Origin of the sequence: Dendrosporobacter sp. 1207_IL3150, assembly GCF_036763085.1 — a bacterium.
In the GTDB taxonomy this organism is placed as follows: Bacteria; Bacillota; Negativicutes; order DSM-1736; family Dendrosporobacteraceae; genus JBAIYU01.
In genome coordinates this window covers 1-44,890 of sequence record NZ_JBAIYU010000001.1, presented here as the reverse complement: position 1 = coordinate 44,890, position 44,890 = coordinate 1, and the positions used below count along the sequence as shown (strand labels likewise).

At 40.4% G+C, this 44,890-nt stretch carries 42 protein-coding genes and 2 other annotated features; all 42 genes read left to right on the top strand.

Annotated features, from left to right (window positions below):
- Positions 1-576: 576 nt before the first annotated feature.
- The 42 genes from V6C17_RS00210 to V6C17_RS00005 all read left to right on the top strand — a co-directional run bounded on the left by V6C17_RS00210 (position 577) and on the right by V6C17_RS00005 (position 44,721).
- Positions 577-2,220: an L-lactate permease gene (locus V6C17_RS00210; protein WP_333520549.1), complete on the top strand. Its 1,644-nt coding sequence runs from the start codon at positions 577-579 to the stop codon at positions 2,218-2,220.
- Positions 2,221-2,484: 264 nt separating this feature from the next.
- Entirely contained in the window at positions 2,485-2,673 is a 189-nt protein-coding gene (locus V6C17_RS00205) for a twin-arginine translocase TatA/TatE family subunit (protein WP_333520548.1), read from the top strand.
- 19 nt (positions 2,674-2,692) lie between these two features.
- Complete coding sequence (gene tatC, locus V6C17_RS00200; RefSeq protein WP_442891416.1) at positions 2,693-3,430, top strand: twin-arginine translocase subunit TatC; 738 nt, start codon at positions 2,693-2,695, stop codon at positions 3,428-3,430.
- A gap of 17 nt (positions 3,431-3,447) precedes the next feature.
- Positions 3,448-4,908 carry a menaquinone biosynthesis decarboxylase gene (locus V6C17_RS00195; RefSeq protein ID WP_333520546.1) on the top strand — a complete coding sequence of 487 codons (1,461 nt, stop codon included), beginning with the start codon at positions 3,448-3,450 and terminating at the stop codon, positions 4,906-4,908.
- Positions 4,901-5,749 (top strand): UbiA-like polyprenyltransferase, encoded by an 849-nt coding sequence (locus tag V6C17_RS00190; RefSeq protein ID WP_333520545.1) that lies wholly within the window; start codon positions 4,901-4,903, stop codon positions 5,747-5,749. Before V6C17_RS00195 ends, V6C17_RS00190 begins: the two co-directional genes overlap by 8 nt.
- A 96-nt stretch (positions 5,750-5,845) precedes the next feature.
- Positions 5,846-6,721, top strand: coding sequence for a bifunctional methylenetetrahydrofolate dehydrogenase/methenyltetrahydrofolate cyclohydrolase FolD (folD, locus tag V6C17_RS00185; RefSeq protein WP_333520544.1), 876 nt, complete (start codon positions 5,846-5,848; stop codon positions 6,719-6,721).
- A gap of 35 nt (positions 6,722-6,756) precedes the next feature.
- Positions 6,757-8,424, top strand: a complete 1,668-nt coding sequence (locus V6C17_RS00180; protein ID WP_333520543.1) for a formate--tetrahydrofolate ligase — start codon at positions 6,757-6,759, stop codon at positions 8,422-8,424.
- Positions 8,425-8,467: 43 nt separating this feature from the next.
- Positions 8,468-9,217 (top strand): methylenetetrahydrofolate reductase, encoded by a 750-nt coding sequence (locus tag V6C17_RS00175; RefSeq protein WP_333520542.1) that lies wholly within the window; start codon positions 8,468-8,470, stop codon positions 9,215-9,217.
- A 20-nt stretch (positions 9,218-9,237) separates the two neighbouring features.
- Positions 9,238-10,092, top strand: a complete 855-nt coding sequence (locus tag V6C17_RS00170) for a sulfide/dihydroorotate dehydrogenase-like FAD/NAD-binding protein (protein ID WP_333520541.1) — start codon at positions 9,238-9,240, stop codon at positions 10,090-10,092.
- On the top strand, positions 10,077-11,483 hold the full coding sequence (gene gltA, locus V6C17_RS00165; protein ID WP_333520540.1) for an NADPH-dependent glutamate synthase: 1,407 nt from the start codon (positions 10,077-10,079) through the stop codon (positions 11,481-11,483). Before V6C17_RS00170 ends, gltA begins: the two co-directional genes overlap by 16 nt.
- A 287-nt stretch (positions 11,484-11,770) precedes the next feature.
- Entirely contained in the window at positions 11,771-12,337 is a 567-nt protein-coding gene (locus V6C17_RS00160) for an anthranilate synthase component II (protein ID WP_333520539.1), read from the top strand.
- A 157-nt stretch (positions 12,338-12,494) separates the two neighbouring features.
- The gene (gene pabB / locus V6C17_RS00155; protein ID WP_333520538.1) at positions 12,495-13,892 is read left to right on the top strand and encodes an aminodeoxychorismate synthase component I; all 1,398 of its coding nucleotides are present in this window, start codon (positions 12,495-12,497) and stop codon (positions 13,890-13,892) included.
- A 16-nt stretch (positions 13,893-13,908) separates the two neighbouring features.
- The gene (locus tag V6C17_RS00150) at positions 13,909-14,781 is read left to right on the top strand and encodes an aminotransferase class IV (protein ID WP_333520537.1); all 873 of its coding nucleotides are present in this window, start codon (positions 13,909-13,911) and stop codon (positions 14,779-14,781) included.
- Between the two features lie 4 nt (positions 14,782-14,785).
- Positions 14,786-15,448, top strand: a complete 663-nt coding sequence (sdaAB, locus tag V6C17_RS00145; RefSeq protein WP_333520536.1) for an L-serine ammonia-lyase, iron-sulfur-dependent subunit beta — start codon at positions 14,786-14,788, stop codon at positions 15,446-15,448.
- Between the two features lie 28 nt (positions 15,449-15,476).
- Positions 15,477-16,355 carry an L-serine ammonia-lyase, iron-sulfur-dependent, subunit alpha gene (sdaAA, locus tag V6C17_RS00140; protein WP_333520535.1) on the top strand — a complete coding sequence of 293 codons (879 nt, stop codon included), beginning with the start codon at positions 15,477-15,479 and terminating at the stop codon, positions 16,353-16,355.
- A gap of 61 nt (positions 16,356-16,416) precedes the next feature.
- Positions 16,417-16,677, top strand: a binding site (T-box leader).
- A 55-nt stretch (positions 16,678-16,732) separates the two neighbouring features.
- Entirely contained in the window at positions 16,733-17,725 is a 993-nt protein-coding gene (ilvA, locus tag V6C17_RS00135; protein ID WP_333520534.1) for a threonine ammonia-lyase, read from the top strand.
- A 119-nt stretch (positions 17,726-17,844) separates the two neighbouring features.
- A complete protein-coding gene (locus tag V6C17_RS00130; protein ID WP_333520533.1) occupies positions 17,845-18,405 on the top strand; it encodes a 3'-5' exonuclease in 561 nt (186 codons plus the stop codon).
- A gap of 10 nt (positions 18,406-18,415) precedes the next feature.
- Positions 18,416-18,889: a DUF523 domain-containing protein gene (locus V6C17_RS00125; RefSeq protein ID WP_333520532.1), complete on the top strand. Its 474-nt coding sequence runs from the start codon at positions 18,416-18,418 to the stop codon at positions 18,887-18,889.
- A gap of 75 nt (positions 18,890-18,964) precedes the next feature.
- Positions 18,965-19,194: a binding site (T-box leader), on the top strand.
- A gap of 294 nt (positions 19,195-19,488) precedes the next feature.
- The gene (locus tag V6C17_RS00120) at positions 19,489-22,137 is read left to right on the top strand and encodes a valine--tRNA ligase (protein ID WP_333520531.1); all 2,649 of its coding nucleotides are present in this window, start codon (positions 19,489-19,491) and stop codon (positions 22,135-22,137) included.
- A gap of 10 nt (positions 22,138-22,147) precedes the next feature.
- Positions 22,148-23,446: a bifunctional folylpolyglutamate synthase/dihydrofolate synthase gene (locus V6C17_RS00115; protein ID WP_333520530.1), complete on the top strand. Its 1,299-nt coding sequence runs from the start codon at positions 22,148-22,150 to the stop codon at positions 23,444-23,446.
- A 153-nt stretch (positions 23,447-23,599) separates the two neighbouring features.
- Positions 23,600-24,778, top strand: a complete 1,179-nt coding sequence (locus tag V6C17_RS00110) for an O-antigen ligase family protein (protein WP_333520529.1) — start codon at positions 23,600-23,602, stop codon at positions 24,776-24,778.
- Positions 24,779-24,956: 178 nt separating this feature from the next.
- Positions 24,957-25,325 carry a DRTGG domain-containing protein gene (locus V6C17_RS00105; RefSeq protein WP_333520528.1) on the top strand — a complete coding sequence of 123 codons (369 nt, stop codon included), beginning with the start codon at positions 24,957-24,959 and terminating at the stop codon, positions 25,323-25,325.
- Positions 25,297-25,743: an ATP-binding protein gene (locus V6C17_RS00100; RefSeq protein ID WP_333520527.1), complete on the top strand. Its 447-nt coding sequence runs from the start codon at positions 25,297-25,299 to the stop codon at positions 25,741-25,743. The genes V6C17_RS00105 and V6C17_RS00100 overlap by 29 nt, the downstream gene beginning before the upstream one ends.
- A gap of 44 nt (positions 25,744-25,787) precedes the next feature.
- Complete coding sequence (locus tag V6C17_RS00095; protein ID WP_333520526.1) at positions 25,788-27,113, top strand: [Fe-Fe] hydrogenase large subunit C-terminal domain-containing protein; 1,326 nt, start codon at positions 25,788-25,790, stop codon at positions 27,111-27,113.
- A gap of 14 nt (positions 27,114-27,127) precedes the next feature.
- Positions 27,128-27,469 carry a DRTGG domain-containing protein gene (locus V6C17_RS00090; RefSeq protein ID WP_333520525.1) on the top strand — a complete coding sequence of 114 codons (342 nt, stop codon included), beginning with the start codon at positions 27,128-27,130 and terminating at the stop codon, positions 27,467-27,469.
- Complete coding sequence (locus tag V6C17_RS00085; RefSeq protein ID WP_333520524.1) at positions 27,469-28,209, top strand: PHP domain-containing protein; 741 nt, start codon at positions 27,469-27,471, stop codon at positions 28,207-28,209. Before V6C17_RS00090 ends, V6C17_RS00085 begins: the two co-directional genes overlap by 1 nt.
- Before the next feature lie 47 nt (positions 28,210-28,256).
- Complete coding sequence (gene nuoE / locus V6C17_RS00080; protein ID WP_333520523.1) at positions 28,257-28,754, top strand: NADH-quinone oxidoreductase subunit NuoE; 498 nt, start codon at positions 28,257-28,259, stop codon at positions 28,752-28,754.
- Between the two features lie 4 nt (positions 28,755-28,758).
- A complete protein-coding gene (locus tag V6C17_RS00075; protein ID WP_333520522.1) occupies positions 28,759-29,307 on the top strand; it encodes an ATP-binding protein in 549 nt (182 codons plus the stop codon).
- Between the two features lies 1 nt (position 29,308).
- Positions 29,309-29,674, top strand: a complete 366-nt coding sequence (locus V6C17_RS00070) for a (2Fe-2S) ferredoxin domain-containing protein (protein ID WP_333520521.1) — start codon at positions 29,309-29,311, stop codon at positions 29,672-29,674.
- Between the two features lie 23 nt (positions 29,675-29,697).
- Positions 29,698-31,488 (top strand): NADH-quinone oxidoreductase subunit NuoF, encoded by a 1,791-nt coding sequence (gene nuoF / locus V6C17_RS00065; protein WP_333520520.1) that lies wholly within the window; start codon positions 29,698-29,700, stop codon positions 31,486-31,488.
- A gap of 19 nt (positions 31,489-31,507) precedes the next feature.
- Positions 31,508-33,232, top strand: coding sequence for an NADH-dependent [FeFe] hydrogenase, group A6 (locus tag V6C17_RS00060; RefSeq protein WP_333520519.1), 1,725 nt, complete (start codon positions 31,508-31,510; stop codon positions 33,230-33,232).
- A gap of 288 nt (positions 33,233-33,520) precedes the next feature.
- A complete protein-coding gene (locus tag V6C17_RS00055; protein WP_333520518.1) occupies positions 33,521-34,174 on the top strand; it encodes a redox-sensing transcriptional repressor Rex in 654 nt (217 codons plus the stop codon).
- 366 nt (positions 34,175-34,540) lie between these two features.
- Positions 34,541-36,046, top strand: coding sequence for an acetyl-CoA hydrolase/transferase family protein (locus V6C17_RS00050; RefSeq protein ID WP_333520517.1), 1,506 nt, complete (start codon positions 34,541-34,543; stop codon positions 36,044-36,046).
- A gap of 19 nt (positions 36,047-36,065) precedes the next feature.
- A complete protein-coding gene (locus tag V6C17_RS00045) occupies positions 36,066-37,712 on the top strand; it encodes an acyl-CoA mutase large subunit family protein (RefSeq protein ID WP_333520516.1) in 1,647 nt (548 codons plus the stop codon).
- A gap of 25 nt (positions 37,713-37,737) precedes the next feature.
- Complete coding sequence (locus tag V6C17_RS00040; protein ID WP_333520515.1) at positions 37,738-38,130, top strand: cobalamin B12-binding domain-containing protein; 393 nt, start codon at positions 37,738-37,740, stop codon at positions 38,128-38,130.
- Positions 38,131-38,200: 70 nt separating this feature from the next.
- Positions 38,201-39,139 (top strand): methylmalonyl Co-A mutase-associated GTPase MeaB, encoded by a 939-nt coding sequence (gene meaB, locus V6C17_RS00035; protein ID WP_333520514.1) that lies wholly within the window; start codon positions 38,201-38,203, stop codon positions 39,137-39,139.
- A gap of 60 nt (positions 39,140-39,199) precedes the next feature.
- On the top strand, positions 39,200-39,607 hold the full coding sequence (gene mce, locus V6C17_RS00030) for a methylmalonyl-CoA epimerase (protein WP_333520513.1): 408 nt from the start codon (positions 39,200-39,202) through the stop codon (positions 39,605-39,607).
- A gap of 38 nt (positions 39,608-39,645) precedes the next feature.
- The gene (mmdA, locus tag V6C17_RS00025; RefSeq protein WP_333520512.1) at positions 39,646-41,175 is read left to right on the top strand and encodes a methylmalonyl-CoA decarboxylase subunit alpha; all 1,530 of its coding nucleotides are present in this window, start codon (positions 39,646-39,648) and stop codon (positions 41,173-41,175) included.
- Positions 41,176-41,190: 15 nt separating this feature from the next.
- On the top strand, positions 41,191-41,346 hold the full coding sequence (locus tag V6C17_RS00020; RefSeq protein WP_333520511.1) for a methylmalonyl-CoA carboxyltransferase: 156 nt from the start codon (positions 41,191-41,193) through the stop codon (positions 41,344-41,346).
- Positions 41,347-41,489: 143 nt separating this feature from the next.
- Positions 41,490-41,873: a biotin/lipoyl-containing protein gene (locus tag V6C17_RS00015; protein ID WP_333520510.1), complete on the top strand. Its 384-nt coding sequence runs from the start codon at positions 41,490-41,492 to the stop codon at positions 41,871-41,873.
- Positions 41,874-42,092: 219 nt separating this feature from the next.
- Positions 42,093-43,379, top strand: a complete 1,287-nt coding sequence (locus V6C17_RS00010; RefSeq protein ID WP_333520509.1) for an ArsB/NhaD family transporter — start codon at positions 42,093-42,095, stop codon at positions 43,377-43,379.
- Positions 43,380-43,431: 52 nt separating this feature from the next.
- On the top strand, positions 43,432-44,721 hold the full coding sequence (locus V6C17_RS00005) for an ArsB/NhaD family transporter (protein ID WP_333520508.1): 1,290 nt from the start codon (positions 43,432-43,434) through the stop codon (positions 44,719-44,721).
- The last annotated feature ends 169 nt before the right edge of the window (positions 44,722-44,890 follow it).

The window sequence follows — 44,890 nt, the reverse complement described above, 5'->3', positions numbered from 1 at the left end:
CCCCTTTAGGGGCTGACTGAAAAGGTTATGCGGTTGGTAGACTTTTTCAGAGAGTCTTGAGACTCAGCTAGTGTCATGCCCTTATAGGGCGTAATCAAGCCACCCGTTTTACGGGTGGGTACTGACTTATTTTTGAATGAATGTCTGAATGCTGAAAAACTGCCATCATAAATGAGCTTGTTGGCAAAGTAATATTATGAATAGATAAAACATATAAAATTAATAGTCAACATCAAAAAAATACAAACAAAGGCAATTGTAAAATATTTCTTAAAAAAATTAATCTTTTGGAAAAATATGCAGGATTTTACAATTGAGCGTAGAATAATCCAAATATAGAAAAAATACACTCTAATCAGTAAATTATGAAAATACTGAAAAAGATTATTTCCGCAGGTTAGTTTTATGCTAACCTGATTTGCGAAGACTAAAAGGTTAGGGGGTAAGCAAGATACAGAAACTTGAAAACTTAATACGCTTACCTAGCATTATACTAGGAAAGGGGGGATACAGGCCTGCTAGTGGATTGCCCTTATAGTTAACACGTTAAATTTACCATTAAAAGGAGTGTATGGAATGACTTGGGTTCAAAACTATAACCCCTTAGGTAGTATTGTAGTGTCAGCCTTGGTTGCAGCAATTCCGCTATTCATTATTTTATTTATGCTAGGTGTTAAGCGGACGAAAGGTCATGTAGCAGCCTCATTTGGTTTGCTTTCAGCAGTGCTAATTTCAATATTCGCGTATGGAATGCCAGCTGGTTTAGCAATAAACTCCACTCTATACGGTGCCGCGTACGGTATATTCCCAATCGTATGGATCGTTGTTACTGCTATTTGGGTTTACAACATGACAGTTGAATCCGGTGAATTTGAAATCATTAAAAACTCTTTGGCCTCTATTACAGATGACCGTCGTTTACAAGCGCTCTTTATTGCGTTTGCCTTCGGATCATTTATTGAAGGAACAGCTGGTTTCGGTACTCCAGTTGCGATCACTGCAGCGATGCTGGTTGGTCTTGGTTTTAACCCTGTTTATGCTGCAGGTATCTGCTTAATTGCAAATACTGCCCCTGTTGCCTTCGGTGCTATCGGTATCCCAGTTGTTGTAGCCGCTCAGGTTACTAACCTTGACCTTATGCATGTTAGCCAGGTAGTTGGCCGTCAGTTGCCATTCTTGGCTGTTATCGTACCATTATGGTTAGTTGTAACAATGTCAGGTTGGAAAGGTGCAATGGAAGTATTGCCAGCAGTTGTTGTTGCTGGTGTAGCTTTCGCTGGTACACAGTTCTATACCTCCAACTATGTAAACGCATATCTGCCAGATATTACTTCTGCAGTTGTTACTATCATAGCGTTGCTACTTTTCCTCAAAGTTTGGAAGCCAGAAAAAGCTTGGCATTTCCCAGATGAAAAACCTTCCACAGGCGTAATTAAATGCGACTATTCCACAGGCGAAGTTCTTCGCGCTTGGGCGCCTTACCTAATCCTAGCTGCTCTAGTTTTCCTATGGGCAGACGATAAGTTTATCGGACTTAAAAAGACATTAGTTAGCCTGGATAAGGATCTGTTCATTCTATGGCCTGGCCTTCACAACCTAGTTGTTAAAACGCTTCCAGTTGTTGCTAAGAATGCTGCGTATCCTGCAAAATATTCTTTCAACATTCTGTCAGCTGCTGGTACAGCGATTCTATTCTCAGGTATTATCTCTCTTGCGATTATTCCAAACTATGGTTTTGGAAGAGCAACTACTTGCTTCTTCAAGACTATTAAGCAATTAAGATGGCCAATTCTTACAATCGCAATGATTCTTGGCCTTGCTTACATTATGAACTACTCCGGTATGAGCTCCACTATGGGCTTAGCTTTCACAGCAACTGGTTCATTCTTCCCATTCTTCTCTCCAATACTTGGATGGTTGGGTGTGTTCCTGACTGGTTCTGATACTTCAGCTAATGCTCTGTTCTGCGGCATGCAAAAAACTGCAGCCGAGCAAGTTGGTGTTGACCCATACTTAACTGTTGCTGCTAACTCATCAGGTGGTGTTTGCGGTAAAATGATTTCTCCACAAAGTATCTCGGTAGCAACAGCTGCTACTGGCTTAGTTGGTGAAGAAAGTACTATCTTCCGCTTTACCCTGAAGCACAGTATTGCAATGATAAGCTTCATGGCATGCTTGACTTACGCGCAGGCATATTGGCTGCACTGGATGCTACCATAAGAAATAAAGTAAGGGCGGTGGGGAAACCCACCGCCTTATTTTATTTCTTATGGTAGCAATTATTTACCCTAAAAATTAATCTACTTAATATCCTCTTCATTAAGGGGAGTTATACTCAAAGGATACAGACGCCATCTGAATTAAGACTCATTTGATGATCTGCAAAGTTGGACAAATCCAATTATATGATATTTGATTGTTTTTTTTAGAGGTGAATTGTATAATATATATCATATGACTTGTAATAGAAAGGTGTGATGCGCAATGTTTAGCTTTAGCATGCCTGAATTAATATTAATCTTAGTAATTGCTTTGGTAGTGTTTGGGCCTGGTAAACTTCCTGAAATCGGTAAAGCCTTGGGCAGAAGTTTGCAGGAATTTAAAAGGGCAACAAATGAGATGAAAGATGAATCACAAAAAAACGAGCTAAAAAAGCCTGAAGAGACGAAGTGAGGGTTAGTTGATGTCTGATATGCCTACGCACGATAGTGATATCGAACAGCAAGAACAGGCTAAAACTAATGAGATGTCGCTTATTGGACACCTAGAAGAATTACGGCGGCGCTTAATTATTTGTATTGTCGCTATTGCTGTATGCAGTGGAGTAAGCTATTTTTATGCTCAAGAATTAGTGCATTTTATCACTGCTCCTGCTGGAAAACTCTATTATATGAATCCAGCGGAAGCTTTTTTTACATACTTAAAAGTGTCGTTTTTTGCCGGATTTTTAGTTAGCTTGCCAGTATTATTGTTTCAGGTTTGGGCTTTTGTATTGCCTGCCTTGACTAATAACGAGCGAACTGCCATGGGGCTTTTGGTTCCAGCTTCGGTATTATTGTTCTTTATTGGATTAGCTTTTTCATACTATTTGGTATTACCTGCCGGTATTAAGTTTTTCATGGGCTTTGCCACGGAAAACTTGCAGCCCCTTTTCTCTTTAGGGCAATATTTATCTTTTGTAATTTCTTTTCTTCTCCCCTTTGGCTTTGTATTCGAACTACCTTTATTTATATTGGTTTTAGCTAAACTTGGCTTTATTAGTTCAAACTTTTTGATCTTAAAGCGAAAAATGGTCTTTGTATTGTCTTTTGTAATTGGTGCAATTATTTCGCCAACGCCAGACATATTTTCACAAACCATGGTAGCTATTCCAATTGTATTATTATATGAATTAAGTATACTAATTGTAAAACATATTCTGCGCAAGTAATGAAAGGAGCACCTATTTTGGCTTATACTGATTTAAGAGAATTTATTGCCGCGCTTGAATCGCGTGGATGGTTGAAGAGAATACGTGAGAGTGTTGACTGCGAACTGGAGATTACTGAAATAACCGATCGCGTTTCAAAAATGACAGGTGATAAAAACGTTGCATTACTTTTTGAAAATGTAAAAGGCTATGATGTACCTGTCTTAATGAATGCTTTCGGGAGTATGGAACGTATGGCTTTAGCGCTAGGTGTAGAGAAAATAGATGATATTGCCCAGGAAATACGGGAATTACTCAAATTGCCTTATATTTCATTGCAAAATAAATTAGATTTGATAAAAATTGTTCCACAAGCTAAACGAGCGATTAACTTTCCAAAGTATGTTAAAACAGGTCCTTGTAAAGAGGTCATTATTAAGGATAGGCCTTCAATTGAAAAATTTCCTGTGCTTAAATGTTGGCCTGGCGATGCTGGACGTTTTATTACATTGCCGCTTGTGTTTACCAAAAACCCGATTACTGGTAAACGAAATGTTGGAATGTATCGTATGCAGATATATGATGGTCAAACGACTGGAATGCATTGGCATATACACAAAAATGGTGCGGAAAATTTCCGTGCGCACCGCGAATTAGGTAAAGATAGAATAGAGGTCGCTGTAGCTATTGGCGGTGATCCGGTTTTAACATATGCCGCAACGGCTCCGTTGCCGCGTGATATTGATGAAATGGTATTTGCTGGTCTTTTAAGAAAAAAATCAGTCGAAATGGTAAAATGTGAAACTGTTGATGTTGAGGTTCCTGCGCATTCCGAAATAGTATTAGAAGGATATGTTATGCTGGATGAGCTTCGCACAGAAGGGCCGTTTGGCGACCACACTGGTTATTACTCACTTGCCGATAAGTATCCTGTGTTTCACATAACCTGTATAACTCACCGTAAAAATCCAATTTATCCTTCCACTATTGTTGGAAAACCGCCAATGGAAGACTGCTTTATGGCTAAGGCTACCGAGCGTATATTCTTGCCATTTTTACAGCAGCAGCTGCCAGAGATAGTTGATATTAACCTTCCGCTTGAAGGTGTTTTTCACAACTGCGCGATGATTTCTATTAAGAAAAGTTATCCGCAGCATGCTAAGAAAGTTATGCATGCCATTTGGGGAATGGGACAAATGATGTTTACTAAGATGGTTATTATAGTGGACGAGCATGTTAATGTTCAAGACACTAATGAGGTTTGGTGGAGAGTATTTAATAATATCGATGCACGCCGCGATATTGTATTGGTAGATGGACCATTAGACGTTTTAGATCATTCTTCACCAATGCCAAATTGGGGTACTAAAGTGGGGATAGATGCTACAAAAACGTGGCCTGAAGAAGGTAATTTACGTGAATGGCCAGACGAAATAGTAATGTCGGATGATATTAAGCGAATTGTTGACGAGAAGTGGAAGGGTTTAGGTCTTGAGTAAACTAAAAGCACATTTAGAGAATATAGCATTATCCCACTCTGTTTTTGCATTGCCTTTTGCGTATATGGGAGCCTTTTTAGCTGCTGGCGGCATTCCAAGTGGACATGACTTCTTCTGGATTACGCTTGCTATGATTGGTGCTCGTAGTGCTGCATTAGCTTTAAATAATTTTATTGACTTAAAATATGATAAAATTCACCCACGATTCACTAATCGGCCGATGGTAACAGGTGCAGTTAAGTCGTGGGAAGCCATTTTGCTAATAATTATTAGTTTAGCGTTTTTCCTCTTGGCAACGGCAAACCTGCATCCGATTTGTCTAAAATTGGCACCGCTTGCAGTACTTCCGTTTACTATTTATCCTTACATGAAGCGTTTTTCTTGGACATGTCATTTAGTTCTAGGCTTGTCATTGTCTATAGCACCGATTGGCGCTTGGATGGCTATCCGTGGCGAACTTACTTTACCGATTGTGTTGTTAGGCCTGGCTGTAGGGATTTGGATTGCAGCATTCGACGTTATTTATGGCTGCCAGGATGTGGAGTTTGACAAAAAACACGGACTTAATTCCATGCCAGTTCGATTTGGTGTACCAGGGGCTTTAAAACTTGCTCAGTTAATGCATGTAATAAGCATAGCTGCATTTACTGCTGTGGGCGTACTGCTTAAACTTAGTATGATTTACTACGCGGGTGTTTTAGTCGCTGCAATCGTGCTTATTTATCAGCACTCAATTGTAAGCCCAACGGATTTATCAAGGGTGACACAAGCTTACTTCATGAGAAATGGCCTTGTTGGAATCTCGGTATGCTTATTTACATTTGCGAGTTTAATGTTTTAGGATAGTTTCTAAAGATTTGTCATTGCGATTTATTTCGCAATGACACTTTTTAAATGCTTCTAAGAAGTAAAATATTAATTAGTTGAGGTATTGATAATGTCAGCAACAGTATTAGAAGGTAAGTTTTACGCTGCCCAGATAAAAGAAGGTATTAAGAAAGACATAAGTGTTCTAAAAAATAAGCACGGTATTACGCCGGGGTTAGCTGTAATAATAGTTGGCGAAAATCCCGCTTCAAAGGTATATGTTGCTAGCAAGCATCGGTCTTGTGAAGAAATTGGGATTTACTCAGAAGTTATTGAGCTTCCAGCCGATGTTAGCAAGGAAATATTATTAGCCAAGATTGCCCAACTAAATAATAACGACCAAATTCATGGTATCCTGGTACAGCTTCCTTTGCCTGATCATATTAAAGAAAACGAAGCTGAAATTCTAAACTCCATTGATCCCAATAAAGATGTCGATGGTTTCCATCCGGTAAACGTTGGTAAACTTTCAATTGGAGAGGAACATTTGGTACCTTGTACACCGTACGGCTGTGTAAAAATGTTAGAGTTAGCAGGAATAGATATTGAAGGCAAAAATGCAGTAATAATTGGCCGCAGTAATATCGTAGGAAAGCCAATGTTTAATTTATTACTGTCACGAAATGCTACAGTAACTGTATGCCATTCTCGATCTAAAGACCTTGCTAGTATTACAAAACAGGCTGATATCCTAATAGCTGCCGTTGGGAAGCCTCACTTTGTTACAAGTGATATGGTTAAACCAGGTGCTGTTGTGATTGACGTTGGTATAAATCGTATAGCCGAGAAAAAATTAGTCGGGGATGTTGATTTTGAACAAGTAAAACAAGTCGCAGGAGCTATTACCCCCGTTCCCGGCGGTGTAGGACTGCTTACCATAGCAATGCTTCTTCATAATACTGTGAAGGCAGCTTGTTTAATACATAACGTAACGATCACGAATTAATAATGGTTATGTACCATCATGATAAGGGGGATACTATGAAGACAGATGTTGAGATTGCTCAAGCCGCGGCGATGCGACCAATTGCCGACGTAGCCAAAGAACTGCAAATACCTGAGGATGAGCTTGAACTATATGGAAAATATAAAGCAAAAGTTTCTCTTGGTACTTGGGAAAGAGTTAAAGAACGTCCAAACGGCAAACTTATTTTAGTGACGGCTATAAATCCAACTCCTGCTGGCGAAGGGAAAACCACTACTACTGTAGGTTTAGGAGATGCCTTGAGGCATTTAAATAAAAAGGTAGTAATTGCACTTCGAGAGCCTTCACTTGGTCCCTGCTTTGGCATTAAAGGCGGAGCTGCGGGGGGTGGTTACGCTCAAGTCGTTCCAATGGAAGATATTAATCTTCATTTTACTGGCGACTTCCATGCTATTACTTCCGCACATAACTTGCTTGCCGCTGTAATTGATAATCATATCCAGCATGGTAATGAATTAGGTATTGATCCTCGCCGAGTTACCTGGCGAAGAGTAGTTGATCTAAATGATCGTGCTTTACGGTCCATTATTTGCGGATTAGGCGGCAAGATTAATGGCAATCCGAGAGAGACTGGCTTCGATATTACTGTTGCATCAGAGATGATGGCAATTTTATGTTTGGCCAAAGACTTAAATGATATGAAAGAGCGTATTAGCCGAATAATCATAGGTTATACCTTTGATAATAGGGCTATCACTGTTAAAGAATTAAATGTGACTGGTGCGCTTACTTTATTATTTAAAGATGCTATAAAACCTAATATTGTTCAAACGTTAGAAAATACGCCGGCTTTTGTCCATGGCGGACCATTTGCAAATATCGCGCATGGCTGTAATAGTGTTATGGCTACAAAATTTGCCCTGAAGCTGGCGGATGTAGTTGTAACTGAAGCTGGATTTGGAGCAGACCTTGGTGCAGAGAAATTTATTGATATAAAATGCCGTTTTGCTGGCATAAAACCGGATGCAGTTGTAATTGTAGCTACAGTGAGAGCTCTTAAAATGCATGGAGGTATCCCTAAAACCGAGTTGACTAATGAGAATATGGAAGCGCTTGAACGAGGATTAGCAAACCTAACTAAGCATATTGAAAATATGCAGAAGTTCGGTTTGCCAGCAGTTGTTGCTATTAATGCGTTTCCCACCGATACCAAGAAAGAACTTGATTTTGTTGAGGAAAAGTGCAAAGCTATGGGTGCCGAAGTTGCTTTATCCGAAGTTTGGGCAAAGGGCGGCAAAGGCGGTATAGCTTTAGCCGAAAAAGTGCTTGCGGCTGCTGAAAAGCCTAGTCAATTCAAACTGCTTTACGATGAACAAGCACCTATAAAGGAAAAAATCAGCACTATTGCGACCGAAATATATGGTGCCGATACTGTTAGTTATACTGCAGCAGCGGAAAAAACTATTCAAGAACTTTCTGCTCTTGGTCTAGATAAAACGCCAATATGTATGGCCAAAACTCAGTATTCCCTAAGTGATGATGCAAATAAGCTAGGCAGGCCAACTGGATTTAATCTTACTGTCAGGGAAATTCGCATTGCAGCAGGCGCAGGTTTTTTAGTCGCTATTACAGGCGATATTATGACAATGCCTGGTTTACCTAAACGTCCAGCTGCTGAGAAGATGGATATTGATAATGACGGGAAGATAGTTGGTTTGTTTTAAAACATTAATAGCTTGAGAAGTATTTTGTTATGGGGGGTTGGAGATGTCAAGAATTGCAATAGAACTTGTGCCAAGGGACGAAGTTTCACTGCTGACAGAGTTGGACTTAATTAAAAATAACTTTCCAGTTGTGGATACGATAAATATTCCTGACCTTTTGCGCTACGAAATTCGCAGCTGGGAAGGCTGTACATATGCACAGCCTAATTATAAGTATGTAATCCCCCATATTAGGGCAATCGATATTAACTTAGATCAGCCTCTGCGGATGGCTGACTTCTTCAAAGAAAAAAACATTAATGAAGTGCTAGTTATAAAAGGTGATCCTCCGCAGGACATGACCCATAAAATCTATCCGTCAACAAGTATTGATGTTATAAGAAAATTTAAAGAGGAAATACCAGGTATCAAAGTATATGCGGGTATTGACCAATATCGCGACAGCATGCGTAAAGAAGCAGATTATATCAAGCAGAAAATCTATGCTGGTGCCGACGGTTTCTTTACTCAGCCCTTCTTTGATTTACGATTAATGGAAATTTACTCTGAGATTTTAGAGGGTAAAGAAGTTTATTGGGGTATATCGCCTGTAACTTCAGAGAAATCTTTAAATTATTGGGAAACTAAAAATAATGTTGTTTTCCCAACCAATTTTCAGCCTAATTTGGCGTGGAATATCGAGTTTGCTCAGAAAGCTCTTGAATTTACAGGGCGAACTAATGCCAACATTTACTTTATGCCAATACGGACTGATGTACATAAATATCTGCAGGGGATTTTTGCAGGCAATTGATGATTAAGGAGTGTGATTATGTGTATAAGATCCTTGTAAAGAAGGAACTAGCACCTAGTGTTAAGTTATTTGAAATGGAAGCACCTCGAATTGCCAAAAAGGCTCAGCCTGGGCAATTTGTCATAGTACGCTTAAATGAAGAGGGTGAACGTATACCTTTAACAATTGCAGACTTCAATCGTGAAAAGGGAACTGTAACAATTATTTTTCAAGAGGTTGGCGCGTCAACTAAAGAAATGGGTCAACTGAGTGAAGGCGATACATTATTAGATTTAGTAGGTCCATTAGGCAAAGAAACACATATCGAGAAACTAGGTAATGTAGTTTGTATTGGTGGGGGAATTGGTATAGCACCAGTCTATCCTATAGCCCGCGGCATGAAAGAGGCTGGCAATCAGGTTATCTCAATTATTGGCGCCCGTAATAAGGATATTCTTATTTTAGAAAATGAAATGGCAGAAGTAAGTGACAAGCTATATGTAACTACTGATGACGGTTCCAAAGGCCACAAGGGATTTGTAACTGACCAATTGAAACAGCTAATTGATTCTGGCCTTAAGATTGATTTGGTAGTGGCGATCGGTCCTGTTATTATGATGAGAAGTGTTGCTGAAGTAACAAGACCTTATGAGATTCCAACAGTAGTAAGTTTAAACCCAATAATGGTTGATGGTACAGGTATGTGCGGCGGCTGTCGAGTACAAGTGGGTGATGAAAGCAAGTTTGCCTGTGTTGATGGTCCAGAATTCGATGCGCATAAGGTTGATTTTGCCGGCCTGATGTCTCGTCAGCGTATGTATTTACCGCATGAGAAAAATCATGAACACCATTGTGCAAACAAACAGGGAGGTGGCTGCAAATGTCACTCTCACTAAACAAACATAAAATGCCAGAGCAAGATCCTAAAGTACGTGCGAAAAATTTTGAGGAAGTAACTTTAGGGTATTCACATGAAGATGCAGTTAATGAGGCCAAGCGCTGTCTTAATTGCAAGCATGCTCCATGTCGCCAAGGCTGTCCAGTGCAAGTGGATATTCCAGCATTTATAAAGCATCTAAAAGATGGTGATGTTGATTCTGCAATCTCGACGATTAAGAATGTAAACAGCCTTCCAGCAGTATGCGGCCGCGTATGTCCACAGGAAGAGCAATGTGAAAAACATTGTGTTTTAGCCAAAAAAGGTGAATCGGTAGGTATCGGCCGTCTTGAGAGGTATGCCGCAGATTATGCCCGCAGCAAAGGTGAGGAAATTACGCCAATAGAGTTTGCTCCAGATGTCCAAAAAGTAGCTGTTATTGGATCTGGGCCGGCTGGTCTTACGGCCGCCGGTGACTTAGCTAAACTAGGTTATAAGGTAACTGTATTTGAAGCATTACATGCGCCTGGCGGTGTATTGATTTACGGTATTCCTGAATTCCGTCTGCCTAAAGAAGCTGTAGTTAAAGCTGAGATTGATAACCTTCGCAAGATGGGGGTTGAAATAGTTGTTAATGCAGTTGCCGGCAAAACTTTTACTATTGATGAACTAATGGAAGAAGAAGGATACGAAGCTGTATTTATCGCCACAGGTGCAGGATTGCCATATTTTATGGGCATACCTGGAGAAAACCTCAATGGTGTATACGCAGCAAACGAATTTTTAACGCGCTGTAATCTAATGAAAGCATATAAATTCCCTAACTCTGGTACTCCTATCCATGTTGGCAAAAAAGTGGCAGTAGTTGGCGGCGGCAATGTTGCTATGGATGCAGCTAGAACAGCCTTACGTTTGGGTGCAGATAATGTATATATAGTTTATAGACGTTCAGAAGCCGAATTGCCAGCAAGGCTTGAAGAGATTCACCATGCTAAAGAGGAAGGTATTGAATTCCAGCTTCTTACTAATCCTATAGCTGTTCTTGGTGATGAGCAAGGTTGGGTTAGAGCTATTCAATGTGTTAAGATGGAACTTGGCGAACCTGATGCTTCAGGCCGCAGACGTCCAGTAGAACTAGCAGATTCCGAATTTGAATTGGAAGTTGATTCAGTCGTCATTGCTATAGGACAAGGTCCTAACCCGCTGCTTTCTACAACTAAGGGTCTGGATATGAATAAAAGGGGCAACATTATTGCTGACCCTGAGACTGGTGCAACCAGCAAACCTGGTGTGTTTGCTGGTGGTGATATCGTAACAGGAGCTGCTACTGTTATTCTAGCAATGGGTGCTGGTAAAAAAGCTGCTGCTGCAATTGATAAGTATCTCGCAGAAAAAAGAGCCAATAAATAAAATATAGTCTTAACTTATAATAATGGCTACATATGCTTTTGCTTATGTAGCCATTCTAATGTGGATAAAGTAAGACTTGATTCAGATGGAGTTGCCTGTGCCCTTCAGGTATAACTCCACCTGAATCTTAGTCGCTCTTATCCAGGAACTTAGCCGCTCGCCTGTGCCCTTTGGGTATTACTCACCGCTTGCAGAAGCGGGAGTCTTAGAGCGGGTTAGTCATCGGATAAATTTTTGATAAATTGCTAATTCTCCTAGAGAAATTTAAATTATATCGGAGAGTTTTTATGATATTAATGATTGATAATTATGACTCCTTTGTTTATAATCTTGTTCAATACTTAGGTGAACTTGGCGAAGATATCAGGGTATTTCGCAATGATAAGATAACAATAGCGGAAGTAGAAGAACTTAAGCCTGATCATATTATAATTTCTCCTGGACCTTGTACTCCTAACCAAGCTGGAATAAGTCTTGCATTAATTGATAAATTTAAAGGAAAAATTCCGGTATTTGGTGTGTGCCTGGGCCATCAGGCTATTGGTCAGGCTTTTGGGGCAAAAGTTGTACGTGCTCCAAGATTAATGCACGGCAAGACGTCATTAATCTATCATAATCAGCAAGGCGTCTTTAAAGATCTGGCAAGTCCTTTTATTGCGACCCGCTACCATTCGCTTATTCTTGATAATGAATCCTTGCCAGATTGCCTGGAAATTACAGCAAAGACTGATCAGGGTGAGATAATGGGGGTAAGGCACCGAAACTATAATATTGAAGGCGTTCAATTTCATCCCGAATCGATTCTTACAGACTATGGTCATATTATGCTGCGTAATTTTCTAGAAAAGGATTGAATGAGATTTAAATCATATTGAGTTTGACTCCATAGGATTTTCTAGCCGTATTTATCCGGACTTAGCCGCTGTTAACCCCCGCTATAAAGATGGGAGTCTTAGAGCGGATTAATTATCGGATAATTATAATAATCTACTAACCATTGTGGGAGTGCAAATGAAGCCGTTAATTAGAGAAATAAAAAAAGCATATTCAGCAGAAGCCGTTTATGCCTTGTTTGCCCATGAAAATAATAGTGTCTATTTAGATAGTGCTTCCGATACTAATAAACTAGGACGCTATTCATTCATTGCGCGCGATCCTTTCTTGGTGTTTACTAGTAAGGATAATACTGTTTGTATAACTAATGAGAATGGAAAGAATATAACTTCTACTAATCCTTTTGCTGAGCTCAAAAAACTATTGATACGATATCGAACTCCTAAAATTTCGGGGAATCCCCCTTTAGCCGGCGGCGTTATCGGCTATTTCGGCTATGATTTAGGTTTTATGTTGGAGCCAAAGGCTAAGGGGTGCAGTCAGGATGACTTAGCAATACCAGACTGCTATTTAGGGTTTTATGATACCGTTATAATTATTGATCATCATAAGAACAATCTTTATATTGCCTCTACTGGATTTCCAGAGCTAGATCCTGAAGCTAGGCGGATAAGGGCTGTCACTCGCGCTGATGAACTGGAAAGAAGGTTGGCAGAAATACAGCCTTTGAACAAACCGCAAAAACCTATACCATGTGGTGATTTGACTTCAAACTTTACGTTTGATGAATACAGTCAAATGATCACAAGAGCTCTTGAGTACATAGAAGCTGGCGATATATTTCAGGTTAATTTATCGCAGCGATTCTCGGCACCACTTTCAGCTGAGCCCTTTGAAATATATAGGTACTTAAGAAATATTAATCCAGCCCCCTTTGCATCTTATCTTAACTTTAAAGAAGTAGTCATTGCTAGCGCATCACCTGAAAGATACTTGTTAGTTCAAGATAAAGATGTAGAGACCAGACCGATTAAAGGAACACGACCGCGTGGCCATGATAAGCTTACGGATGAAAAATTTAAAAATGAGCTTAAGAATAGTGAAAAAGATCGAGCGGAATTAGTCATGATAATTGATTTGGAGCGAAATGATCTTGGCAAAGTATGTGAATATGGCAGTGTAAAGGTACCGGACTTAATCCGTATTGAAGAGTACGCCACTGTTTTCCATCAGGTTTCAACGGTTATCGGTAGACTTAGAGACGAAAATGATATTGTAGATTTGATTGAAGCATCATTCCCAGGCGGATCAATTACCGGGGCACCAAAAGTTAGATCGATGCAAATAATTGAAGAGCTTGAACCAGTAAGACGCGGAATATATACTGGTTCAGTAGGATATATTGATTTTAACGGTGATGCTGATCTGAATATAGTAATAAGAACAATCGTGATAAAAGATAATCGCGCCTTTTTTCAGGTTGGCGGTGGTATTGTAGCAGACTCGCTGTCTACTCTAGAATATGAGGAAACTCTTACAAAAGCAAAGGCATTAATGAAAGCATTAGGCTATTAATGATAAGAGGGATAGAATGGAAGGTAAGATATATTTTAATGGACGCATAGTTTCAGTTGATGATGCAAGGATATCGGTGTGTGATCATGGCTTTCTCTATGGCAACAGTCTATTTGAAACTATGCGGGTTTATAACGGACGGATATTTAGGAGTAGAGAGCATATTAAGCGGCTTATTGACAGTGCAAAAAGCTTAAATTGGGGCCATCAATTTTGTCCAGATAAGCTGTCTGAGGTATTGTACGCTACGTTAGATCAAAATGAGCTTAAAGACGGGGTTCTTAGGCTTACTATATCCCGAGGTAAAGGGTTGGCCAGACCTGATGCGTTATGTGAGCATCCCACTATCGTTGTATATGCTTTTAAGTACCAGCCCCCGCCTTTGTCTGAGTATCAAGGTGGCTGGCCAGCTGCTATTGTCAGTATTCGCCGTAACGAAACATCTCCGTTATGTCGTATAAAATCAGGAAATTACCTGGATAATATGCTAGCGAGATCTGAGGCGCGAGCAAAAGGCGCTAACGAAGCGTTATTGTTAAATACGATAGGCAATGTAACAGAAGGTACTATTGCAAACTATTTTTTTGTAATAAAAGGAATACTTGTAACAGCGGATATTGAAAGTGGTTTATTGCCTGGTGTTACGCGCCAAGTAGTGCTTGAACTTGCGCAAAAGCTTAGTATAAAAACAGAGATACGACCTATAAGTCGCGAAGAAATAAGTACGGCTAATGAAGTATTCTTAACAAACTCTCTTATTGAGATTATGCCTGTTACTACGCTGGATAATAGACTAGTAGGTGATGGAAAAGTAAGTCCAATTACTAAACGTCTAATGGAAGCATATCGACTGTTTGTAGATGAAGAAGCAGCTTTTAGGGGAGAGTGAAAATATGAATATCTATGACATTATCGGACCAATAATGGTTGGCCCGTCAAGTTCCCATACAGCTGGTGCTGTTAGATTGGGAAATCTGGCATTAGCTATACTAGGTGAACCAGTAAAGTATGCTGTTATTGAGCTGCATGGGTCATTTGCCCAGACTTATCGTGGGCACGGGACTGATTTAGCATTAGTCGCTGGCTTATTAGGCTGGCCGCCTGATGATCTAAGAATCCCGCAATCCTTCGAATATGCTGAGAAGGATGGGTTAGAATACTCTTTTGTAAAGGTAAATTTAGGAGACTTAGCTCACCCCAATACAGTACGCTTTAAGTTAAAAGGGAAAAATGGCGCGGAATCTCAAATAACCGGTTCATCAGTGGGCGGCGGTAGTGTTCTGATTACTGATATTGACGGGTTTTCATTGGAATTCACGGGTGAGTTAACCGTGCTTTTGACAATGCACCATGACAAACCCGGAGTTGTAGCATTAGTTACAAGTATATTGTCAAACCAAGGAGTCAATGTAGCGGCTATGCGCTTATCGCGTCATAATAAGGGTGGATTAGCGGTAATGGTACTTGAGACGGATCAGTCTATATCCAATGAATTGGTCGGTGCAATAAAGGCTCTGCCGCAAATTAAGGCAGTCAGAAGAATTCAGCTGTCCTAATGAGTAAGTCTAGTATGGAGGTGTACTTTTGAATAAAAAACTATCGCTTCAGGAATGGATTGATGATGCTACAGAGCAGCAAATAAGTTTTATGGATTATTGTATTAAACATCAAAGCAGTCTTGTAGAAAAGTCTCCACAAGAGCTGATTGAATATATGCTTTCGACACTGGAAGTAATGGAACACTCTATTGAGGTTGGTCTAAGTGGAGTAAAATCCAGAGGAGGCTTGGTTGGTGGAGATGCACGAAAGCTTTACGATTATAGCAGCGACAGTTCGAAAAGTATTATTGGTTCAGCAGTTGGGCGTGCAATTACTATAGCCTTAGCTGTTGGCGAAGCTAATGCGGCAATGGGAAAAATTGTAGCAGCCCCGACAGCTGGTGCTAGTGGTGTATTACCAGCCGTGTTATTTGCGCTGGGTGAAGCCTGGAATATTGAACGGACTGAGTTAGCAAAAGCATTAGTAGTGGCTGGGGCTATCGGCATGGTTATTGCCTCTCGCGCTTCATTGTCTGGTGCGGCGGGCGGCTGTCAAGCCGAATGTGGTTCGGCTGGGGCAATGGCAGCAGGAGCTGCGGTCGTACTAAATGGCGGCACACCAAGTCAAGTTGGTCATGCCGTTGCCATTACTCTGAAAAACATGTTGGGATTGGTCTGCGATCCAGTAGCAGGATTAGTTGAGGTGCCTTGTGTTAAACGCAACGCCGGAGCTGTTGCTCAAGCTATGGTTGCCGCAGAAATTGCATTAGCAGGAATAACTAGTGTTATTCCTGTTGATGAAGTAATTGATGCTATGGCAGCAGTAGGTTCGGCTATGAGTTGTTCGCTTCGTGAAACCTCACAAGGGGGGCTGGCGGTAACACCGACAGCTTTGGCATTAGCTGAAAAAATTCTCAAGGTCTAAATTAAGCTTGACAAAGATCATAATTCCTTGATATTATTTATGGAAACATCATATAACCTTTTTAAAGACGTTGAACAGAACAGTAAGTATATTGTTAGGTGTTCTCAGAGAGCCGGGACAGGTGTGAACCGGCAATACCAAATATGCCGAAAATCATCTGTGAGTTGCTGGCTGAATTATAGTAAGCTTCGCCGGGTTCCATTAGGAAAAACAGCACCCGTTATAGTGCTGGGGTATCGAGTTTTGCTCCGTACCTATTGAGTGATTATGGATATTCCATAATAATTAGGGTGGTTTCGCGGAAGTATACTCCGTCCCTTTGTAAAGGGATGGAGTTTTTTATTTATTTTAAATATAATCTGACAGGAGGAATAATTATGAACAACTTGGTGAACCCAAATTTAAAACAACAAAATTTTAGAGAGGCTATGCAGCGAATTAGTCCGTTTGTTCATAATACTCCTCTAGAGCGCAATAGAACGATTAGTGAAATTACCGGAGGACAAGTTTATTTTAAATTAGAAAATATGCAGAAAACGGGGTCATTTAAAATTAGAGGGGCGGCTAATAAAATATTCAGTCTACCTAAACACGAAGCTGTCTGTGGCGTTATATCTGCATCGGCGGGCAATCATGCCCAAGGGGTAGCCTGGGCGGCCAATGCTTGTGGTGTACCTTCGATAGTAGTAATGCCGATACATGCTCCTAAAGCTAAGATCAAGGCTACTGAGAACTACGGTGCTCAAGTCGTATTACATGGTCAAAGTTACTATGAGGCTTATCAGTATGCACGTTTTTTGCAAAATGAACGAAAGATGACATTTATCCATGCGTTTGACGATGAGGCCGTCATCGCCGGACAGGGAACTGTTGCTTTAGAAATCATGTCAAGCTTGCATGACGTTGATACATTAATTGCCCCTATCGGGGGAGGCGGTTTGATGGCAGGGTTAGCTGCTTGTGCTAAGCAATATAACCCTAAAATCAAAGTAATTGGGGTTCAAGCTGCAGGTGCTGCCGCAATGTTTAATTCGCTAGAAGCGGGCTCTATAAATTGCTTAACAGAAGTAAAGACCATTGCAGACGGTATAGCAGTTAAGCGGCCAGGTGATATTACTTTTCGTTATATTCAGCAATATGTGGATGAAGTTGTATTGGTTAAAGAAGAAGAAATTGCAGAAGGCATCTTGTTTATGCTTGAGAGAGGCAAGATGATTACTGAGGGCGCTGGCGTGTCAGGTGTTGCCGCGCTGCTGGCAAATAAAATAGATGTTTCTGGACGGAAAACTGCAGTTGTTGTAAGTGGTGGCAACATTGATCCTTTAACGTTATCCAGCATTATTGCGAATAAATATCAGCAGGTTTCTTAGATAATGTAATATTTTAAAATATTGTAAGATTATTGTCTTTCGGTTACAATTATTTAGGTGTTTAATTTTACATAGAGAGAGGGGAAAGGCACGTCTAATTGTGATGATTGTGCCCCACAATGAACTTTGTAGCAATTGACTTCGAGACAGCTAATAGCAGCAGGTCTAGCGCCTGCAGCGTGGCAGTTGTAACCGTTGAAAATAGTAAAATTGTCGACTCGTTTTATTCATTAATCAAACCTTCTAATCTCAAATTTGATTATTGGAATACTAGGATTCATGGAATAACAGCAGAAGATGTCCTCAATCAGCCGACATTTGCGGATATTTGGGACAAGCTTAAACCATACTTACATAACAAGACAGTAATTGCGCATAACGCGGCTTTTGATATTAGTGTTCTGCGTAGTGTCATAACTGAGTATGGCTTAACAGCACCGCTGTTTAATCATTTTTGTACTGTGAGCATGTCAAAAAAGGTGTGGCCTGATTCTGAAAACTTTAAATTGTCTACGTTAGCGAAACGATTTGATATCAGCTTTGAGCATCATAATGCGTTAGATGACGCACGCGTTTGTGCAACCCTAGCGCTATTAGCACAAGACCAAGTTAAAGCCCAAAATTTAGATACCTTAATTGCCAAGCTTGAAATGAAAGTAAAGGCTTTCAAGACGGCGTAACGAGGGAAAAATGATTATAGTTAGCTCTTGTCTTTTAGGTTATGAATCTAGATATGATGGCGGATCAAACAGCAATCCGCTGTTAATGAAGTACCTAAGTCGAGGTAAGTTTATACCTGTTTGCCCGGAACAACTTGGTGGTCTTAGTACGCCGCGTTGTCCAGCTGAGATAATTAACGGCTGTGGCGGGGAAGTTTTAGTAGGCAAAGCAAAAGTTCAGGGAAAACACGGTGATGATTTTACTAAAGGCTTTGTTTGCGGTGCACGACAAGTACTTGATTTGGCTAACAAGCATTCCGTAAAGGCTGCGATTTTAAAAGAACGAAGTCCTTCGTGCGGCGCAAACTATATATATGATGGAAGCTTTAGCCGTACTATAAAGTCTGGTAAGGGTATAACTGCTGCCTTGCTTAGCGATAATAATATCGTCGTTTACTCGGAAGAAGAAATAACTGACGAAGTTTTGTTAGGCTTGCTCGAATAATTACCCAAACTTGACAACTGCTAAAACAAAGTATATTGTAGTATAGTGAAACGGCTTATAATTAAGCTATCATATTTTAAGGCAATGAAAGGGAAGAGTACATTATTTAGGCTGTACAGAGAAGAAATCCTTGGCTGGAAGATTTCGCAGGCGAGATAGTGGAAGGTAGCCCTAGAGCTGTCGTGCTGAACTTTAGTAGGTACGACCGAGTTGGCCTCGTTACGGCTGTAGAGTTCGAGTATTATTTTATAATTACTCGAAAAAGCAAGGTGGTACCGCGAAAGCATAGCTCTTTCGTCCTTCGGGATGAGAGAGCTTTATTTATTTTGCAGACTAATGCGGGGGCAACAGAGATGTCGCTGACAAATAGGACGACAGAGGAGAATATTAATTAACGCTCCAACGCTAGCGCTGACTTACGCTTTTAATAAATATTCTCCTCTGTGTGCCAGGTGGCGGAACATTTTTACAACACCTCTGTTGGCTAAGCGAAATAAATAATAAAATGTTTGCGCTCCCTTTGAGTACTTCGAGTACTTTGCGTTAAACATCATTCTAATAAATTTTAATATAACTAGTTATTTAGGAGGCTTTTTAAAATGGAAGAAAAAAATATTTCGACAGTATATGATCCTCAGTCAGTAGAGAAAAAATGGTACAGTTTTTGGGAAGAGAATAACTTATTCCATGCTGAGGTAGAAGCTGATAAACAGCCTTTTAGTATTGTAATTCCACCACCAAACGTAACAGGTCAATTACATATGGGACATGCTCTTGATAATACCCTGCAGGATATTTTGATACGCTGGCGCCGCATGCAGGGCTATAATACACTTTGGATGCCAGGCACAGATCACGCTGGTATCGCAACACAAATTAAGGTTGAGGAAATGCTGGCTCAAGATGGAGTTTCTCGCTATGATTTGGGTCGAGATGAGTTTATAAAAAAGGTTTGGGAATGGAAGCACCAATATGGCAGTCGGATAACAACTCAATTAAAAAGTCTTGGCGCTTCCTGTGATTGGCAGCGTGAGCGTTTTACAATGGATGAAGGCTGCTCCCAGGCAGTGCGTGAAGTATTCGTAAGCTTATATGAAAAAGGCTTGATATATCAAGGAAATCGTATTACTAATTGGTGTCCGCGCTGCAACACTGCGCTCAGTGATATTGAGGTTGAGCACGAGGAAAAGCCGGGTAATTTATTCCACGTTCGTTATCAAGTTGAGGGAAGCGATGAGTATATAACAGTAGCAACTACCCGTCCAGAAACCATTCTTGGTGATACTGCGGTAGCAGTGCATCCAGAGGATGCTCGCTATAAACATCTTATCGGAAGATCACTTATACTGCCTATCGTTGGACGCAGTTTGCCGATAGTTGCAGACGAGTATGTCGATCCTTCTTTCGGAACAGGTGCGGTTAAAATAACTCCGGCTCATGATCCGAATGACTTCGAGATGGGCCTAAGACACGAACTTACTCAGATTGTTGTTATGAATGCTGATGGTACCATGGCCGATAATGCTGGAAAGTATGCTGGGATGGATCGCTATGAATGCCGTAAAGCCCTTGTAGCGGACTTAAAAGAACAAGGCTATTTAGTTAAAATAGATGAGCATTCACATGCAGTTGGACATTGCCAGCGGTGCAGCACAGTTGTTGAACCAATGGTTTCAAAGCAGTGGTTTGTAAGTATGGAGCCTTTAGCTAAGCCAGCGATAGAAGCCGTAACATCAGGCGAAATTCAATTTGTACCTGAGCGTTTCACCAAGATTTATACCAATTGGCTGGACAATATTCGTGATTGGTGTATATCACGTCAAATTTGGTGGGGCCATCGTATTCCTGCTTGGTATTGCAGCTGTGGAGAAACTATTGTATCCCGTGAAGATATAACCTCATGCCCAAAATGCGGCGGCACAGTTGAACAGGATCCTGATGTTTTAGATACTTGGTTCAGCTCAGCTTTATGGCCATTTTCCACTATGGGCTGGCCTGAGGACACAGCTGAAGTTAAACAATTCTATCCAACAAGCGTGTTGGTAACAGGATATGATATCATTTTCTTCTGGGTTGCAAGAATGATCATGATGGGATTAGAGTTTAAACAGGATATTCCATTTAAACATGTATTTATTCATGGCTTGGTGCGAGACTCACAAGGTCGTAAAATGAGCAAGTCGTTAGGTAATGGTATTGACCCACTAGAAGTTATCGAAAAATACGGTGCTGACACTCTCCGGTTTATGCTGATAACAGGAAATACTCCGGGAAATGACATGCGTTTCTATTGGGAAAGAGTTGAATCTAGCCGTAATTTTGCTAATAAGTTGTGGAATGCATCTAGATTTGTCTTGATGAACTTGGAAGGTTTTGATCCAAGCTTTAAGCCGAGCGAAGAAAAGTACACATTAGCTGATCGCTGGATATTAAGCCGTTATACCAAGACGGTAACGGATGTCACTCGTAATTTGGAACGCTTCGAATTGGGTGAAGCTGGACGTCTGCTTTATGAATTTATCTGGAATGAGTTCTGTGACTGGTATATTGAAATGGCTAAGCCAAGATTATACAACAAAGAGGATGGCGAAGCTCGGGGAACAGCACAGTATGTACTTTGGTATGTACTTCAAAATACTCTTAAGCTGCTTCATCCGTTCATGCCTTATATCACTGAGGAAATTTGGCAGCATCTTCCGCATCAAGGAGTAAGCATAATGGTTTCGCCATGGCCTGAAGCTCAAGTTGAATTAGCTGATAATCAAGCAGAACAAAACATGAATGTTATAATGGAAACAATTAAAGCTATTCGCAATATGCGTGCTGAGGTTAATGTACCGCCAGGCAAAAAAAGCGAAGTAATCCTCCAGTTTGCGGCACAAGCAATTCAAACTGTTTTTAGCAATAATCTCCAGTATCTTCGCACACTTGCAGCAGCAGAACCTATAGAAATCCTATCAGCAGACGCAGCAAAACCTGAAAACGCTATGACAGCGGTTGCAAGCGGTGTTGAAATATATATGCCGCTTAAAGGGCTTATTGATGTTGAGAAGGAGACAGCACGTCTGAACAAAGAAATGGAGAACTTGAATAAGGAACTTGCGAGAATAAGCGGTAAGCTTTCCAATCCAGGCTTTGTGGCTAAAGCTCCTGCAGATGTAATTGAAAAAGAGCAGGCTAAGCAGCGTGAATATGAAGAAAAACGTGTAGCTATAAACGAGCGTCTGGCTTATTTGGCCAGTCTATAGGACCGTGAATATGAACTACGAAGATGCTCTGACATATCTTGATAGTTTGAATAAATTTGGGATAAGATTAGGCTTGGATCGAATAAAAAGGCTGCTTGAATTAATGGGCAATCCTGAACAAAAGTACCGGACTATCCACGTAACAGGAACCAATGGCAAAGGCTCTACAACAGCTATGATTAACGCAATCTTAGGCTGCAGTGGTATAAAGGCGGGGATGTATACATCCCCGCACCTTGTAGATTATACTGAGCGAATTAGAGTAAATGGTTGTGAGATTACACAGGTTGAATTTAGCCAAGCAGTAAGCTCCACAAAACAATATGTAGATATAATGCTTGCTGAAGGCGCTGAAAGTCCGACTCAATTTGAAGTATTAACTGCTGCAGCCTTTTACTACTTTGCGTCTATTGGTGTTGAATATGCCGTTATTGAGGTAGGTCTTGGGGGACTTCTTGATTCAACAAACGTTATAATACCTGAAGTTGCGGTTATAACTAATGTAGCAATGGACCATGCTGACCGCTGCGGCGGGACGCTTTCTTCAGTAGCTCAGCATAAGGCCGGAATAATAAAGCCTGGAATTCCGGTAATAACGGCTGTGGCAAATGAAATCCAGCCGATTATTGAAGAAAAAGCTCAAGCTATGAAATCACCTCTTTATATTTACGGTAAGCATTTTTTCAGTGAGGACCAGGGCGTTAGCGATTATAAGCAGATAGTTGTGTTTGAATCAGAAAATTATGGAAAAATGGAGCGGCTAAAGGTTAATCTGCTAGGTTTGCATCAAGTGGAAAACAGTGCTCTAGCAATTATGACTGCAATGATTTTGCAAGCCAAAGATCTGCGAATAACATCAGATTCTATTGCCAATGGCTTAGCGGACGTAGCTTGGCCGGGACGATTTGAAATAATTGAAGGAACCCCGAAGGTTATTATCGACGGTGCGCATAATCCTGCAGGGGCCAAGATGTTAAGGCTAAACTTGGACAATATGTTTACAGACAGATCCATAGTATTTTTATTAGGAATACTACAGGATAAAGATATAACAGGAATTGTTGAGAGTTTGATTAAGCCACAGGATATAGTGGTTGTTACATCGCCTGACTCAGAACGTGCTGCGCCTCCTGAGATGGTTTCGAACACTATTAGCGCACGTTGGGTTGAAGTTTCGGCCTCTATTGAAGAAGGGCTAAATAGGGCTTATCAATTAGCTGGTGATGGTGGTATAGTATGTGTAGCCGGTTCATTGTATTTAATTGGGTTTGCTCGGCGTATAATATATAATAGACAAAAAAAAGTGTGATAGGTATAATAAAATTAGTGCTATTGTGTTTTTCCAATAGCACTAATAATTATTAAATAAGGTGAAATTGTGCGATTAACTTATAACAAGACTCGCTTTCAATATTATTTTGATTACATAATTGAGCACTGCATATTGGCGGTGGCCTTTTTTTTGCCACTTTCAATTGATGTCACAACCGGCTTTCTTATAGCTGGCGTGGCAGCGTGGCTGGGCAAGATGGTTGTCAACCGTGATTTCACATTTAGACGAAGTCCTTTTGACATTCTAATTGCTGTTTTTGTCCTTATATCGGCCTCGTCAGTTCTTGTATCCCCTGATCGTAATTTTAGTTTTTATAATTATTATCATCTAATGGGACGCTACATATTTATCTATTATCTAGTAATAAATAACGTTCATTCATTAGGTCAGATCAAACGAATTATTTGGACAGTACTAAGTTCGGCTGCAGTTGTTACGTTATATGGATTTTACCAGTATTTCCATGGTGTTGATATATCTTCATTGGAATGGGTTGACGGAGAGCAGTTTCCAGACTTAAAAGTAAGAGTATTTTCAACGTTGAAAAACCCTAATTTACTAGCAGGATTCTTAGTAATGACTATGGCTGTTGCTTGCGGTTTAGGATGTAAAGCTGTAAAAATCAAAACTCGAATGCTGTTTTTTGGACTTTTTGTACTTCTTGGAATCTGTTTAGGCTTGACATATTCACGCGGAGCCTGGGTAAGTGTTGCTTTTGTAATAGGCGTATATGGGATATTATATAATAAAAAAATACTGTGGCTGCTTTTACTTGCGCCAATCGCGCTAGTGCTTGGACACGATGCTCTTACCGACCGAATTATGTCAATCTTTAACCCTACTGATACGTCATCAACACTAAGAATGGCTTTATGGGAAAGCACTATCGCTATGATATCCGATAAACCGCTTCTGGGTATTGGATGGGGGGCATATTGGCTGGTCTATCCTCAGTATGATTTTTTTATTCAAGACGCCAAAACTACAATATTCCATGCGCATAATATGTATTTAAATATTGCTGCGGAAATTGGTATACCAGGTTTGATGGTCTTTTTAGCAATAATGTATGGCCACATAAAGACAGCATTGACAATATTTGATGACACTAACGAACGTTGGTTGGCAGGTTTACTGTTAGGACTTGTATCGGCTTTAATTGGATTGGCGGTTAGCGGCTTTACAGATTTCATTATGTTCAATATTCAAATGTCAATGTTATTCTGGTTATTTAATGCCTTAATTATTGTTGTTTGGCAGCAATGCTGCAGATTTCAAAATAGTGTATACTTTACAAAAAAGATGTAAACAAGCAGGAATAATCTGATTTTAAAGGAATATTATTTGTTAAGACAACTTTATAACCATTAAAAATTAAAAGGGCCGTTTTGGCCTTTATTCTTTATATAAACAAATATTAACTTACGGCTGTTAACTAGCGTAGCTGCGCAGCGATATCAGCTTAGAAGTAGAGGAGGTTCTTCAAATGCTCCTTGCTGAAGTTCAGCAAACTCTACAAGCGGAAGTTTTATGTGGTAAAGATCTTCTAGAACGTGAAGTGGATACTGTATGCGGAGCGGATTTGATGAGTGATGTTTTAGCATTTGCTAAAGACAGAACACTGCTGCTGACGGGTCTTATTAACATTCAAGTTGTTCGGACTGCATTTTTAAGTGATCTTGTTGGTATAGTTTTTGTCAGAGGTAAACGTCCTAACTCTGAAATAATTGAGATGGCGGGGCAGAAGGGTATTCCTGTGATGGTGTCTTCCTATACCATGTATGAAGCTTGCGGCCGCCTCTATTTAAATGGAGTTGGGGGCAAGTGTGAAAGCGGTGATTCTATTGGGAAGTAAGCAGAAGGTCACTGTAGAATTTAATCTGGTAGGTTCTGAGTTCGATTCGGCCGGTGAAGCTTCAAGTAAGATAAAGCGTATATTGCAGCAAATTGGTATTAGATCAGATATAATTCGGAGAATAGCAATTAGTTCCTATGAAGCCGAAATGAATGTTATTATTCATGCTTATCGCGGGATAATGCGAGCTGATATTTATTCAGATCGTACGGAAATTATTCTAAAAGATGAGGGACCAGGTATTGCTGATATTAGTTTAGCAATGCAGGAAGGGTACTCAACAGCGCCGGATTTTGTTCGTGAGATGGGCTTTGGGGCGGGAATGGGATTGCCTAATATGGTTAGATGTACTGACAAATTCGATATTCAATCTGAAGTCGGTGTGGGTACTACAGTTACGATGGTAATTAATCATTAAAGATCTGTTCTATTTCCCTAATTTATGCATGTGTGGTGATTATAATGAGTGAGTATTTCCATTCGGTTAGGTTGATAAACGAACGGTGTAAAGGCTGTGTAAGCTGCATTAAGCGTTGCCCGACTGAGGCAATACGAATTCGCGCCGGCAAAGCTCATATTATTGAGTCTCGCTGTATCGACTGTGGTGAATGTATCCGCCGATGTCCCACTCATGCCAAGACTGCTGTAACTGATCAGTTATCCGATTTAGCAAATTTTTCTTATAATATTGCATTGCCTGCTCCAGCTTTATATGCGCAATTTAATATAGATACTAGCATCAATAGTGTTTTGCGCGGACTATTGAATCTAGGGTTTGATGATGTATATGAAGTAGCACAAGCGGCGGAACTTGTGTCAATTGCCACAAAAGAATACCTTTCGAATAATGACGTACGCAGACCTGTAATATCTTCAGCTTGTCCAGCAGTAGTAAGGCTTATCCAAGTTAAATTTCCAGAACTTATTGACAATTTACTGCCTATTAATGCACCTGTTGAAGTGGCAGCCCGTTTAGTTCGGAAGAACTGTGCAAGCGCGCTAAATATTAGGCCTCAAGAAATTGGTGTGTGGTTTATTACACCTTGCCCGGCAAAAATGACTGCTGTAAAACAGATAATAGATACTAACTCGAATATATCAGGTGCTATTGGGATTTCTAAAATTTACGGTGATTTAATTAAAGCAATACCAGCAGGCACAAAAGGCAAAAACTTGCATAAATCCTCATGGAAAGGCATTGGATGGGCTGTTGCTGGAGGAGAGAGCAAAGCAATAGATCATCAAGATGTGCTTGTTGTTTACGGTATTCACAGCGTCAGTAATGCTTTAGAGCAGATTGTAATGGGAAAATTAGTTGGGCTTGACTATGTTGAAGCTCTTGCTTGTTCAGGCGGATGTATTGGGGGAGCTCTTACTGTTGAAAACCGATTTGTTGCCGAAAACCGCATGAAAATACGTGGACAAAAAATGACTTCTAATAAATCTGACAGTCCTTCATCAATTGCTTCTTTTAAAGAAGATTTACTAAGAGTTGACAACTCAATTGAGCCTAAGCCTGTTTTACTGCTGGATAATGATATTACCAAAGCTATGTCAAAAGTAGAAGAGATAGAGCAGACATTAAAGACACTGCCGGGTTTTGACTGTGGTTTATGTGGTTCACCAAACTGTTATACTCTGGCCCAGGACATGGCCCAAGATATGGCAAGTGAGACTGATTGTATATTTAAGCTTAGGGAGAAGGTAAGGGACTTAGCTAGAACCATGATTGAACTGGCTGAAAAATTACCGCCTTCCCTTGATAAAGATTCTAGTGAAAAAGACTAAAAGAGGTGTCAGGTATGCAGATTGCCGAAGTATTAGAAAAACTTCCAGTAACTGTTATGGTCAGCAATGCTAACTTAGCTTTGCCAGTTACGGGCGGATATGCTTCTGATCTTTTAAGTAATGTAATGGGAAACGCAAGGCAAGGAAACATTTGGATTACTATGCAAGGACATCAAAACATTGTTGCAGTAGCTTCTTTAACAGGATTATCAGCTGTTATTGTGGCAGGAGGAGCTAAACTTGATAATGAAACTATTCGTAAGGCAGATGTAGAAGGTGTGACGTTATTAACTACTGAATTGTCTTCATTTGAGATCACTGGCATGCTATATAGCTTAGGTATAAAAGGGGTATGATGAAAAGGTTCAAAGCCGATCTTCATATTCATTCAGTATTATCACCTTGCGCAGCTGGTGATATGACCCCTGCCAATATAATTTTTCACGCTGAACAATGCGGATTAGATATTATTGCTTTGACTGATCATAACGCCTGTGATAATGTACCAGCAATCATTGAGGCTGCAAAAAATAGTAAAATTATCGTAATACCTGGTATGGAAGTAGAAACACAGGAAGAAATACATGTTATTGTTCTATTTGAAACACTAGCAAAATTAAATCTATGGGAGAATTATGTCCAGCGGTTTCACTGCGGCTTGCTAAATGATGAACGGAGATTTGGTCCACAGTTTATCGTAGACGCAAATGGTGATTTTATTAACATTAAAGCTGAAATGCTGTTAGCGCCATTAAAATGTCCCTTGGCTAAGGTTGTGTCAACTGTAGAAAGCTTAGGTGGTATTTGCATAGCAAGCCATATCGATAGACCTTCTTATAGTGTAATTTCGCAACTTGGGTTTATTCCGAGCGATGTCAAATTTAACGCGGTAGAGGTTTCGCGCCGCATGAAAATAATCGATGCGGCAAAGACAATATCTAGTATTGGAAATTCAACAATTGTGACTTCATCAGACGCTCATACGATAAGTGATTTAATCAGTGGACCGCATACTTGTTTTGAACTCAAGGAGCCGTCCTTTTCTGAAATATGTATGGCTTTGGCTGGCGAGGGATTTAGGCGAGTAGTACTTTAGAGTCACAATTAATTAATATATTTGAAGGTACAAGAGGAGGAAGACTTATGGAGAAAGGTGAACAGAAGCACTGCTGTGGAGGCAAATGTATAAACAAGTTTAGTCAGCTTGATCAGATTTTAGAAAAATACCGTGAAGTGAAAGGAGCGCTTATTCCTGTACTTCAAGAAACCCAGAATGCATATGGCTATCTAGAAAAAGAAGCGATTCAATATATTGCTCAAAATATGAATATTCCAGTTAGCCAGATATACGGTGTTGTAACTTTCTATTCACAGTTTCACTTAAATCCACGCGGCAAAAACATTATTAGGGTATGCCAGGGTACGGCTTGTCATGTTCGCGGGGCCAAGCTCATCTTGAAAGCGCTGGAAGATAATCTTAAAATTTCTGCAGGGCAGACTACTGGCGATTTAAAATTCACATTAGAAACTGTAGCATGTATTGGTGCCTGTGGTCTTGCGCCTGTAATGATGGTAAATGATGATACTCATGGACGATTAACACCCGAAATAATATCAGATATTCTTAAAAAGTATTCCTAGCTTTATGCGAGAATTATCGCTGCATGTTTTGGATCTGGTAACCAATTCAATTGAGGCGGGTGCAGATAAGGTTGAGCTTTCGATTGTTGAGAACAGTACTGATGATAGGCTAATTATTCGCGTAACTGATAATGGAAGGGGTATTGAACCTGAGCTGTTACAAAAGATACTGGATCCTTTTGTAACGTCAAGAAAGACGCGCCGCATAGGCCTTGGGCTACCTTTGATTGAAATGTCAACTAATCGCTGTGATGGTTACCTCAAGGTAGAGTCACAAGTCGGTAGCGGCACTAGTGTTGAGGCCATGTATAAATATAGTCATATTGATCGACCGCCGCTTGGCGATATTAAAGCAACTATAAAAACAATTATTATCGCAAATCCAGAGTTGGATTTTAGATATGCTCATAAGGTGGCAGGGCATTGTTTTCATCTTGCTACGCAGGATTTAAAAGAAGTGTTAGGGGAGGTTCCTCTATCTAGTCCAGAAGTTATCGAGTGGCTTGAAAATTATATTAATGACGGTATAAACAAACTATATGGAGGTGTTTGAGATGAAAACTATTGAAGATTTAAAGCGTTTGCGTGACAAGGTTCAAGCTCAAACAAACTTGAGGCATTCTAGTGGAACTCAGGTTATTGTTGGAATGGGTACATGTGGTATAGCCGCTGGAGCGCGCGAAGTAATGTCTGCTTTACTGGATGAAATAGCAAAGAGAAAAATACAGAATGTTATTGTGAGACAAACGGGCTGTATCGGAATATGTTCTAAAGAGGTTCTTGTTGACGTAGTTAGACCAGGCGAGCCGAGGATTACTTATGGCAATGTTACTAAGTCCGATATACCTAGAATAGTGACAGAACATATAGTTAATGGATGTATCGTTAATGATCTTGTTATAGGAAAAATAACGGAATAAGTTTTGACTTGGGAGGGAAATAGATGGAACACGTTAGAGCACATGTTCTTATCTGTGCGGGTACCGGATGTGTATCTTCAGGTTCAAAAAAAGTATATGCGGCGTTATGTGAAAAGCTAACCCAAAAAGGCATGGATAAAGAAGTAAAAGTTATCGAAACAGGGTGTCATGGTTTTTGTGAGATGGGACCGCTGCTTGTTGTTTATCCTGAGGGTGTCTTTTACGTCCGAGTTCAGGAAAATGATATTGATGACATTGTCGAAGAACATTTATTTAAAGGGCGCATCGTAGAGCGTCTATTATATAAAGAACCCGTTTCGTTAGAAAAGATTCCTAATTATAGTGATATAAGTTTCTACAAAAAACAAATGCGTATGGTCCTTGCTAATTGCGGTCATATTGACCCAGAGAACATCCATGAGTATATTGCTGTAGGTGGTTATGAAGCATTAGCAAGAGCCTTAGGTGAAATGACGCCTGAGTCGGTAGTTGATGAAGTGAAAAAATCCGGCCTTCGCGGCAGAGGCGGCGGAGGTTTTTCAAGTGGTACTAAATGGGGTTTTACTCGTAATGCTGCTGGGGACAAGAAGTATGTAGTATGTAATGCCGACGAGGGTGATCCAGGTGCGTTTATGGACCGAAGTGTTCTTGAAGGAGACCCGCACCGAGTAATTGAGGGAATGGCAGTATGCGGTTATGCGATCGGTGCAGATGAAGGATACATCTATGTACGAGCTGAATATCCGCTGGCGATAAAAAGACTAAGAATTGCCATCCAGCAAGCGGAGGATTTAGGCTTATTGGGTGACAATATCTTTGGTTCCGGTTTTAATTTCCGTATCAAGATTAAAGAGGGTGCAGGTGCATTTGTCTGCGGCGAAGAAACAGCGCTGCTAGCCTCAATAGAGGGGCGTCGCGGCATGCCTAGACCTAGGCCGCCATTTCCCGCTGTGTCAGGATTATGGGGTAAGCCTACTAATATAAATAATGTTGAAACCTTTGCTAATGTTCCGCAGATTATTACTAAGGGTGCAGATTGGTATTCATCTATCGGTACGGAACGCAGTAAAGGCACTAAAGTTTTTGCACTAACAGGAAAAATCAATCATACCGGTTTAGCTGAGGTGCCGATGGGCATTTCTATGCGCGAAATAATTTATGATATCGGCGGCGGCATACCCGACGGTAAAAAATTCAAAGCTGTTCAAATCGGCGGTCCTTCGGGCGGGTGTTTGCCAGAACATTTACTTGATCTGCCGGTAGACTATGATTCCTTAATTGAAGTTGGAGCTATGATGGGATCAGGCGGGTTAGTTGTTATGGACGAAACTACCTGTATGGTCGATGTAGCAAAATTTTTCCTTAACTTTACTCAATCAGAATCGTGCGGAAAATGTACGCCCTGCCGAGAAGGTACAAAAAGAATGCTGGAGATTTTAACTCGTATTACTGACGGTAATGGGCGGCAGGGTGATATTGCACTCTTAGAAGACATGGCTAAAAATATTAAGACAACTGCCTTATGTGGTTTGGGCCAAACTGCGCCAAACCCTGTCTTAAGTACCATTAAATATTTCCGTCATGAGTATGAAGCTCATATTAATGATAAAAAGTGTCCGGCTGGAGCTTGTACAAAGCTCGCAGTATTTTCAATAACCGATAGTTGTAAAGGCTGCAGCTTATGTAAAAAGGCGTGCCCAGTTGCCGCAATTAGCGGTGAAATTAAAGCAAAACATACAATTGATACCATTAAATGTATTAAATGCGGTGCTTGTATGGCCAAGTGTCCATTCAAGTCGATTATTAACGGGTAACCGGGGAGAGTGATACAAAATGGAAATGGTGAATGTAACTATAGATGGTCAAAAACTTCAGGTGCCCAAAACAGCTACCGTATTAGAAGCGGCACGTATTGCAGGGGTAAAAATACCGACTCTTTGTTATCACCCGGAACTTAGACCTGAAGGTAACTGTAGGGTTTGTATGGTAGCGGTGGCGGGAGCCCGTTCGTTAGTTGCTTCCTGTGTATATCCCGTAAATGATGGAATGGTTGTTAATACCAATACAGCAGATGTGAGAGAAGCTCGTAAGACAGTAGTTGAATTATTGCTGGCAAATCATCCTCAGGATTGCCTATCATGTCAGCGTAATTTAAATTGTGAATTGCAGTCTATAGCAGGAGACTTGGGGATTCGTAAAGTACGATTTGATGGGGAAAGAAAAAATTATCCTATTGACGAAAATAACCCATCAATCGTACGCGATCAAAGTAAATGCATTTTATGTGGACGATGTATCAGGGCCTGCAGCGAACGTCAAGGAGTCCATGTATACAGTTTTGCTAATCGGGGTTTTGATACGGTAGTAGTACCTGCATTTAATCAAGGCCTTCATGAAGTAGCATGTACTTATTGCGGACAATGTGCTAGTGTTTGTCCAACAGCTGCCATAGTAGTTAAAGATGATACCCAAAAAGTGTGGCACGAGCTAAGCAACCCTGGTAAACATGTTGTTGTACAAACTGCGCCAGCGGTCCGTGTAGCATTGGGGGAAGCTCTTGGTCTTGAGCCAGGGGCAATAGTAACCGGCAAGATGGTAGCTGCGCTGCGAAGACTAGGTTTCAGCAAAGTCTTTGATACTAATTTTGCAGCAGATGTAACAATTATGGAAGAAGGAGCAGAACTTCTTGATCGCCTAGAGCACGGAGGCAAACTTCCAATGATTACATCCTGCAGTCCAGGATGGGTTAATTTTGCCGAACTTGTTTATCCAGAGTTGTTAGATCATCTTTCAACAGCTAAATCACCACAACAAATGTTCGGGGCACTCGTTAAGACTTACTATGCCGAAAAAACTGACGTAAATCCTCAAGATATAGTCTCAGTCTCCATTATGCCGTGTACAGCTAAAAAAGCTGAGGCTGCTAGATCTGAAATGAACTCTAGCGGATTGCAGGATGTAGATTATGTGTTGACGACCCAAGAACTTGCAGCTATGATACGGCAAGCGGGAATAGATTTTAATACGCTGTCTAATGAGGAATATGATGCACCTATGGGAATAGCTACTGGTGCAGGGGTAATTTTTGGTGCAACAGGCGGAGTAATGGAGGCAGCTTTACGTACAGTTGCAGAAATCGCTACAGGTAAGGAGCTTGAATGTATCGAGTTTCACGGTGTTCGCGGGCTGCAAGGGGTCAAAGAGGCCGAAGTAAAGATTGGTGAAACGGTTGTAAAAGTCGCTGTAGCCCATTCTTTAGCAAATGCACGGCTAATATTGGATAAGATCAAGAAAGGCGACTGTGACTACCACTTCATAGAGATTATGGCCTGCCCGGGAGGTTGTATCGGTGGTGGCGGACAGCCTGTCTCTTCTTGTGCCGATATTCGTCAAAAACGCATTAATTCTATTTATGAATGCGATAAATGTTCTCAGCTGCGGAAATCTCATCATAACCCAGCCGTTACAGAACTGTATGAGAACTGGCTAGGTAAGTCGATGGGAGAAAAAGCTCATAAATTGCTGCATACGCATTACCACCCCCAAAACCGCTGTTAAGTTGAAACAAAAGCTTTCGCTGCGGCGAGAGCTTTTGTTTTTCTGTTAAAATAAATATTTCATTCAATCTCCATTCTGTTCGAAACTGTCACTTGTGTGATTTGGTGAACTGTGTAAGAAAAAGAATTTTGCTTAAAGAGTGAATAAATTTATTTATTTACGGAAATATATTAAAAAAATAGCGAAATACAAGGCGCGGTGGCAGGATTTTACGATATAGTTTCGAATATTTTAAGGGTTGACATTATTTACTGTTTACTGCTACTTTTGTTTGAGGAGGCTTGGCAGTTGAAAGACCATATCGTCATTTCAAAGGCTACCATTGACCGCCTGCCGCTATACTTTCGTACCTTACGCTTAGGCCAAGAAGAGGGGATTGAAATAATATCTTCTGAAGAACTAGGACAGCGATTGGGTGTTACACCTGAACAAATACGCAAAGACCTAGCATCTTTTGGTCAGTTCGGAAAAAAAGGTGTCGGCTATTATGTGCGTGAGTTAATACGAAATATTGGTGAGATACTAGGGCTGCACTATAACTGGAATATTGCTGTTGTTGGCATTGGCCATCTCGGGTCTGCTTTGGCAAACTACCAAAACTTTAGTTCATTAGGTTTTAATTTAGTTGCGATGTTTGATTCTGATCCCGAAGTTATTGGGAAGAGCATTAATGGTGTAGAAGTCGTTGATATTGAAAAATTGGGTGAAATAGTCAAGGAACGTAATGTACATATTGGCGTCATTGCTGTCCCAGCTGTCTTCGCGCAGACTGTAGCTGATAAACTAGTAACTGCAGGAGTTTCTGGAATCTGGAATTTTGCTCCAATAAAAATAAATGTTCCAGAAAATATTCGAGTGGTGAATGAAGACTTGTCGGTCGGTTTGAGTAGCTTATCTTACCATCTTTCTCGAAAAATGTTGAAAAACAATGATCAATCTTAAATTTCCCAATTCCAAAGCAGGAATTTGTAATTTTATCTAGAAAATACCTTAAGGTGATTGAACAAAATTTCACAACCGACAATGAAGCAGGGGTTATTAGCTTGAATAAAAAATTGATCAAAAACTAAAGTTATAACAGTACCGTCAATTGGCGGATAGGCCATTGACGGTACTGCTATGCAATAAATACCTTGTTGGTGCTTAAATTGTATTTTTGGTAGCAATTATTTATAGTTTTACTTTTTGCACCAATAGCTCCGATGTGAGGTGAAAGTTATCGATCAATAGAGTAAGGGGTATGAAAAATTTTTTATTTGGCGAATTGGCTAACCTTTTCGTTGATCTAGCAAGGAGGAAAAAGTTCTAATGATTGACATTCGTGACCGCGTGCGTTGTAAAGCGCTACATGACAAAATTGTTAGTGCCGAAGAAGCTGCTGCATTTATTAAACCTGGAATGAACATTGGTGCCAGCGGATTTACGCCAGCAGGATATCCTAAAGCCGTTCCTTTAGCTTTGGCTGAGAGAATGAAAAAAGATCCTTTCAAAATTAACCTTTGGACTGGTGCATCGGTTGGTAAAGAGTTAGATGGTGCGCTTGCAGAGGTAGGCGGTATTCATAAGCGTATGCCGTATCAAACTAATACTGAGTTAAGAAACTCTCTTAACAACGGTCAAGTAGAGTATTTTGATCTTCATCTTAGTGAATCAGCTCAATTAACACGTTATGGCTTTTTGGGCGGTAAAGTAGATGTCGCTATAGTTGAAGCATGTGCTATTACTGAAGAAGGACATATCGTACCTACTACTTCAATGGGAAATACTGCTTCATTCGTACAAAGTGCTGACATTGTTATCGTTGAGGTAAATACTTCTCAGCCTCTAGAACTTGAAGGAATGCATGACGTATATGTACCATTAGATCCACCTCATCGTCAGCCAATACCTATCGTAAAAGTCAATGATCGTATCGGTACACCGTATATTCCTTGCGGTCCTGATAAGATTAAATATATTGTTCCATGTGATATCAGTGATGACGTTCGTCCTTTTGGACCAATAGATGACAATTCGCAAAAAATGTCTGAACTTATCATTGACTTCTTTAAAAGCGAAATTAAAGCAGGTCGCTTGCCGAAGAATATGCTTCCATTGCAATCCGGTGTTGGCTCTGTAGCTAACGCAGTTATTACCGGATTCGTAAACTCAGACTTTACTGATCTTGAAGTTTACACAGAAGTTATTCAAGATGGTATGTTAGATTTGGCTGATGCAGGAAAACTTAAATTTGCATCAGGTACTTCCTTCTCACCATCACCAGACGGTCTTGCTAGACTTTACCAAAATATTGGTGAGTATCGTACAAAAATGATGCTTCGCCCGCAAGAAATTGCAAACAGCCCAGAAATTGCACGTCGTATTGGTATCATTGCGATGAATACTGCAATTGAATTTGATATCTATGGTCATGTTAACTCTACTCATGTTATGGGAACTAAAATGATGAATGGTATCGGCGGTTCAGGTGACTTTGCCCGTAATGCATACTTGACGTGCTTCTTCAGTACTTCAACTGCTAAAAATGGCGCAATATCCTCAATCGTACCAATGTGTTCACATATTGACCATACAGAGCATGACACTGATATATTTGTTACAGAAATGGGTCTGGCTGACGTCCGTGGCTTAAGTCCAAGGGAGCGGGCCCGTGTAATTATCAACAATTGTGCACATCCAGATTACAAACCTATGTTGCTTGATTATTTAGAAAGAGCAGAAAAAGCTACTAAGAAGGCTCATACGCCGCATCTTGTTGACGAAGCTCTTTCCTGGCATGCTAGATTCCTGGAAACAGGCACAATGAAGAAATAAGTAAAGGAGGAATTTCTAAATGAGCAATGAAAACTTAAAAGCCAAAGTGGCAGAGTACAATGCTAAAGTAGAAAAAGCAGCAGCTAAATTCCCAGAACGCAAAAATCTTCCAGAGCAAAGAATTTATACTCCGGTGGATGTTGAAGGTTTAGATTACGATCGTGATCTTGGTCTACCAGGTTCCTATCCATTCACTCGTGGTGTACAACCTACTATGTACCGTGGTCGTTTCTGGACCATGCGTATGTATGCTGGTTTCTCTACTGCTGAAGAATCCAACAAACGTTATCGTTACCTAATCGAGTCAGGTGCGACAGGACTTTCTTGCGCATTCGACCTTCCAACACAAATCGGTTATGACTCAGATGACGCTATCTCAACAGGTGAAGTAGGTAAAGTTGGTGTTGCTATCGACTCCTTGGCTGATATGGAGATTCTATTCGACCAAATCGACCTTGGAAAAGTATCAACCTCAATGACTATCAATGCTCCTGCTTCTGTACTTTTAGCAATGTATATTGCTGTTGCTGAGAAGCAAGGCGTTTCTGCTGATAAATTAAACGGTACTATTCAAAATGATATTCTTAAGGAATACGCTGCACGCGGTACATACATATTCCCGCCTAAGCCTTCCATGCGTTTGATCACTAATATCTTTGAATATTGCTCCAAGAACGTTCCTAACTGGAATACAATTTCAATATCCGGTTACCACATTCGTGAAGCTGGTTCAACTGCATCTCAAGAGATCGCTTTCACAATTGCTGATGGTATCGCTTATTGCGACGCAGCTATCAAAGCTGGTCTTAAAATTGACGATTTTGCAGGACGTCTGTCCTTCTTCTGGAACGCTCACAACAACGTACTTGAAGAAGTAGCTAAGTTCCGTGCTTCCCGTCGTGTATGGGCGAAAGTAATGAAGGAGCGTTTTGGTGCAACTAATCCTAAATCTTGGATGTTGCGCGTTCACACTCAAACTGCTGGCTCAATGCTGACTGCACAACAACCTGAAAACAACGTTGTACGTGTAGCGCTTCAAACTGCAGCTGCTGTTATGGGTGGAACTCAATCCCTTCACACTAACTCTAAAGATGAAGCGTTGGCTCTGCCAACTGAAGATTCAGTACGCGTTGCGCTTCGTACTCAACAAATCGTTGCTTACGAAAGCGGCTTAGCTGATATCGTTGATCCACTAGGCGGCTCCTACTATGTAGAAGCTCTTACTGATCAAATCGAAAAAGAAGCTTGGGAATACATCAAGAAAATTGATGAAATCGGCGGCGCTGTTACTGCGATTGAAAAAGGATATATCCAAAAAGAAATCCAAGACAGTGCTTACAAATGGCAAATGGAAGTTGAAAAAGGCGACCGCGTTATCGTTGGCGTTAACAAATTCCAAATCGAAGAAAAACCAGTTGAAGGTCTTCTCCGTGTTGACGCTTCAGTTGGCGAACTTCAAAAGAAAAAACTTGCTGATCTTAGAGCGAAACGCGACAATGGCGCAGTTCAAGATAAGCTTGCTGCCCTTGAAAAAGCTTGCCAAGATGAAAGCGTTAACCTTATGCCATTAATTCTTGATGCCGTTAAAGCATATGCAACACTTGGCGAAATCTGCGGCGTAATGCGTAAAGTATTCGGTGAATACGAAGCGCATGTAAATCTATAATTGCGAGAGTTGGAGGGACAACACGATGGAAAAACGTATTAGAGTATTAGTAGCAAAACCCGGTCTTGATGGTCATGACCGCGGCGCCAAAGTCGTAGCCCGCGCTCTTCGCGATGCAGGCTTCGAAGTTATCTACACTGGCCTTCGCCAAACCCCAGAACAAATTGCTGAGGCAGCTCTGCAAGAAGATGTTAATGTTGTAGCACTTAGCCTTTTATCTGGTGCTCATCCTCACCTTTTCCCACGTGTAGTTGAATTGGTTAAAGGTAAAGGCATGACTGATGTACTTTTCGTTGGCGGCGGCGTAATTCCTGATGCTGATATTCCTGCACTTAAAGATGCTGGTATCGCAGAAGTATTTACACCTGGTACACCAACCAGTGCAATTGTTGAATTTATCAACGCTAACGTGAAATAATATAGTGAATTGTGGCTTATGTTGCCCTTATCTGATAAGGGCAACATATGTCATAAGGTGGTGCAACCGAATGGATATAGCAAATGAATTGCTGGCTGGTTCAAGGCTGGCATTGTCTCGTGCTATTACAGCTGTTGAAAATGAGTACGACACAGCTGTCGGCATCATGCAAAAACTTTATCCACATACTGGGCGAGCTCATGTTATTGGAATAACCGGTCCTCCAGGGGCTGGTAAAAGTACATTAACAGATAAGCTTGCTAAGGAATATCGCCGTCAAGGAAAGACTGTTGGAATTGTGGCCGTTGATCCGACGAGCCCGTTTTCCGGCGGAGCAATTCTTGGTGACCGTATCCGGATGAATGAACTTACGCTAGACGAAGGAGTATTTATCCGCAGTATGGGAACAAGGGGCAGCTTAGGGGGATTATCCCGCAAAACTGCCGAAACAGTGAAAATTCTGGATGCATCAGGCAAAGATGTAATCTTTATCGAGACAGTAGGAGTTGGGCAGTCCGAGGTAGATATCGTCAAAGCGGCTGATACTACACTGGTAGTTCTAGTACCTGGTCTTGGTGATGATATCCAGGCGATTAAAGCTGGTGTTCTAGAAATCGGCGATGTCTTTGCAATAAACAAAGCAGATCGCGATGGTGTAGACCGCCTGAATATTGAACTGGAAATGATGCTTGATCTGAATCAGGATATGGTTGATTGGCGTCCGCCAATTAAACGCACTGTTGCTAGTCAAAATCAAGGAATAAATGAACTTGTTGCGACACTTGAGGAACATATTAAACACCTCGAAGAAACTGGGAAACTGGCTCTTCGTCGGAAGCAGCGGACTAAAAATGAGCTATTGGCTATGATTGAGGAACAGCTTGGACGTTATATATTACGTAATATTAATGAATCAGGCCAGTTTGAGCAACTAGTAACATCAGTCCAGCAGCGCCAAAGAGATCCTTATAGTGTAGTTAACGAAATACTTAAGGATAGACTTAAGTAATTAACATTGATTTTAACACTAATAAACATAGATAGATAATGGAAAAAGGAGGGTATACTAATGTTTAAAGTAACTAAAGTTGACCACATAGGTATTGCTGTTAAAGACTTAGAACAAGCTAAAAAATTCTACACTGAAGTGCTTGGTATGGAAGTACAAGGCGAAGAAGTGGTAGAACAGCAAAAAGTAAAAGTTTGCTTCATTCCAAGCGGTGACAGCGAAGTTGAACTCTTAGAGTCTACTTCACCAGATGGTCCTATCGCTAAGTTCATCGAGAAAAATGGCGAAGGTATCCAACACATTGCTTTAAGAGTGGACAATATCGAAGCTGCTTTAGCTGACCTAAAAGCAAAAGGCGTACGCTTGATTGACGAAACCCCACGCTACGGCGCTGGCGGAGCTAGTATAGCTTTTGTTCATCCAAAAGCTACTGGCGGTATTTTGCTCGAATTATCAGAGCGTAAATAAGCGTCCGGTATATTCAGTGATCTTGTAGGAGGTATAAGATGGCTACTGTCCAGGAAAAAATTCAGGACCTTAAATCCAAGCAAGAAAAAATCAAGCTTGGTGGCGGTGCGAAGCGTATTGAAAAACAACATGCTTCAGGTAAATATACCGCCCGTGAGCGTATTGAAAAGTTCTTCGATGCTAATACATTTGTAGAACTTGATCAATTCGTTTCCCACCGTTGTGTAAACTTCGGTATGAATGAAAAAGAACTTCCAGGTGAAGGCGTTGTTACAGGCTACGGTACAGTTAATGGCCGTCTTGTATATGCGTTTGCTCAAGACTTTACAGTTGAGGGCGGTTCACTAGGCGAAATGCATGCTGCTAAAATTTGCAAAGTTTTAGATTTAGCAATGAAAATGGGTGCACCAGTTATCGGTATTAACGATTCTGGCGGAGCTCGTATTCAAGAAGCAGTTGATGCATTAGCGGGCTATGGTAAAATCTTCTATAAGAATACTTTAGCTTCAGGCGTTATCCCGCAAATTTCCGTAATCATGGGACCTTGCGCGGGTGGTGCGGTTTACTCTCCAGCATTAACTGACTTCATTTACATGGTTAAGAACACCAGCCAAATGTTTATTACAGGTCCAGCTGTTATTAAGTCTGTTACTGCAGAAGAAGTTACTGCAGAACAACTTGGTGGCGCAATGACTCATAATAGCGTTTCCGGTGTAGCTCAATTCGCTGCTGAAAATGAAGATGACTGCATAGAGCAAATTCGTTACCTGCTTAGCTTCTTGCCAAGCAATAACCTAGAAGACGCTCCAGTTGTTGAAACAGGCGATTGCCCTAACCGTATGGATGAAGAGCTTAATACGCTGCTTCCTGATAACCCTAACATGCCTTATGACATGAAAGACGTTATTAAAATGGTTGTCGATAATGGCGAATTCTATGAAGTACTTGAGCACTATGCACGTAATATTATTACTTGCTTTGCTCGTTTCGATGGACAGTCTGTTGGTATTATTGCTAACCAACCAGCTGTAATGGCTGGCTGCTTAGATATCAATGCTTCTGACAAGTCTTCACGCTTCATTCGCTTCTGTGATGCTTTCAATATTCCAATCGTAAACCTTGTAGACGTACCAGGTTTCTTACCAGGTACTGACCAAGAATACGGCGGTATTATTCGTCACGGTGCAAAAATGCTTTATGCATACTCTGAGGCTACAGTACCAAAAATTACTGTAATTACTCGTAAAGCTTACGGCGGTTCCTATCTTGCAATGTGCTCACAAGATCTTGGTGCGGATCAAGTATTGGCTTGGCCAACTGCTGAAATCGCGGTTATGGGTCCTGCAGGTGCTGCTAACATCATCTTCAAGAAAGATCCTGATGTTGATGCTAAAACTGCTAAGTACATTGAGGAATTTGCGACTCCATACAAAGCAGCTGAGCGCGGTTTTGTTGATATCGTAATCGAACCAAAGGAAACTAGACCTCGCATTATCACCGCCTTGAATATGCTGGCTAGCAAGCGTGAAGCTCGCCCAGCTAAGAAACATGGCAATATTCCGCTATAAGGAAAGGTGAAAAATATGAAAATAGATGCTAAAGGCGTTAGTCCTGAAATAGTAGCTGCAATTGCTGCAGCTGTAACAGCTATGATGGGTACAGGTGCTCTGGCTTTAAAAATTAAGCCTAGCACAGTTTGGGCTATGACTGGCCGTCAAAAATTAATGAATTCTCATTAATTTTTGACAAGAAACATTTCGTACATTTAGCTGCATAATTTTATAGAATTGTTGGTAGAAGCTGCTTACTAGAATTAAGTAGTTCTGCTTTCGAAAAATTATGCTGCAATACATTTAATAAAAGTGATGGAGGAATAAAGGACATGAAAAAGTTTAACATTAAAGTTAATGGTGCCGCTTTTGAGGTTGAAGTTGAAGAAGTAAAAGCTGCTGTTGCTGCTCCTGCTGCTAAGCCTGCTGCTGCTGCTGCTCCTGCTGCTAAGCCAGCAGCTCCAGCTGCTGCTGCTCCAGCTCCTGCTGTTGTTGGTGCTGGCGATACTCCTGTAAATGCTCCAATGCCTGGCAAAATCGTAAAGGTTGTTGCTGAAGCTGGCAAGCCTATCAAAAAAGGCGACATCGTTCTAATTCTTGAAGCTATGAAAATGCAAAACGAAATCAGCGCTCCTGCTGATGGAACACTTAAGTCCATCAACGTAGCTGCTGGTCAAAGCGTAAAACCAGGCGAAGTTATGGCTGTTATCGGCTAATATATCTGCCTTAAAAGAGTACGGTTAATCTTAACCGTACTCTTTTATTTTGCTAATGGAAATTTTTATTGACTTTCCTGTTTATTTTATATAAACTATATTAGTAATTGCATACTTAGTATTTTTCGGAGGAGTCTGCCACCCGCAGGCTCTTTTTTGCTTTTTTAGGGTTATACTAAGAAAATAGCATACCGAAAATTAATATGTGTGAGGTGTATCATGGATAATTTAGCTATTTTGGCAAGTGTAATATTTTTATTAACCTATGTTTTTATCGTGACAGAAAAATTCCACCGGACTGTAGTTGCTATGATCGGTGGTATCATGATGGTACTACTCAAGGTTGTGGATCAAGAAGCAGCATTACATCATATTGACTTTAATACCTTAGGCTTGCTTATTGGTATGATGATAATTGTTTCAATAACTGGTGAGACTGGGCTTTTCAACTATATAGCAATATGGTCAGCGAAAAAAGCAAAAGCTGATCCAGTAAGAATTCTTATCTATCTAGCAATAATAACTGCTGTTTTTTCTGCTTTCTTGGACAACGTTACAACCGTTTTATTGATGGTTCCTGTTACCTTAAGTCTGACGCAGCAGCTTCAGGTTGATCCAATTCCTTATCTAATCACTCAAATTATTACTTCAAATATTGGCGGGACAGCTACCTTAATCGGTGATCCGCCTAACATTATGATCGGAAGTGCAGTAAAAGAGTTGACTTTTATAGCATTTATTGAAAACCTTGCTTTTATATCAACAGTTATACTGATTGTAACGGTTGGGGTACTAACCCTTGTATATAGAAATCGTTTAAAAACTACTGATGTTCTCAAAAAAAAGTTAATGAAGTTAGACGAAAATGCCGAAATCAAAGATACGAAAATGCTAAAAAAGTGCCTGACAGTCTTGTTTATTACGATTATAGGATTTTTTATGCATCAAGTATTGCATATTGAATCCGCAGCAATAGCTTTGGGCGGGGCATTCTTGTTACTACTGATATCCGGTCAAGATCATAACTTTGTTGAGCATGCTTTAGACAAGGTTGAATGGGCTACGATCTTCTTTTTTATTGGTCTATTTGTTGCTGTTTCAGGGCTTATTGAGACTGGTATTATCGGACAAATGGCTCAAAAAGCTATTGCCTTAACTGGTGGTGATTTGACCAAAACTTCAATATTAGTCCTTTGGATGAGTGCTATACTGTCTGCTTTCCTAGATAATATACCTTTTGTTGCGACAATGATACCGATGATTTACGACATGGGTAACTTAGGAATAACCAATTTGGAACCTATATGGTGGAGTCTTGCTTTGGGAGCTTGCTTAGGCGGAAATGGTAGTATTATCGGAGCTAGTGCAAATTTAATAGTAGCTGGTATGGCCGAAGAGCGTGGGCATCACATTTCATTCGTAAGATTTTTCAAGATTGGATTTCCAGTCATGCTTATGTCTGTTGCAATAGCAACTGTGTATGTTTATTTTAAGTATTTAGTATAGTAAATTTAAATTTTATTATTTGCAATGATTGTTTTGGGAGGAGATAAAAAACATGGAAAACAAAGCTCTTTTAGCCATAACATTATTTGTTCTGGCATATTCAGTAATTGTTTCGGAAAAGGTCCATCGAACAATTATTGCCTTAGCAGGCGGCATCTTAATGGTGGTGTTAGGCGTAGTAAGCCAGGAACAGGCAATCCATCACATTGACTTCAACACAATTGGATTATTAGTAGGTATGATGATTATAGTCAATATTACTAGTGAGACGGGGCTCTTCAGATTTTTGGCTATTTGGTCAGCTAAAAAAGTTAATGGTGACCCAGTAAAGCTATTAGTGGTTCTAAGTACAATAACAGCAGTTTGTTCTGCCTTATTGGATAATGTTACGACTGTGCTCCTGACAGTGCCAGTAACGATTAGTATTGCAAAGCAATTAAAAGTAAAGCCTATTCCTTATCTTATTGCTCAAATTATTTCATCGAATATTGGCGGTACGGCTACGTTAGTTGGTGATCCGCCAAATATAATGATTGGCAGTGCCGTTAAAGAACTAACCTTTATGGCCTTTGTCAATAATTTAGCTGTCATTTCAATACTGATATATATCATTACGATTTTTATCCTTGTCTTAATTTATCGTAAGAAGCTTGTGACGACAGACGAACTTAAAGCTCAAATTATGCAGCTTGACGAACTGAAGCAAATTACCAATACAAAACTATTAAAGAAATGCTTGTTCGTTTTAACATTAACTATTGGTATGTTTACGACCCATCAAATGCTTCATCTTGAATCAGCGACAGTAGCTGTATTTGGTGCTAGTATTTTATTAGTACTGGCTTATCATAATAATGAGCACGAACTCGAGCATGTTTTCCGTAAAATTGAATGGACGGCAATATTCTTTTTTGTCGGCTTATTTATGCTAGTTTCTGGACTTGTTGAAACAGGTGTAATTTCACTTATGGCTCAGAAGGCAATCGAGTTTACTGCAGGAAATTTAACTGCTACTTCGATGTTAATATTATGGATGAGTGCTATCGCATCAGCCTTTGTTGATAATATCCCCTTTGTTGCAACCATGATACCTATGATAAAAGAGATGAGCAAAATGGGTATTACAAACCTAGAACCGCTCTGGTGGAGTCTTGCTTTAGGGGCATGTCTAGGAGGAAATGGTACCTTAATTGGTGCCAGTGCAAATGTCGTTGTTGCAAGTATGGCGGCTCAAGAAGGATATCCAATATCATTTATGAGATATCTAAAACTTGCTTTTCCATTAATGATTCTTTCTATCGTAATTTCAAGTGTATATATCTATTTCCGCTATTTAGTTTAATAGAAAATATCAAAAACGCTTCGACGGCAGTCGAAAGCGTTTTTTTTATTGCGTAAGCGAATACCACATGCTATGCATGTGGTTCCAAAAAGCTTATAGCTATGCGTCGAAAAAAACAGCCTCCTTTGTTAGAATAAATGCAGGTTTGCCGACCGCATAATCTGAACAA

What these genes read in the sequence shown, in the direction of transcription:
- V6C17_RS00210 (WP_333520549.1), top strand. Translation starts at nt 577, where the DNA reads ATGACTTGGGTTCAAAACTATAACCCCTTAGGTAGTATTGTAGTGTCA.
- V6C17_RS00205 (WP_333520548.1), top strand. Translation starts at nt 2,485, where the DNA reads ATGTTTAGCTTTAGCATGCCTGAATTAATATTAATCTTAGTAATTGCT.
- tatC (WP_442891416.1), top strand. Translation starts at nt 2,693, where the DNA reads ATGCCTACGCACGATAGTGATATCGAACAGCAAGAACAGGCTAAAACT.
- folD (WP_333520544.1), top strand. Translation starts at nt 5,846, where the DNA reads ATGTCAGCAACAGTATTAGAAGGTAAGTTTTACGCTGCCCAGATAAAA.
- V6C17_RS00180 (WP_333520543.1), top strand. Translation starts at nt 6,757, where the DNA reads ATGAAGACAGATGTTGAGATTGCTCAAGCCGCGGCGATGCGACCAATT.
- V6C17_RS00175 (WP_333520542.1), top strand. Translation starts at nt 8,468, where the DNA reads ATGTCAAGAATTGCAATAGAACTTGTGCCAAGGGACGAAGTTTCACTG.
- gltA (WP_333520540.1), top strand. Translation starts at nt 10,077, where the DNA reads ATGTCACTCTCACTAAACAAACATAAAATGCCAGAGCAAGATCCTAAA.
- V6C17_RS00160 (WP_333520539.1), top strand. Translation starts at nt 11,771, where the DNA reads ATGATATTAATGATTGATAATTATGACTCCTTTGTTTATAATCTTGTT.
- pabB (WP_333520538.1), top strand. Translation starts at nt 12,495, where the DNA reads ATGAAGCCGTTAATTAGAGAAATAAAAAAAGCATATTCAGCAGAAGCC.
- V6C17_RS00150 (WP_333520537.1), top strand. Translation starts at nt 13,909, where the DNA reads ATGGAAGGTAAGATATATTTTAATGGACGCATAGTTTCAGTTGATGAT.
- sdaAB (WP_333520536.1), top strand. Translation starts at nt 14,786, where the DNA reads ATGAATATCTATGACATTATCGGACCAATAATGGTTGGCCCGTCAAGT.
- ilvA (WP_333520534.1), top strand. Translation starts at nt 16,733, where the DNA reads ATGAACAACTTGGTGAACCCAAATTTAAAACAACAAAATTTTAGAGAG.
- V6C17_RS00130 (WP_333520533.1), top strand. Translation starts at nt 17,845, where the DNA reads ATGAACTTTGTAGCAATTGACTTCGAGACAGCTAATAGCAGCAGGTCT.
- V6C17_RS00125 (WP_333520532.1), top strand. Translation starts at nt 18,416, where the DNA reads ATGATTATAGTTAGCTCTTGTCTTTTAGGTTATGAATCTAGATATGAT.
- V6C17_RS00120 (WP_333520531.1), top strand. Translation starts at nt 19,489, where the DNA reads ATGGAAGAAAAAAATATTTCGACAGTATATGATCCTCAGTCAGTAGAG.
- V6C17_RS00115 (WP_333520530.1), top strand. Translation starts at nt 22,148, where the DNA reads ATGAACTACGAAGATGCTCTGACATATCTTGATAGTTTGAATAAATTT.
- V6C17_RS00105 (WP_333520528.1), top strand. Translation starts at nt 24,957, where the DNA reads ATGCTCCTTGCTGAAGTTCAGCAAACTCTACAAGCGGAAGTTTTATGT.
- V6C17_RS00095 (WP_333520526.1), top strand. Translation starts at nt 25,788, where the DNA reads ATGAGTGAGTATTTCCATTCGGTTAGGTTGATAAACGAACGGTGTAAA.
- V6C17_RS00090 (WP_333520525.1), top strand. Translation starts at nt 27,128, where the DNA reads ATGCAGATTGCCGAAGTATTAGAAAAACTTCCAGTAACTGTTATGGTC.
- V6C17_RS00085 (WP_333520524.1), top strand. Translation starts at nt 27,469, where the DNA reads ATGAAAAGGTTCAAAGCCGATCTTCATATTCATTCAGTATTATCACCT.
- nuoE (WP_333520523.1), top strand. Translation starts at nt 28,257, where the DNA reads ATGGAGAAAGGTGAACAGAAGCACTGCTGTGGAGGCAAATGTATAAAC.
- V6C17_RS00075 (WP_333520522.1), top strand. Translation starts at nt 28,759, where the DNA reads ATGCGAGAATTATCGCTGCATGTTTTGGATCTGGTAACCAATTCAATT.
- V6C17_RS00070 (WP_333520521.1), top strand. Translation starts at nt 29,309, where the DNA reads ATGAAAACTATTGAAGATTTAAAGCGTTTGCGTGACAAGGTTCAAGCT.
- nuoF (WP_333520520.1), top strand. Translation starts at nt 29,698, where the DNA reads ATGGAACACGTTAGAGCACATGTTCTTATCTGTGCGGGTACCGGATGT.
- V6C17_RS00060 (WP_333520519.1), top strand. Translation starts at nt 31,508, where the DNA reads ATGGAAATGGTGAATGTAACTATAGATGGTCAAAAACTTCAGGTGCCC.
- V6C17_RS00050 (WP_333520517.1), top strand. Translation starts at nt 34,541, where the DNA reads ATGATTGACATTCGTGACCGCGTGCGTTGTAAAGCGCTACATGACAAA.
- V6C17_RS00045 (WP_333520516.1), top strand. Translation starts at nt 36,066, where the DNA reads ATGAGCAATGAAAACTTAAAAGCCAAAGTGGCAGAGTACAATGCTAAA.
- V6C17_RS00040 (WP_333520515.1), top strand. Translation starts at nt 37,738, where the DNA reads ATGGAAAAACGTATTAGAGTATTAGTAGCAAAACCCGGTCTTGATGGT.
- meaB (WP_333520514.1), top strand. Translation starts at nt 38,201, where the DNA reads ATGGATATAGCAAATGAATTGCTGGCTGGTTCAAGGCTGGCATTGTCT.
- mce (WP_333520513.1), top strand. Translation starts at nt 39,200, where the DNA reads ATGTTTAAAGTAACTAAAGTTGACCACATAGGTATTGCTGTTAAAGAC.
- mmdA (WP_333520512.1), top strand. Translation starts at nt 39,646, where the DNA reads ATGGCTACTGTCCAGGAAAAAATTCAGGACCTTAAATCCAAGCAAGAA.
- V6C17_RS00020 (WP_333520511.1), top strand. Translation starts at nt 41,191, where the DNA reads ATGAAAATAGATGCTAAAGGCGTTAGTCCTGAAATAGTAGCTGCAATT.
- V6C17_RS00015 (WP_333520510.1), top strand. Translation starts at nt 41,490, where the DNA reads ATGAAAAAGTTTAACATTAAAGTTAATGGTGCCGCTTTTGAGGTTGAA.
- V6C17_RS00010 (WP_333520509.1), top strand. Translation starts at nt 42,093, where the DNA reads ATGGATAATTTAGCTATTTTGGCAAGTGTAATATTTTTATTAACCTAT.
- V6C17_RS00005 (WP_333520508.1), top strand. Translation starts at nt 43,432, where the DNA reads ATGGAAAACAAAGCTCTTTTAGCCATAACATTATTTGTTCTGGCATAT.